General features: G+C 57.9%; 42 protein-coding genes (2 of these 42 running past the window's edge). 20 read left to right on the top strand and 22 right to left on the bottom strand.

Going from position 1 to position 57,671, the window contains the following annotated elements:
* From Enr13x_RS24855 to Enr13x_RS24830, 6 genes are all read right to left on the bottom strand, one after another.
* Window positions 1–44 carry the beginning of a ferritin gene (locus tag Enr13x_RS24855; RefSeq protein WP_145389515.1) on the bottom strand. The gene continues 724 nt to the left of window position 1, outside the view, so the window shows 44 of its 768 coding nt (coding positions 1–44); it begins with the start codon at window positions 42–44; its stop codon lies beyond the left edge, outside the window.
* Window positions 45–99: 55 nt separating this feature from the next.
* Window positions 100–792 carry a hypothetical protein gene (locus Enr13x_RS24850; RefSeq protein ID WP_145389514.1) on the bottom strand — a complete coding sequence of 231 codons (693 nt, stop codon included), beginning with the start codon at window positions 790–792 and terminating at the stop codon, window positions 100–102.
* Between the two features lie 38 nt (window positions 793–830).
* Complete coding sequence (locus Enr13x_RS24845) at window positions 831–2,324, bottom strand: arylsulfatase (protein ID WP_145389513.1); 1,494 nt, start codon at window positions 2,322–2,324, stop codon at window positions 831–833.
* Window positions 2,325–3,262: 938 nt separating this feature from the next.
* Window positions 3,263–4,483 (bottom strand): hypothetical protein, encoded by a 1,221-nt coding sequence (locus tag Enr13x_RS24840; RefSeq protein ID WP_145384426.1) that lies wholly within the window; start codon window positions 4,481–4,483, stop codon window positions 3,263–3,265.
* 92 nt (window positions 4,484–4,575) lie between these two features.
* Entirely contained in the window at window positions 4,576–4,821 is a 246-nt protein-coding gene (locus Enr13x_RS24835; RefSeq protein ID WP_145384425.1) for a hypothetical protein, read from the bottom strand.
* Between the two features lie 538 nt (window positions 4,822–5,359).
* Window positions 5,360–7,057: a sulfatase family protein gene (locus Enr13x_RS24830; protein ID WP_231743765.1), complete on the bottom strand. Its 1,698-nt coding sequence runs from the start codon at window positions 7,055–7,057 to the stop codon at window positions 5,360–5,362.
* A 296-nt stretch (window positions 7,058–7,353) separates the two neighbouring features.
* Between Enr13x_RS24830 and Enr13x_RS24825 the strand changes: the two genes are divergently transcribed.
* Window positions 7,354–8,691, top strand: a complete 1,338-nt coding sequence (locus tag Enr13x_RS24825) for an amidohydrolase (protein ID WP_145389512.1) — start codon at window positions 7,354–7,356, stop codon at window positions 8,689–8,691.
* Between the two features lie 174 nt (window positions 8,692–8,865).
* On the opposite strand, the gene Enr13x_RS24820 is transcribed toward Enr13x_RS24825, so the two are convergent.
* From Enr13x_RS24820 to Enr13x_RS24810, 3 genes are all read right to left on the bottom strand, one after another.
* Window positions 8,866–9,066, bottom strand: coding sequence for a hypothetical protein (locus Enr13x_RS24820; protein WP_145389511.1), 201 nt, complete (start codon window positions 9,064–9,066; stop codon window positions 8,866–8,868).
* Window positions 9,067–9,357: 291 nt separating this feature from the next.
* Window positions 9,358–10,383, bottom strand: coding sequence for an IS630 family transposase (locus tag Enr13x_RS24815; protein WP_145385672.1), 1,026 nt, complete (start codon window positions 10,381–10,383; stop codon window positions 9,358–9,360).
* Window positions 10,384–10,532: 149 nt separating this feature from the next.
* A complete protein-coding gene (locus Enr13x_RS24810) occupies window positions 10,533–11,342 on the bottom strand; it encodes a hypothetical protein (protein ID WP_145389510.1) in 810 nt (269 codons plus the stop codon).
* Between the two features lie 192 nt (window positions 11,343–11,534).
* On the opposite strand from Enr13x_RS24810, the gene Enr13x_RS24805 reads away from it, so the two are divergent.
* The 5 genes from Enr13x_RS24805 (at window position 11,535) to Enr13x_RS24785 (ending at window position 16,388) form a co-directional block, all read left to right on the top strand.
* Window positions 11,535–11,879 (top strand): hypothetical protein, encoded by a 345-nt coding sequence (locus tag Enr13x_RS24805; protein WP_231743764.1) that lies wholly within the window; start codon window positions 11,535–11,537, stop codon window positions 11,877–11,879.
* A gap of 177 nt (window positions 11,880–12,056) precedes the next feature.
* Window positions 12,057–12,899, top strand: a complete 843-nt coding sequence (locus tag Enr13x_RS24800; RefSeq protein WP_145389508.1) for a hypothetical protein — start codon at window positions 12,057–12,059, stop codon at window positions 12,897–12,899.
* Between the two features lie 124 nt (window positions 12,900–13,023).
* Window positions 13,024–13,620 carry a hypothetical protein gene (locus Enr13x_RS24795; protein WP_145389507.1) on the top strand — a complete coding sequence of 199 codons (597 nt, stop codon included), beginning with the start codon at window positions 13,024–13,026 and terminating at the stop codon, window positions 13,618–13,620.
* Between the two features lie 252 nt (window positions 13,621–13,872).
* Window positions 13,873–14,964: a hypothetical protein gene (locus Enr13x_RS24790; protein ID WP_145389506.1), complete on the top strand. Its 1,092-nt coding sequence runs from the start codon at window positions 13,873–13,875 to the stop codon at window positions 14,962–14,964.
* Window positions 14,965–15,080: 116 nt separating this feature from the next.
* Entirely contained in the window at window positions 15,081–16,388 is a 1,308-nt protein-coding gene (locus Enr13x_RS24785) for an NRAMP family divalent metal transporter (RefSeq protein ID WP_145389505.1), read from the top strand.
* A gap of 126 nt (window positions 16,389–16,514) precedes the next feature.
* Here the strand turns inward: Enr13x_RS24785 and Enr13x_RS24780 are convergent, their stop codons facing one another.
* The 4 genes from Enr13x_RS24780 to Enr13x_RS24765 form a co-directional block, all read right to left on the bottom strand.
* Window positions 16,515–18,641 carry an FAD-dependent oxidoreductase gene (locus tag Enr13x_RS24780; protein WP_145389504.1) on the bottom strand — a complete coding sequence of 709 codons (2,127 nt, stop codon included), beginning with the start codon at window positions 18,639–18,641 and terminating at the stop codon, window positions 16,515–16,517.
* Between the two features lie 29 nt (window positions 18,642–18,670).
* The gene (locus tag Enr13x_RS24775; protein ID WP_197455333.1) at window positions 18,671–19,867 is read right to left on the bottom strand and encodes a glycosyl hydrolase family 28-related protein; all 1,197 of its coding nucleotides are present in this window, start codon (window positions 19,865–19,867) and stop codon (window positions 18,671–18,673) included.
* Between the two features lie 97 nt (window positions 19,868–19,964).
* On the bottom strand, window positions 19,965–21,419 hold the full coding sequence (locus tag Enr13x_RS24770) for a hypothetical protein (RefSeq protein ID WP_231743763.1): 1,455 nt from the start codon (window positions 21,417–21,419) through the stop codon (window positions 19,965–19,967).
* Window positions 21,420–22,264: 845 nt separating this feature from the next.
* Window positions 22,265–27,994 carry a neutral/alkaline non-lysosomal ceramidase N-terminal domain-containing protein gene (locus Enr13x_RS24765; protein ID WP_145389502.1) on the bottom strand — a complete coding sequence of 1,910 codons (5,730 nt, stop codon included), beginning with the start codon at window positions 27,992–27,994 and terminating at the stop codon, window positions 22,265–22,267.
* A gap of 224 nt (window positions 27,995–28,218) precedes the next feature.
* Between Enr13x_RS24765 and Enr13x_RS39095 the strand changes: the two genes are divergently transcribed.
* Window positions 28,219–30,687 carry an exo-alpha-sialidase gene (locus tag Enr13x_RS39095; RefSeq protein ID WP_231743762.1) on the top strand — a complete coding sequence of 823 codons (2,469 nt, stop codon included), beginning with the start codon at window positions 28,219–28,221 and terminating at the stop codon, window positions 30,685–30,687.
* Between the two features lie 243 nt (window positions 30,688–30,930).
* On the opposite strand, the gene Enr13x_RS24755 is transcribed toward Enr13x_RS39095, so the two are convergent.
* Window positions 30,931–31,923, bottom strand: coding sequence for a sialidase family protein (locus tag Enr13x_RS24755; RefSeq protein WP_197455332.1), 993 nt, complete (start codon window positions 31,921–31,923; stop codon window positions 30,931–30,933).
* Between the two features lie 527 nt (window positions 31,924–32,450).
* On the opposite strand from Enr13x_RS24755, the gene Enr13x_RS24750 reads away from it, so the two are divergent.
* Window positions 32,451–33,029 carry a hypothetical protein gene (locus tag Enr13x_RS24750; RefSeq protein WP_145389501.1) on the top strand — a complete coding sequence of 193 codons (579 nt, stop codon included), beginning with the start codon at window positions 32,451–32,453 and terminating at the stop codon, window positions 33,027–33,029.
* A 124-nt stretch (window positions 33,030–33,153) separates the two neighbouring features.
* Here the strand turns inward: Enr13x_RS24750 and Enr13x_RS39895 are convergent, their stop codons facing one another.
* Together Enr13x_RS39895 and Enr13x_RS24740 are read right to left on the bottom strand one after the other, a co-directional pair.
* Entirely contained in the window at window positions 33,154–33,291 is a 138-nt protein-coding gene (locus Enr13x_RS39895; RefSeq protein ID WP_145389500.1) for a DUF2256 domain-containing protein, read from the bottom strand.
* A gap of 102 nt (window positions 33,292–33,393) precedes the next feature.
* Window positions 33,394–33,717, bottom strand: coding sequence for a cupin domain-containing protein (locus Enr13x_RS24740; RefSeq protein ID WP_145389499.1), 324 nt, complete (start codon window positions 33,715–33,717; stop codon window positions 33,394–33,396).
* A gap of 154 nt (window positions 33,718–33,871) precedes the next feature.
* Between Enr13x_RS24740 and Enr13x_RS24735 the strand changes: the two genes are divergently transcribed.
* The 4 genes from Enr13x_RS24735 to Enr13x_RS24720 all read left to right on the top strand — a co-directional run bounded on the left by Enr13x_RS24735 (window position 33,872) and on the right by Enr13x_RS24720 (window position 40,572).
* Window positions 33,872–36,892 carry a protein kinase domain-containing protein gene (locus Enr13x_RS24735; protein ID WP_197455331.1) on the top strand — a complete coding sequence of 1,007 codons (3,021 nt, stop codon included), beginning with the start codon at window positions 33,872–33,874 and terminating at the stop codon, window positions 36,890–36,892.
* Window positions 36,889–38,091 carry a PP2C family protein-serine/threonine phosphatase gene (locus tag Enr13x_RS24730; RefSeq protein WP_145389497.1) on the top strand — a complete coding sequence of 401 codons (1,203 nt, stop codon included), beginning with the start codon at window positions 36,889–36,891 and terminating at the stop codon, window positions 38,089–38,091. Before Enr13x_RS24735 ends, Enr13x_RS24730 begins: the two co-directional genes overlap by 4 nt.
* 74 nt (window positions 38,092–38,165) lie before the next feature.
* Entirely contained in the window at window positions 38,166–40,013 is a 1,848-nt protein-coding gene (locus Enr13x_RS24725; protein WP_145389496.1) for an OPT family oligopeptide transporter, read from the top strand.
* A gap of 4 nt (window positions 40,014–40,017) precedes the next feature.
* Window positions 40,018–40,572, top strand: coding sequence for a hypothetical protein (locus tag Enr13x_RS24720; RefSeq protein WP_145389495.1), 555 nt, complete (start codon window positions 40,018–40,020; stop codon window positions 40,570–40,572).
* A 134-nt stretch (window positions 40,573–40,706) separates the two neighbouring features.
* On the opposite strand, the gene Enr13x_RS24715 is transcribed toward Enr13x_RS24720, so the two are convergent.
* Window positions 40,707–41,075, bottom strand: coding sequence for a winged helix-turn-helix transcriptional regulator (locus tag Enr13x_RS24715; protein WP_145389494.1), 369 nt, complete (start codon window positions 41,073–41,075; stop codon window positions 40,707–40,709).
* 311 nt (window positions 41,076–41,386) lie between these two features.
* Between Enr13x_RS24715 and Enr13x_RS24710 the strand changes: the two genes are divergently transcribed.
* The 4 genes from Enr13x_RS24710 to Enr13x_RS24695 all read left to right on the top strand — a co-directional run bounded on the left by Enr13x_RS24710 (window position 41,387) and on the right by Enr13x_RS24695 (window position 47,251).
* Window positions 41,387–42,793, top strand: coding sequence for an efflux RND transporter periplasmic adaptor subunit (locus tag Enr13x_RS24710; RefSeq protein WP_197455330.1), 1,407 nt, complete (start codon window positions 41,387–41,389; stop codon window positions 42,791–42,793).
* Window positions 42,793–45,891, top strand: coding sequence for an efflux RND transporter permease subunit (locus Enr13x_RS24705; RefSeq protein WP_145389492.1), 3,099 nt, complete (start codon window positions 42,793–42,795; stop codon window positions 45,889–45,891). Before Enr13x_RS24710 ends, Enr13x_RS24705 begins: the two co-directional genes overlap by 1 nt.
* Before the next feature lie 149 nt (window positions 45,892–46,040).
* A complete protein-coding gene (locus tag Enr13x_RS24700) occupies window positions 46,041–46,889 on the top strand; it encodes a hypothetical protein (protein ID WP_145389491.1) in 849 nt (282 codons plus the stop codon).
* Window positions 46,890–46,951: 62 nt separating this feature from the next.
* Entirely contained in the window at window positions 46,952–47,251 is a 300-nt protein-coding gene (locus Enr13x_RS24695) for a hypothetical protein (RefSeq protein ID WP_145389490.1), read from the top strand.
* Between the two features lie 55 nt (window positions 47,252–47,306).
* Here Enr13x_RS24695 and Enr13x_RS24690 read toward each other — a convergent pair whose 3' ends face one another.
* The 3 genes from Enr13x_RS24690 to Enr13x_RS24680 all read right to left on the bottom strand — a co-directional run bounded on the left by Enr13x_RS24690 (window position 47,307) and on the right by Enr13x_RS24680 (window position 49,516).
* On the bottom strand, window positions 47,307–47,936 hold the full coding sequence (locus tag Enr13x_RS24690; RefSeq protein WP_145389489.1) for a hypothetical protein: 630 nt from the start codon (window positions 47,934–47,936) through the stop codon (window positions 47,307–47,309).
* 522 nt (window positions 47,937–48,458) lie between these two features.
* Window positions 48,459–49,064, bottom strand: coding sequence for a metallophosphoesterase family protein (locus Enr13x_RS24685; RefSeq protein ID WP_145389488.1), 606 nt, complete (start codon window positions 49,062–49,064; stop codon window positions 48,459–48,461).
* 146 nt (window positions 49,065–49,210) lie between these two features.
* A complete protein-coding gene (locus tag Enr13x_RS24680) occupies window positions 49,211–49,516 on the bottom strand; it encodes a hypothetical protein (protein WP_231743761.1) in 306 nt (101 codons plus the stop codon).
* Window positions 49,517–49,807: 291 nt separating this feature from the next.
* Between Enr13x_RS24680 and Enr13x_RS24675 the strand changes: the two genes are divergently transcribed.
* Window positions 49,808–50,182, top strand: a complete 375-nt coding sequence (locus tag Enr13x_RS24675) for a GNAT family N-acetyltransferase (RefSeq protein ID WP_145389486.1) — start codon at window positions 49,808–49,810, stop codon at window positions 50,180–50,182.
* 340 nt (window positions 50,183–50,522) lie between these two features.
* Window positions 50,523–50,852, top strand: a complete 330-nt coding sequence (locus Enr13x_RS24670; RefSeq protein ID WP_145389485.1) for an HD domain-containing protein — start codon at window positions 50,523–50,525, stop codon at window positions 50,850–50,852.
* Between the two features lie 164 nt (window positions 50,853–51,016).
* On the opposite strand, the gene Enr13x_RS24665 is transcribed toward Enr13x_RS24670, so the two are convergent.
* Window positions 51,017–52,462, bottom strand: a complete 1,446-nt coding sequence (locus Enr13x_RS24665) for an IS1380 family transposase (protein WP_145385855.1) — start codon at window positions 52,460–52,462, stop codon at window positions 51,017–51,019.
* Window positions 52,463–52,664: 202 nt separating this feature from the next.
* Between Enr13x_RS24665 and Enr13x_RS24660 the strand changes: the two genes are divergently transcribed.
* Together Enr13x_RS24660 and Enr13x_RS24655 are read left to right on the top strand one after the other, a co-directional pair.
* Window positions 52,665–53,921 carry an HD domain-containing protein gene (locus tag Enr13x_RS24660; RefSeq protein WP_449336657.1) on the top strand — a complete coding sequence of 419 codons (1,257 nt, stop codon included), beginning with the start codon at window positions 52,665–52,667 and terminating at the stop codon, window positions 53,919–53,921.
* Window positions 53,914–56,073, top strand: coding sequence for a hypothetical protein (locus Enr13x_RS24655; protein ID WP_145389483.1), 2,160 nt, complete (start codon window positions 53,914–53,916; stop codon window positions 56,071–56,073). Before Enr13x_RS24660 ends, Enr13x_RS24655 begins: the two co-directional genes overlap by 8 nt.
* A 317-nt stretch (window positions 56,074–56,390) precedes the next feature.
* On the opposite strand, the gene Enr13x_RS24650 is transcribed toward Enr13x_RS24655, so the two are convergent.
* A protein-coding gene (locus Enr13x_RS24650) for a hypothetical protein (protein WP_197455329.1) crosses the window boundary here: on the bottom strand, window positions 56,391–57,671 show its 3' portion. 324 nt of this gene lie beyond the right edge of the window; only the last 1,281 of its 1,605 coding nucleotides appear in the window; the start codon falls outside the window, past its right edge; the stop codon is at window positions 56,391–56,393.

Here is a 57,671-nt window from a genome sequence, read left to right as displayed (position 1 = left end):
CCGTCCACCAGTGGCCGGAGCAGCAGTTGGTAGTGGTTCGGCATCAACGGACCCCTTTGTTTCCGGATCCGGCTCTACCTCCTGACCACGTTGAATCCGTCAAGTCGTCGGTGACGGTCCTTTTCCAACCCGGGAATAGTAGGTCGCTTCCAAATAGTAGCTGTTGGTGCGGACCTCTCCCTCATTGAATTCCAAATCTCGTAGGTAGCCTGCGAATCGAACTCGATCGCCGTCAGCGAATTCGATGTTCAATGGCACTGCAATCACCGCACAGCGTTCCTTGCTATCCCGGTTCTCTTCATCAAAGACTCTGTAGACCGCGTAATTGTCGAAGATCGGTGTCATCGTGTAAGTCGTGATTTCACCAACTGTGATCGGAATCATGATGAAACCACCGAACTGGGTTTTGTCATGGCAGTGTTCAACGGGCCCCTCAACGACGACAGCGTCGCCGGCTTTACCTTCATGATCCACCGACGATGGGTTGATGACTTTCGGCATCGATTCGCGATATCTTTCCCGCAAGTTCGGTTCAAGCATGTTTAGAATTGCAAACTTCTCTGCTTCGGAAAAACCAAGCGTTGCCAATTTGAGGAACAGAAAGGCATTGTTTGCTCCGACGAGTTGCCCTGCTGCTTTTGCCAATTCGCCTTTGGTGACAATCTTGTCATCTGCGTGAGAGAACAGGTGGTAAAACCGGCCTCCGTTGTCGAGCTCTCCAATCAGGTCATTGACTGATTTGAATGCTTTGACTTCTAACATGAGATCCACCGCGACAAAAAGCTGATTCAAAGAGGGAGGCAAGCAGGATGCTTACCCCACTTGGTTTGTTACAGCGTCGGAGGCGTCCAGTCGGGGATTCCCCTCTCCGCCAATTGCTTTTCGTAGCGCACCTTTTGAGGTTGTTGTTCTGCGTAGGGGGCGTCTTCGTTGACCATCAACGGCACGGTGTCGGCCCACCACTGGTCGTAGGCCTGACGCAGTTCGGCGATGACGTCGGGGTGATCCGCCGCGACGTCCTTCGCTTCGTAGGGGTCTACCGAGATATCGTAGAGTTCCTTGTTGTTGACGAACCGCCAACGCTGGGTCCGAACGGCACAGTTTTTGAACTTGCTGTCGTTCGGGTCCTCTCCCTTTTGCCAACGGCCTTGATGGACGAACAGTGTGCGATCCGGCCACGCGGCCTGGGGGTTTTCCAGCAACGGGATCAAGGAACGCCCGTCGATCGGTTGGATGTCGTCGGGGACCGTGACACCGGCCAGCGCGCAGAACGTCTTGTACAGATCGAGGTGCGCGGTCAGCGCCGGGATGTCGACGCCTTCCCCCAGTTTTCCCTTCCACCGCCAAAACGCCGGCACATGGGTTCCGCCTTCGTACGGCGAGCCCTTTCCAGTTTTGAATCCGGCCGTGAAGACGGGTTCGGACTTGCCGTTCCTCTTGGCACTGCGTCCGGCTTGACCATTGTCGGTCATGAAGATCACCAGCGTGTCGTCCCACAGGTTCCACTGGTCCAGCTTGTCCATCAAGATGCCGAAGTTGTCGTCGATGTTTTCGATCATACCGTAGCGGCCTTGCAGGTTCCGATCCCAACCCAACTCGCGGAACCGTTTCTTGTACTTTTCCGGCGCCAGCATCGGCCCGTGCGGCGCGTTGGTGGTGATGTAGGCAAAGAACGGGGAGTCTGATTCGTGCTGTTGTTTGATGAAGCCGAGTGCGGCTTGAAAGAACACGTCGGTGCAAAAGCCTTTCGTTTGCACGATCGTGTCGTTGTGCAGGATGACGTTGTCAAAGTATTTGCCGTCCGCGACTCGATTGGGCGGGAAGTCGGCACAGCTGCCGGGGTACGCCTGGCCGATCCCGCCGGCTCCGTGAATGAAGGTCTCACTGAAGCCGCGGTTGTAGGGCTGGTAGGCGTCTTCATCACCCAGGTGCCATTTGCCAAAAATCCCCGTGGCATACCCCGATTCTTCCAACAGCTGTGGGAACGTCGTCGTCGACAACGCCATCCGCTCGCGTTCTTTGATCGTGTGCGTCACACCGTTTCGAAATTCATGGCGACCGCTGAAAATTGCCGAACGCGTGGGGGCGCAGGTCGGACTGACGTGGAAATCCGTGAATCGGGTCGAGATCGCATGGAACCGATCCAAATTGGGCGTCCGCAAGAGCGGGTTCCCCATGCACGACAGATCGCCCATCCCTTGGTCGTCGGTCATCACCAAGATGATGTTCGGCCGCGAACCGGAAAGTGATTCCGCGGGTAACCGGGATGCGAGCGTGCAAAAAATCACGACACCAAGGACGGCCAGGGCCATGCGAATCTTCATTGTCTGTTTTGGGGGTGCGAGAATGGATTGCGGGAGAAAAGAGTTTAACCACGGATGGCAAAGCAACGGTGGAGAAAAAATGAAACGCCAACGCTTGTTCCCCGGCTCTGCCTGGGAACACACTGTCCTGGAGGCTCCGCCTGGGCCCGATGACCGCGTGCGGCGGAGCCACACCGACATTGCGTTCCAAGGCTGAGCCTTGGAACGAGGCTCGATGACAGGCTGGAAGCCTATCCCACTGTCACTTGTTCCCGGGCTCTGCCTGGGAACACACTGTCCTGGAGGCTCCGCCTCCGGCCCGATGACCGCGTGCGGCGGAGCCACACCGACATTGCGTTCCAAGGCTGAGCCTTGGAACGAGGTGCGATGACAGGCTGGAAGCCTATCCCACTGTCACTTGTTCCCGGGCTCTGCCTGGGAACACACTGTCCTGGAGGCTCCGCCTCCGGCCCGATGACCGCGTGCGGCGGAGCCACACCGACATTGCGTTCCAAGGCTGAGCCTTGGAACGAGGCGCGATGACAGGCTGGAAGCCTATCCCACTGTCACTTGTTCCCGGGCTCTGCCTGGGAACACGCTGTTCTGGAGGCTCCGCCTCCGGCCCGATGACCGCGTGCGGCGGAGCCACACCGACATTGCGTTCCAAGGCTGAGCCTTGGAACGAGGCTCGATGACAGGCTGGAAGCCTATCCCACTGTCACTTGTTCCCGGGCTCTGCCTGGGAACACACTGTCCTGGAGGCTCCGCCTCCGGCGCGAAGCCCGCGTGCGGCGGAGCCACACCGACATTGCGTTCCAAGGCTGAGCCTTGGAACGAGGCTCGATGACAGGCTGGAAGCCTATCCCACTGTCACTTGTTCCCGGGCTCTGCCCGGGAACACACTGTCCTGGAGGCTCCGCCTGGGCTGCGCAAAATTGCAACTCAGAAGGATAGCAGATTTAGGCCGTATCGGTTCCTGGGGATGACGGTAGTACGCTGCGGCGGAACATCGTCATGGTTTGTCTGAGGTTGTCCTTCACCCAATTGCATAGGGTTTTGTGGGTAACGGAGGCGAGGCTCGTTTCAATGGCTTCCGCACTGACGTCGGCGACGCTGGCAGCCATTGATAAGACGTTGCGGGTGAAACCGCTGCGAGAATGTTGTCGACCCATCTGCTTGCCCTTACCGATCAAGGATTCAAGGATTTCGCTGCTCGCCGGCAACCTCTCCCCGGGGGCAAGAATGCTTGAATTCTCTTCGATCGCCGAGACGATCTCGTCGCGAAACGCTTGGCTCTGCCAATCGCCTACATCACACGAAAGTTTTTCAGCCAGGGAAGCAGCCGAGTCTGCGTTAAAACCGACTGTTCGTGAGTGCTCTAACGTCTTGTCGACCATCCGCATCAGACGTGCCCAGACTGCGATCGATTCACGATAGTCAAGCACCCAAGCGAATTTCTCTTCCAGGCGACCAAGTCGATCTTGTTGCTGACGTTCTTCATGGGGGGTGTCAAGCAGACGCAACATCCGCTCTGCCCACCCGATCAGACTGTGCAGATTCATGAAGCGTGCCTTGACCTTGAGTTTGGGAGGCAACAACGATCCCAGCTCAGTCTGTTTGGCTTTCGGTTGTGTCTTTCCACAGTGCCCGAGAAACGAATCCCATTGAGGGTCTTTCTGCAGGACATGTTTGAGTGCCGTCGCAGTTCGGTGACACATGTCGGTCAATGCGATCGTCGACTCGCTTTCCTGTTGAAAACCAGCGATTCCGTTGACCAAGTCGGAACCTTGGTCGGAAATGATGGCCTTGACCTGACCGACTCGGTCAGCAGCTTTCTTCAGTTGCTCGGCAACAATCTTGCCGTTGGATGTCTGGACAATCTCGATCAGGATGGCCGAGAGATCGCTCAGTCGGATAGGCCGATCGAGATTGAGCCAATGTTCAAGGCGAATCCCAACGATCAAAAGACATTTCTCGTTTCCCAATTGGATCGTGTGGTCGACCAGGAGAATCCAATCGTCGGCCTGTTCTTTGGGACGCGTTAATTCATGCAGCCCCCGTCGCAGCGTCCAGTTCTGAATCGTGTTTGCCGTAGGGGCGTGAGACAATCCAGAATGGATGGTGCCTAGCGTGCGGGCAATTTTCTCACAAGCTCGATAGCTGATGGTTGCTTGGAGCACCCAAGAAATCGTGAGTACAACGAGACTCAACGAAAAAGAATGTTGGGGGGCCGGCGGCAGCAATTGAGTCGACGGCTGCGTCGGGCGATTCTTCAGGGGCTGCTCCGCGTTTTTAACTGCTCTAATTCACTCTGCAGCTCGGCGACGCGCCGCCGCAGTTGGCTTGCCTCGCCTCTCCATCGCTGGCGGCTCTCTCTCGCATTGCAGAGGTTTTGCTTGAGTTCCTTAATCAACCGCTTGGATTGCATGGCGTTGTTCTTCCATTTCTCTCGTCCACGGCGTGCCGAACCAAGAAGTTTGGAAACAGGTGACTTATACTCAATCGTGGCTTGAGACATGACTGAACCTCCATGACGCGGAAAAACTGCATATAAGAGAACCAATTCCGTCAAATTCTCAAATAGCAATTTCAACACAAAACCGGTCGGTTTTGCGCAGCCCAGGCTCCGCCTCCGGCCCGATGACCGCGTGCGGCGGAGCCACACCGACATTGCGTTCCAAGGCGGAGCCTTGGAACGAGGTGCGATGACAGGCTGGAAGCCTATCCCACTGTCACTTGTTCCCGGGCTCTGCCTGGGAACACGCTGTCCTGGAGGCTCCGCCTCCGGCCCGATGACCGCGTGCGGCGGAGCCACACCGACATTGCGTTCCAAGGCGGAGCCTTGGAACGAGGCTCGATGACAGGCTGGAAGCCTATCCCACTGTCACTTGTTCCCGGGCTCTGCCTGGGAACACACTGTCCTGGAGGCTCCGCCTCCGGCCCGATGACCGCGTGCGGCGGAGCCACACCGACATTGCGTTCCAAGGCTGAGCCTTGGAACGAGGCGCGATGACAGGCTGGAAGCCTATCCCACGTCGTCTCGGCTCAACTCGATCTCACTCGCCGTAGTACGTGCGAATGTTCCGCTGGCCGGCCGCCAGTTCTTCCAGTCGTCGCTTGAGGTACCGGTGTGAGATCTCACGAGCCTTGGCCCGGTCCGCTTCATCATAATCCCAGAACTCTTGCACGACTTCCTCACAGGCCGGGTAGTGGGAACCATCGTCACCGACGCGTCGACGTGTCTCAGCGAGCTGTGATTTGAGTTTCGCGGCCAGCTCGGCGTGTTCGGGATCGTCATAGAGGTTGCGCGTTTCTTGGGGATCGTTGACCAGGTCGTACAGCTCCCAACCGGCCGGCGTCTGGTAACCGCCGTCGTAGTTGCATCCATAGTAGTAGATCAACTTGTGCGTCTTGGTGCGGATCCCCATGTGACCGGGGTTGTCGTGATGGGCCATGTGCATCCAATAGCGGTAGTAGGCCGCCTGTTTCCAATCGGCGGGCTCGTCACCCGATTCCAGCATGGATTTGAAGGAGCGCCCTTGGACGGTTGCCGGGATTTCTGCGCCGGCGAAGTCGAGCATCGTGGGGCCGTAATCGACGTTTTCGATGATCGTGTCGAAACGCTGACCGGCCGGAACGGTCTTGGGGTAGCGGACCAAAAACGGCATCCGCTGAGATTCCTCGTACATCCAACGTTTGTCTTGGTAATCGTGTTCGCCCAGCATGAACCCTTGATCGCCGGTGTAGATGATGACCGTGTTGTCCATCTGGCCGGTCTTTTCGAGGTGGTCGAACAGACGCCCCAGGTTGTCATCGATGCCTTTGACGCAGCGCAAGAACTTCTTCAGGTAGGCGTTGTACGCCAGGCGTGTGTTTTGCTGGTCGGTGTAATCCGCCGGGTCATAGCCTTGGGGGAATTCGTTGGGATACAACTTGGGCAGATCACCGAGGTACGACCGACGCGGGTTGCGCGATCCGATCGACGTGCCGATGTGGGGAACCAATTCGTCGTTGTCGCCACGTGTTGCCAACGATCCGAACGACTCGCCGCGATCCCAAAGCGTTTCGGGTTCGGGAATGTCGACATCGGCCAAATACGATTCGTAACGCGCCGCATTGTCAAAATAATCGTGGGGCGCCTTGTAATGATGCATCAAGAAAAACGGTTTGTCTTTGTCGCCCCGCTCGGAAAGCCATTGCAGCGACAGATCCGTGATCGCATCGGTGACGTGTTTGTCCTGGAAATGGATCAGGTTCTTGCCCCACGGCTTGTCGCCGCGAATGCGAAAATCAGGGTTGTGGTATTTCCCTTGCCCGGGCAAGACACAGTAGTAATCAAAATCGGCCGGCTCGGCTTTCAGGTGCCACTTGCCGATCATGGCGGTTTCGTAACCCGCCTTGCGCATTTGGAGGGCCAGCATCTGTTTGCCCGGGGCAACGCTGCCGCTCAGGTCGAACGATCCGTTGACATGGTTGTATTGCCCGGTCAACACGCAGGCGCGCGAGGGCGAACAGATCGAATTGGTGCAGAACGCGTTGGTGAACAGGGCGCCTTCCTCGGCCAGACGGTCGATGTTGGGCGTCGGAGCGATCTCGGCCAGACGGCTGCCGTACGCGGAGATCGCGTGCGCCGCATGATCGTCCGACATGATGTACAAGATGTTCGGACGCTCGGCCGCGTCGGCTTCACGCGACACCAGAGCGACGGCGATCAAGAAACACAGGCAGAATGCAAAGGGGCGAAAAGTCATCATCAGATCAAACGTGGGGGCATTGGTGTCTACACATCCTCAGTCTTGTGACGGGTGTCGACACGGATGAACGTAGGGAGGTCGAGTGGGGTGTGATTGGAGTGGTCAATCCGGCTCCGATCCGGCTCCGCAGTATAATGCAGCCGCTGGCGATGATCACCGACCGTGTTCGGATTGTGGGCGATGCACAGAAAGTCCTTTGCCGATCATTGCCAACGCACGCCCGAATCCAAACAATTTGGATCGCCCCCGATTGGCGCGATCCCCCCAGCCATGTTGATGAACCCGGAGCCTCGCTGATGAAACCGACCTGCTTGATTCTCTTATTGTTCGCGATTGCGTTCCCGCCGACGGCGTTCGCCGAAGATTTGCGGCAGTCGGTCCGTGCCGATTATGACGTCCATCTGGCAAGCCTGTTTGATCACTTTCACCGCCATCCCGAGTTGTCGCTGGTCGAATACAAGACCGCCGCCAGGATGGCGCGAGAAATGCGCGCCGTCGGGTTTGATGTCACCGAAGGCGTCGGAGGGACGGGGGTCGTCGCGCTGATGAAGAACGGTGACGGACCGACCGTGATGATGCGGGCCGATATGGACGGATTGCCGGTCGAAGAGAAATCGGGACTGCCCAACGCGTCCAAAACGACACAGCAGAGCCCGATCACGGGCGAGGTCGTCCCCGTGATGCATGCCTGTGGTCACGACGTGCATTTAACCAGCCTGGTCGGTACGGCACGCTACATGTCCGCCAACCGCGACGTTTGGCAAGGCACCTTGATGTTGATCATGCAACCGGCCGAAGAACGTGTGATGGGCGCCCGCGCGATGAAGCAGGACCGATTGTGGGAACGTTTCGGCGTCCCCGATTATGCACTCGCCTTTCACGTCACCTCACGCGACCGATCCGGATTGATCAATGTCTCCGAGGGAAGCCCCTATGCCGGTTCGGACACGGTCGACATCATCATTCACGGCGTCGGGGCGCATGGCGCCAGCCCGCACCGAGGAAAAGACCCGATCGTCCTGGGCAGCCAAATCGTGATGGCGCTGCAAACGCTGGTTTCCCGCGAGATCGCGCCCCGCGTTCCCGGTGTGGTGACCGTCGGGTCTTTTCACGCCGGAACCAAACACAACATCATCTCCGACAGGGCGCAGCTTCAGTTGACCGTCCGCAGCACCAGTCCGGAAACACGCAAGACGTTGTTGGATGGCATCCGCAGAATCGCAACCAACATGGGACGTGTGGCGGGGCTGCCGGAAGACAAGTTGCCCGAAGTCATTGTGTCCAAGGAAGGCGTGCCGCCGACGTCCAACACACCCCAGCTGGCGCGACGCTTGCGAGCCGCATGGCAGAAAACCATTGGCGAGGATCAGGTCATCGACGAGCCGTCCAAGGGCATGGGCGCCGAAGATTTTCCGATCTTTACAAGCAATCCGACCATCCCGTCGGTCTACTGGTCTGTCGGTGGCACGCCGCAATCCGCCTTCGACACCGAAGCAGCTGGCGGCGCCCCGGTGCCGAGTCATCATTCACCCCTGTTCAAAATCGAATCCCAACCGGCTGTCATCCGAGGTGTCGAATCCACCGTCGTTGCGCTGATGACCCTGATGGGCAGCGAACAAGCCGCCGGCCGCTAGCTCATTGCTGTGAAGCATTTGTTAGCGGTAGGGCGCGAGCCCTCCGGTGTTTTGGTAAAGATGACGGACCGGAGGGCTCGCGCCCTACCGCTAAAAACTCGACAAAACACAGGGAATAAACGCTTCACGGCGTTATCGCTCGCCCAACTGATTCACTCGCGAGTTGGTGCCCGACTACTCCATTTCACCGTCACTGATCACCACGTCGTCGACGCTTCGGGCGATCGTGATGGCGTCCTTGATGGATTGCTTCAGATATTTCGTGTTGTCGTCTTTGCCAACTTTTCCGCTGGCGATGTAGGCGGAATAGATCTGGGCCGCGGCCTGAACGATGACGCTCTCGCTGTGCTGCAACGTGATGTGCTTCTTCGCCATGTTTTGATGTCCTATGTGATGTATCTGGTGGAGGTTTCGGGGACGGGTGTCCATTGCCGAGTCGCAGCAGTTTATCACAGGTCCCGCTCTCCGACCCGATGACCAGGTGCAGCAGATGCACTAGTGCTTTGTCAGCTTTCAATTTTCGAGCCTGCGTTTGTCGAGCGGAAAAGGGGGCAGGTACCAAAAACCAAATGGCCCGCAGGGTGCTTCGCATTTTTGGTACCTGACCCCTTTTCCGCGGTACCCTAAGAGTAAAAGTTGACGAAGCACTAAGCACGTCAGCACGAGTTATTCGGCATAACTTTCAAGTGATGGCATGTAGGTTACCTCACCGATTTCGCATAGCTTCGTCGTCAGCGTTTGTAACAAGGTTTTGAATCGTTCCCAGGCCGTGGCGGGCATTTGTTGATACTTTAGTTGCCTCCATAGTCGCTCGATCGAATTCAGTTCGGGACTATACGGCGGAAGATGATAAACCAGCAGCCCACGCTCTGCCCAGCGTTCGATCGATGCTTCAAAAGCTCCGCTGGTGTGGCAAGATGCATTGTCGAGGATGACCACCGTTGTTTGGTCAATCGTCTCACAAAAATCATCCATGATTTCAATGACCGTTTGCGTGTTGACGTACCCTTTGTGAAGATAGGTATGGGTGGTTCCATCTTGATGCTCAAAGCCAAGTGCCTGAACCGTCGCCCCATGGGCGCCGGTGACTGGCACATCGGTCCGTTCGCCGATGGGAAGCCATCCGTATGGCACCACGCCCTTAAGCGAAAATCCCGCTTCGTCAAAGTATACGACATCCAGTTCAGGTTCATTGAGCAACTCGGCGAGTTCCTCTTGAGCCAACCGGAAAGCCTTTTCGTCTCGTTTTTTCCGCAGGCTGCGCCGAAACCGCTTCCAGCTCAAATTGAATCGTCGGGCGTAACGACGCAGCGAATGTCGGCTGATCGATTTGCCGGTCCGTGTTCGCAAACGCGACAGGACTGTGGCAGGCCGGGAGGGAAATTGCCGCAACAAATCTTTGAGGATTTGCTCTTCCTGTTCATTGAGCTTCCTCGGTCCGCCTGGTCGCTTTTCGTCCAGCAGGGCGTCTGGTCCGTCTTGTTCAAAGTGTTTGATCCAAGCTCGCACGCTGTCTCTACTGACACTAAGAATATCGACGATCTGCTCAATTTCGTATTGAGCATCGCTCAGAAGAATCGCGTGTGCCCGTATTCGTGTGTAATGGTTTGGATGCTGTTTCCAAAGCTCAATCAGACGGTCACGTTGCTGCTGGTTCGTGATTTTCGCGAAAACGGTTGCAGGTCTTGCCATGGTAAGTCTCCCGTGATTGTCGGGAGGCACCGACCTTGCCAGGCCCGTCCGACGACCGGACAATTAGCTAGCAAAAGAACGAACCGCGCCCATCGTGACAAACCTGCAAAAGCCTTGCCAATTTCCATGAACTACACATGCTCACGTGCTTAGTTGGCGGTTTGTGACTTGATCACCAGATAGGGCTGGTCGGGCCGGTTGACGGCCGGCCACGGCGGCGCCAATTTCGGGACGTCCCAAATCAACTCGCCGTTTCGATGCACGGTAAAGCGGAGGCTGTTCTGCCGACCCAGTCCGTAATGCCAGCGTGTTTGGCCGTCTCGACGTCGGGCTTCCAGCAATAGCAGCACCTCTGGGTTGTTCGTATTGCCTTGGCAAAACGCAAACATTGCCCCGTCGACGATGCCTCGTTTTTCGCTTTGATACCGAAAAATGGGTTTGGGCAAGCGACGCAAATTCCACGTCGACGTCGAATCCGAGCGATCTTCCGCCTTGGCGATGAATTCTTCCGCGATCGAGTGCATCTGCCTGGATCGCTGGTAGGGACGATCACTCGGCGCGGGGGCATCGGCCAGTGACTTCATCTCAAGCCCTTTTCCTGTCGACCAGGCCCTCGCTCCGTAACGCGTCATCGTCAACGGCGACTCGCTGAGCGATTGCAGTTCGGTCGCCAAATGCGTGTGCGGGGAGAACCATTTATAAATCGATGCGATCGCTTCGGGGCGGCCGTCCAGCGTCCAAATGTAAACGTCGCCGTAAATTTGACCCGAAACCGGATTGGTCCATCGCAACAGCGGTTCGGTTTCCCACTTCAGCTTTTCGGAATCGAGAAAAACCTCCAGTGCTTTCGCTTCCGTCTTGGCCAGTTCGATCGCAAGCTTGGCCTGTCCGTCAGACGCTTCTTGCCCGACGACGACACATGAAATCAAACACGACATCATGACGCAGAACGCACGCATGGTTCACCTGATGGAACGAGGAAGGGGTGCGTTGCGGTGTGTAGATACCGTTCCGCAATGCGATGACTCCAAGATAAGACGCGACGTCTATCGCGTCAAGCAAAATGAAGTGAAGCGGGTGGTTTCGAGATCGACGGTCGTCGACGCCGTCGGCTGCCGTCTACAATCAAACCTGTTGAGATTCATGCACCGATGATTTGGGCGCCTGCTTTGAGAAACATCATCCTTCTCTCGTTTGCCGTGCTCCATTGGCTTTGGATCGCGTCGATCGGGGCCGATGATCCGTCGCCTGTTGTGATCGAAGACGCGTTGCAGCACGTTCGGACCACCGCCGAACGTGAATGGGCGTGGTTTCCCGAAAACGCCCCGTCGCAACGCTTCGAACGAGAATTTGAATCGTCGAGCCACGATGAACCCTGGACTCTCACACTCCGTCAGCAGAACGTCAAACAGTCTTGGGATGTCGCCAAAGCGTCGAGTGAAGCCCGCCGGGCGGATCGCATGTCGGTCGTCGCCAAGCTTGAAGGTGTCGAATAGGCGATCCAGGGGGCGAAGGTGCCTTGCCGGCCGCCACGGAGAGTCGTCCGATCAAGCGGATCACAATTTTGATCCGCATTCGATTGGATTTGGCGCCCCGGTGTCGGCAAGAATTTGCCAGAATGAGCGAATCGTCTCCCGCCAAGCCGCGCTCTTCATGTGAAGGACAAAACTGAAATGTCTAATTTTGTCGACCCCCAGACTCCAGGTACCGAACCGCAAGTGCAGAGTTCCGGATCCGGCAACGGATGCTTGTGGGGTTGTTTGATCGCAGGCGGACTGTTCATCGGCTCCATTCTCTGCGCCGGATTCGGCGGCTATTGGTTCCTCAGCAACCAGATCGCCAAATACACCTCCGAAACCCCAATTGACCTGCCGACCGTCGAATACTCCGAAGAAGACCTCGCCGAACTGGACGCCCGCGTCGAAACGTTTCGAGAGAAACTCGATGCCGGGGAGACGCCCGAAGAAGACTTGGTGTTGACCGCCGATGACATCAACGCACTGATCAGCAAAAACGAAGACTTCAAAGGAAAGGTCTATGTCAAGATCGAGAACAACCAAGTCGAAGGCGACGTCAGCATTCCGCTGGACAAACTGCCGATGGGCAAGGGACGCTACTTCAACGGATCGGCGACCTTTGACGTCGCCATGGACGGAGGCGTGCTGATCGTCACCGTCGATCAGGCGGAACTCAACGGCGAACCACTGCCCGATGAATTCATGCAGGCAATGCGGCAAGAGAACCTGGCCAAGGATGTCTACAAGGATCCCGAAAATGCCAAATTCATGAGCCGGTTTGAGGACATTCGAATCGAAGACGACAAATTCATCCTCCGCGTCAAACGCGGTGGCGAGGAAGGTGTCCAGACCAATCCGATGGTCGAGCCCGGTGACGAAACCGCGACCGTAACCGAAACTGCGACCGAAACCGGCGAAAGTGAAGCCGACGAAAGTGAAGCCGACGAAAGTGAAACACCAGCCGCCGATTCCGGAACGGCCGAAGCGGTAAGCGAGTAGTCGGTCGGTCACGTTGTGCGTGACGTGATAGGGCAAGACGATAGGGCAAGACGATGGGGGCAAGACGATGGGGGCAAGACGATGGGGGTGGCAGAATGATGGGGGTGGCAGAATGATGGGGGCCATGACGATGCGGGAGATCGACAATGAGGGTTCGCGAGAGGAATTCCTCCGAATGCTGGCCGATCAAGGCGAGGAGCCGGCGTTTGTCACCCGCGGCCGACGGCTGGATGCGGCGAGGGAGCAATTGCGTTGGGCCTGCCAGACTCATCGACAAACGTTGCTGCGCGGTCCAAGTCTGCACCTTCGGAAAATTGCGGCGATGATTCATGGCGACTGGTCAAAACTGGCTCCGTATCTTGCCTCACCAAGCCAGTGGCGTTTGGTTGCCTCCTTTCATGAGAATTGGAATCGGCATGCGCCGCCGCCTTGGGCCAACCAGGGGCTATGGGCACAACGACTCGATCGGCCCCTGCGTCAGTTGCGCGACTCCATCGACCGATTCAACCGTGCCTGGCAAGGCCACCTGGACGGGTTTGACTTGGAGCCGATCAACCAGACCATCGCGGACTTCAATCAGTACTATGTTCTGGAAAAAGCCTGTGCGTTCGGACGAGAGGATATCGCCCGCCGAGGCTTCGAACCCATCCCACCGGTGACCAGGCAATCATTGTTAGACGAGTTCCCGTTGGTCGAGTTGCCGGCCCTGCGCTCGCGGTAGCTCACCCGGCCCGCGACGTGATGAAGGCCAAACGATCAGGTGACAACCACGGCTCCGCACGTCTTGTTCCGATCGATCGCTCCGTGTCTCCCCCTCTCCTTGTCTCCTTGTCTCCTCGCCTCCCCCACGCCGCGTCCTGCTATACTCCCTGCTTTCCCTCCTAGAAAGCGTTCCCGTTCGACCTTGAGACCTACCGGAAAAAGAGGTCTCGGTTCATCGGGAACATCCCACCGACGCAGACGAGACCGACTGATGAGACGAAGAGTCCGTTCCCCGATGACCGGTGCACTGTTGCTGACGCTGGCGTTTGCGATCGGTTGCAACAGCACGGGGGCCGATGAACCGCCCCAGGTCAATGTCAGTAACATCCGCCGCGTCTTTCACAACGGCCAGCACAACGCGTTCACGGACCTGGTTCGCTTTCGCGACAAGTTTTACCTCACCTTTCGCAGCTGTCCCGATGGGCACATGGTGCATCCCACCGCGTCGGTCATCATCCTGGCCAGTGACGATGCCAGGGAGTGGCGTCAAGTCCACCAGTTCAGCGTCAAACACCGTGACACACGCGACCCGCACTTTCTGGTGTTTCAAGACAAGTTGTTCGTCTACACCGGCACTTGGTACAGCGGCGAAACGACGATCCCGGTCAGTGATTACGATCTCAACATGCACCTGGGGTATGCCGCATGGAGCGAGGATGGCCAGAATTGGAACGGTCCCGCTCTATTGGAAGGGACGTTCGGGCATTACATCTGGCGCGCCAACACCTTTGACGGAAAGGCGTATTTGTGCGGCCGCAGAAAAGCCAACTTCGAAGCCGGTCCGCGTGGCGAAGGCAAAATTGTCGAATCGTTGATGCTCGAGAGCGACGACGGATTGATCTGGCGCAAGCGGGGCGTGTTTCAAGAAGTCAACGGCGATGAAACGGCGTTTCAGTTTGAGAGCGACGGAAGCGTGATTGCGATCGGACGTCGGGGAGGCGGCAAGGCGCAACTCTTGCAATCCAAGCCGCCCTATCAACAATGGGACCGTCAGGAACTGGACCGTTACATCGGTGGTCCGCTGATCGTGCGATGGGGCGATCGCTACGTCGTCGGTGGCCGCAAATCGATCGGCGGCAAAGGTCCTAAGACTTCCATGTATTGGCTGATCGACGATGCGTTACATGAATTCGCCGAACTTCCCAGCGGGGGCGATACGTCGTACCCCGGTTTCATTGCGCTCAGCCCAACCAAAGCGATCATGTCGTGGTACTCGTCGCACGAGAAAGACGCGGACGGCAAACCGATCACGGCGATCTATCTGGCCGATCTCGAGATCGCTCCGGTGCACGGGCACGAATGAGAACGGGTGGGATAGGCTTCCAGCCTGTCATTGCAGAATTTTCGAACCGACAGGCTGGAAGCCTCTCCCGCTTTATTTCGACCGTTGATCGCTCGCCAAAAATCAGAAAGTAGAACATGAAACGAATTTTACAGTCCGTCGGGCCGGCCATCATTGTGGCCGCGGTGGTGCTCGGTCCGGGATCGATTTTGACCAGTTCCAAGGTCGGGGCGTCGTTGGGCTTGCTCGGTCTGCCGGTCGTGTGTGCGGCGTCGGTGTTGATGATCGCGATGGTTGCATTGTCGGCCCGGCTGGGGGCGGTTTACGAAAACAGCCCCTGTGATGAACTGGCCAGTCGGTTGGGACGCCCCGTCGCGGTCGCGATCGGAGTGACGTTGTTCACGTTGGTCGCGTTTTTTCAATCCAGCAACAACATCGCGTTGATCGGTGGCGTGGAGCCGATGTTCGGCGAAGATCCGTTGCCACTGGCTGCGCGGGCGATGGTTTTACTGGCCGTCAACGGTTTGGTGATCGCCAGTCTGTATCTGTTGAAAAACCTGTATCGCAGCGTCGAAGGGTTGATGAAGATCCTGATCGGTTTGATGACGCTGGCGTTCTTGTTTAACTTCGTCGTGATCTTTGTCAGCCCGCCGGATTTTGAGCGTGTCGTTCCCGAAGCCGCGCCGGATGTGTTTGCGCTGTTGGGCATGATCGGGACGACGTTTTCCGTCGGCGGCGCCTTTTATCAGGCCTATCTGGTCAAAGAGAAAGGCTGGGGGATTGGTGAAGTCCGGCAGGGGCTGATCGATTCGATCGTCAGCATGACGGTGTTGGGCCTGATCACGTCGATGATTTTGGTGACGTCTTGGCGCGTCTTTTACGGCAACCCCAACGAGGTGGCATTGTCCTCGGTCGGTGACGTGGCCAGACAATTGGAGCCGCTGTTTGGCGCATCGGCCAAACTGATATTCTGCACCGGGATCCTCGCCGGTGCGCTCAGTTCATTCCTGGTCAACGCGTTGATCGGCGGGACGGTGATGTCCGATTCGCTGGGCAAGGGTTCCATGCTGGACGACAAATGGCCGCTGCATTTGACCACCGCTGCCTTGTTGGTCGGAATGTGCGTGGCGATCGCGTCGCTGGCCCGCGAAGGCAGCACGGTCCACCTGATCACGATTGCCCAGGCGTGCACGGTGTTGGGGATCCCCGCGTTGGCCGCCGCGTTGATCTATCTGGGCACGCGGAAGGAACTGACCGGACCGCGCAAGGTGCCGCGTTGGATCCTCGCCCTGGCGGTGATCGGTTTCCTGGTCTCCTGCGTCCTGGCCTGCCTCACGGCCAACAAGGTCTATCAAAAAATCAATCCGCCGGTGGCAGTCGTCATGCATGACGACGTGCCTGCAAACGGGGGAGTCTATCCCACGTTCAAAACCTTACCGTGTTAGCGGAACGGCGCGAGCCGTCCGGTCGCGCTTCAATAAGACCGTGAAAGACCGGAGGGCTCGCGCCCTGCCGCTAACAAAAAACACCCCGCGTGGCGTCAACGTCGATGGCACTGGGCTTTTGCCCACTCATTCCAGTGGCAGCAACTGAATCGCGTCGACAATCACGTGGCCGTCGGTCTCGTGATTGTTGATTTCGACCTCGGCTCGGCCGACCGGAAATTCAAACTTGCCGACCGTGGCAAACGCACCGTGATCTGGTTTGCGTCTTTGATTGACTTTCGAATTCACCGATTCTCCGCCGGTGCGGACGATGACGGGAACGTTGGTGGCGCGATTGGCATTGGGCGAGTACGCGAGACGCAACTCGTATCGGCCTGCCTTTTCGATCGTGACCGGAAACCGAATGCTTTGATGTCCCTTGTCCGTATCGCCGTCGTGACGATAGCCGACGCCGACGAAGGGACCGACCACCTGACTTGTCGCGTGAAAGCCCGTTCGTTCGGCGGCTTCGTCATCAATGACGGTCCCCTGCAGCGACTTGGGGTCGATCGACGCCGCCGCTTTTCGTACCGGGCCGGTCCAGGTCAAGACCTGTCCGTCGGCCAACAGACGTTCTTTGAGCCCGTCGTAGTCGATCGCTTGAACGGGGACATCGGCGTCGATCGCTTGCATCGCGGCCGTCGCCGACGATTGGCCGAGGACCATAAACACCGGTTCCATCCGGATCGAACCGAACGCGATGTGTGTGGCGCTCAAACAGACGGGGACGAATAGGTTTTCGCAATGCTCGGCCTTGGGGGTCAACGAGCCATAGGCGATGGCGTAGGGCGAAAAACCACCGACTTGGACATCTCCTTCGTTGCGGGCGTGCCCCTCGGCGTCGACATAACGCTGGACGTTGTGGGAATCCATGGTGTAGGCGGCCAGCCCGACCGCATCTTCGGCGACCGTGCGACCTTGGCAATGATGTTGCGTCATCACGGTTGCCCCGATCATCCGCCTCGCTTCACGGATGTAAAGCTGCTGTTGCCAGCCGTCTTCTCGCTCGAATTCGTCGCGGCACATCCCCCAGCGAGCGACATTGTTTCGGATGTGTTCGGGGACTCGCGGATGATTCGCCAGTGTCCACATCAATCCCTGCTGGTAGTCACGGTGACGTTGGATGATCGCTTCACGCTCGGCATAGCTGGCTTCCGGGTAGTCGTAGTTCTGGCCGATAAAATCCGTCGAGAATCCCGTTCGATTGTTGGTGTCGGTTTTGCGATTGGGCATGCCGGAATTGATCCACGGCATCCCCCGCTCACCGGATTCGAAATTGCGGAGCATCAATTCATAGTCCAGCGGATCGTAACGCTCGGGTTTTGCGAACGGGATGCGGTTTTCGGGGTGATCGGTCAAACACATGCGGAAGCAGAACGCCTGGACTCTGTGATCACCCCCTCCTTCTTCTCCGGGCCCGTCGGGGTCGATGCCGGGCAGCAGGCCACTGGTCGCGTCGCCTGGGATCACATACGCATCGACCCCCGGGACGATTTGATGGTGCTTGGCCTGACGGGTCTGGACGCCGTTTAAGGTCTCGTCGTAGTCCGCGTTGCTTTCACGTCCGACGGTGTACGGGACGCCGGCGCCGGCCAACAAGTCGCCTTCGTAGGTCGCATCGATGAACATGCGACCGCGGTACGTCTGGCCGCTTTCGGTTCGGATCGCGACGATTCGTTTGCCGTCCAGCGTCACGCCGCGCACCTCGTTGCCAGAATCGGACACCGGTGTGCGGTCAAGCCGCTGGTTGTAGATCACTGGAACGTCAAACTCACGGACAAAGGCTTGCATGATCGACAGGGCCGCCGAGGGCTCGAACGTCCACATCGTGTCTTCATTGGCCGCCGTGCGCGACTGACCCCCGCCACGGTATTCACCCGGTCGCTGCCACTTCCAGTGTTCGGGCTGCTGGTAGTACTGACGCACCCGTTGATAGAACTCGCGTGCGATGCCGCCGATGGCGGCTTTGTTGCCGATGTCGGTTTGCCCGAGTCCGCCGGTCGTCAATCCGCCGATCCTTGTTCCCGGTTCGATGACGACCACCGAGCCGCCCATGCGTTTGACCTGGACCGCCGCGGCGACCCCAGCAGAACTGCCGCCGTAAATCACGACATCATAAATCGTGTCGTCGGCGGCAGGGGCAGCGGAGGCCGGAACTCCGACGCACCAGAGCAGGACCAAGAGGGATGTCGATAGGGCGAACGTGCGGTTCATGCTTGTTGTGGTTTCTAGAGAGTGAGTGATTAAGGTTTTGATTCAACGGGATCCGGTGGGACGTTCGAATCCTCCACGATCACGTTTTCACCGCGGCTGATCACCACGGTTTTTTTGCCATCGGGAACGCTAATCCGGTTGGGACCGATCGTGGCACCATCGACACCGTTGAGCCTGACTCCGGTGTTACCGGCGGAGATCAGATTGCCCGAAACCGAAACGTCGCGGCTGGGGTGAGCGTTGTACCGCGACTTGCCCCAGATGTAGAGTCCGGCCTGTGCCGAATCGGGCGTCATGCGCAGGATGTTATCGCGCACCAACAGTCCGTTGGCGTAGCCGAACTGCATCAAAGCACGTGTTGATTCAGGTTTGCCGCGCACGATGTTGCGGGCAACGATCGAGTTCGTGTTGCCGTTCCCTTCGATGCGGCCGGTGACAACATTATCACAGATCAACAATCCGTCGACGCCGCCGGCCAGGATCGAACGGCGGCAGCGGTTGGCAATGATCTGCACGTTCTTTAAACCGCGGGCATGCTCGACATGAATCGTTGAACCTCCCGGCGTGATGGAATGCTGCAAATCGTGACAGCCCGTCACCAGATAATCGCGTGCCCCGTTGCCGCCACCCATCTGAACACCTTGTCGCAGAAAGTTCCGCATCGCCACGTCGCGGATGGTGATGTTCCGGCAACCGTAGCTGAGCGCGATGCAGTCGCCGGAAAAATTCTCAATCAGCAACCGTTCGATGGTGACGTTTTCCACGATCGCCTGTTTCGCGTACAGAAAGATGCCATGATTCTGCTCGGGGACTCCTTTGGCGTAGGCCGGGTGCGTGTTGCCGCCGTCCAGGCGGAGATCTCGAATCGTGAGGTTGCGCACCCCTTCAGGACCATGGCCGAGCATCCGCCAAAAATTCGACTCGCTGGCCCGCTTGGGAAACCGTAACGTCGACGCGGGACCCTCCCCACAAAGAATTGTGTCCGAGGGCAGGATCAATATCGGCGACTCAGATCCCTGCCGCGTGACGGTGAACGACCCGGCGGGCACGTAGACGATTCCGCCGCCTTCCTGCCCGCATGCGGCCAAGGCTTTCGCGATCGCGGCGGTGTCATCCGATTCATCGTCGGCAGTCGCCCCGAAGTCGAGGATATTAAACGTCGCAGCGGGTAGCGAAGTCGCAAACAACAACGCAGTGAGCGTGGCAAACACGAACGAGCGTTTCATGATGTTCCCAAATTGTTTGGCCGACTCGATCTCCCCGCACGCTGCCGATCGAAGATCGCCGCAGGTCGCGGGGGCGCGGCGCGGGAAATGCCCACGGTCACTGTGCGACCTGTTCGAGCAACTCCAGCAGGGTCTGTCGTACCTGCGGTTCGGCGTCCGCCGCCAGATAGCTGGATTTGGCACGCCAGGTTTCATAGCCGCCCAGGGCGTGTTGTTCGGGTGTCGGCAGGTAGCCGTTGTATCCGTTGGCCAGTTCGATGGTGAAGGTCGGTTTGAAGGGACTGTGTTTCTTGATCGCCAAGCCCGTTTCGACGAACGTTTCACAGGGGCTGCTGACGATCCCCAGATCACCGATCCGGATCGCTTGCAGTTTGACGTGGACCGTCTCGGGGTACTTGGCCAAATCCAACGTTTCGTTGGCATAGATCAAACGGCGGTCTCGCCACGGTCCCGGTCCGGCTTCGGCGATCAGCTTTTCAGCGCGGGCCAATTCGTCGTCGTCGGGGCGGCGGACCCCGAGTTCGATTTCTGTTTCTCGCATTCTCAACGGCACCCAATCTAGATACTCAACGCGTTGGTAGGCGACGAGGGCGGAGGCCGCGACATCGGCGGCGACCAGACGAATCTGTTCGAAGGGTTGCTGACGCTCGCCGCCTTCAAAGAAATTAATGTTGTTAATGTCGCCGCTGGTTCCGTTGGTCATCGCCGCGACAAACCCGGGTTGCGTGTCTTCGGCGTCGATCAGCCGTGAAACCTGACGAGCGAATTCGCCAAAATAATCCGCCGACAACGATTTCGACGGCACGCCGCCGACGTAGTGCAATGAATAGTTCGCCCACAGTGCGATCGGACGACTGTCGACGGCTTGGACCGCCAACACGGGGACTTGGGGATCGATCGGGCCGGCCGGTTGCAGCAGACTTTTGCTGTTCGCACTGGGATTCATCCGGACCTTGTCCGTGCCGCGGTCGAAGGGATCGGCAAGCGAATTTCCCGGTCGCAAGAACCAGCGGCGGTTGAACACCTGTCGCGGATTGTTGCCGATCGCCCAACCCACGCGGGCCGGTTCCAGTTGCGAGTGGGCTTGGATGATCCCTTCGGCGATCCGATTGGTCAGAAATTCAAGGTAGTCTTCTTGGACGATGCTCTGAAACGTGGGGGTTGCCGTGACTGCGGTGTGCGTGTGGGTGGCCGAGCAAAGGATGTGATCGGTTGGAATGCCGGTCGCTGCGGACGCCTGCTGCTTGGCGGTGTCGTAGATCTCACGTGGGATCATGCAGCTGTCGCAGGTGACCAATGCAATCGTCGTTTGGCCGTTGTCCAGCACCAGACACCGCGCGTGCAGCGGGTCATGCGCCTGGTCGGCCATCCGATGCGTCATGCTGCCGGCCGAGCTGACGGGAAACTTGGTCGGAGTGATGTCAATCGCAAATGCACCGGCGCGAAGCAACTTGGTCGGCGTCTCCGCATCGACGACCCCGCCGAACAGCAGACTCAATGAACCAACAACCGCGGCCGCGAGATGCAGCCTGAAACGAAGCGACGAATACATGGATGGGTGCTTCCGTGGGAGGTGCCGCTGCGACGGCAGGTGGGAATGGTGAGCAACGGGCATGGGTGGTGGGCGATTCCAACGGACATGCTATCTGCTCCACTCGGCCGAAGCAACTTCATCGTGGTTCAGTTCGGTAATCGGACCCCTGTCCTTGTTCCCAGGCTCTCGCCTGGGAACACACCGTCTTGGAGGCTCCGGCTCCGGACGGTCGGACGCGTGCGGCGGAGCCACACCGGCGTTGCGTTCCAAGGCGGAGCCTTGGAACGAGATTGTGCTGATCCGTCCATGTCCTTGTTCCCAGGCTCTCGCCTGGGAACACACTGTCTTGGAGGCTCCGCCTGCGGACGTCGGGCGCGTGCGACGGAGCCACACCGAAGTTGCGTTCCAAGGCAGAGCCTTGGAACGAGTGTCGTGCTGATCGGTCCCTGTCCTTGTTCCCAGGCTCTCGCCTGGGAACACACCGTCTTGGAGGCTCCGGCTCCGGACGGTCGGACGCGTGCGGCGGAGCCACACCGGCGTTGCGTTCCAAGGCGGAGCCTTGGAACGAGTGTCGTGCTGATCGGTCCATGTCCTTGTTCCCAGGCTCTCGCCTGGGCACACCCTGTCTTGGAGGCTCCGCCTCCGACCGTCGGACGCGTGCGGCGGAGCCACACCGGCATTGCGTTCCAAGGCAGAGCCTTGGAACGAGTTTGTGCTGATCGGTCCATGTCCTTGTTCCCAGGCTCTCGCCTGGGAACACACTGTCTTGGAGGCTCCGCCTGCGGACGTCGGGCGCGTGCGGCGGAGCCACACCGGCGCTGCGTTCCAAGGCAGAGCCTTGGAACGAGTGTCGTGCTGATCGGTCAATCAGCACTCGTCGGATCAGACCGTAACAACGCGATCAGGTCGGCGACGTCTTGCGGAGACAGTTCCTTTTCCAAGCCATCGGGCATCAGCGATTTTCCCGATGCCCGCAACTCTTCAATCTCCGAACGCAGGATCGTTTCCCGTTTGCCTTCGCCCGTCACGAGCGTGATGCTGCTGCCGGTCTCGGTGCCCAATAAACCGTTGTGGACGCGGCCGTCATCGCTCAGCACGATATACGTCAGGTAACGTGCCTCGACCGCGGCGCTCGGGTCCATGATGTTCGAGAGCAGCACGTGGGGACGCTTGTCGGTGATCGAAGCCAAATTCGGTCCGACTTCGTGGCCGACGTTTCCCAGGCGATGACAGGCGGCACAGCTCTTGCCAAACACCTTTGCGCCGCGATTCACGTCGCCGCCCAACGTCAACGCGGCTTGGTAGTCTTCGATCACTTTCCTGCGATCCGGGCTCGTCGATGACACAAACGCTTGAGTCCATCCCGACTGAAGCGTTTTGTCTTTGGTCGCCAACAACCGCTCGCGGATCGCGGGACCGATTTCGCCACTGGATAGTTTTTCCGAACGCACCGCTGCCAACAGCGCCGAACTCCACGCCGCGCGACTGGACAGAACGTCGAGTACACGCGACCGTAGCGCCGGACCGTAGGACGGCCAGCCGGACAGCAAGACCGCGCCAATTTGCGGATCGGATTCATTGGCCAATCGATCCACCACCGCCAGCTGCAATTCCACCGTCGATTGCGGAACCAGCAAATCGGAGAGCAGCCGCATGTCGTCCGTGGAAGCGTCGGGCTGTCGCAGCAACAACCGCAGCGAACTGTCGACCGTGGGCGTTAACTTTCCTGACGCTTTGGAAACCACGCGACGTGCCTGCCCGATCGATTCGGCAATCAATTGTTGTTGAGCATCGGAAAGCTGTGTGATGGAAAACTTGCGTTTTTCCAAACCATCGAGCAGCTCGGCCAACCCGGACAGCTGCCATGGTTCTGGGGGCGAACCTGACCGTCCGGCGAGGCTGACGATGGTTTGGCCGATTGCGTCTGCATCCCCCAAGGCCGCGACCTGTGCGAACAACTGTTGTTGCAAGGGGTGGTCGTTTCGGTTGCGCGCCGCTGAATCAGACGCGATCGTCATGAAGGCATTCAGCACATCGGTGATGTTGCGATCACTCAGCGAACTCATCACGTTGGCAACGATGTACGCGTCATCGGCTGATTTCCACGCCAAGCTTGCGAGTGCTTGGGACGCGAGCGGGGCCTCGTAGGTTCCCAGCGTGGCCGCGAGCTGTAATCGCACCTTGGCATTCTCGTCCTCGACCAGCGACACCAACGTCTGGACTTCGACCACATGGCCGGCGGCCAACCGCACGGCTTGGCGGCGGACGGCCGGATGCGGGTCACGCAAGGCCGCCTGCAAGACATCGGGGCTCAACGCCTGCATCCCATCGAGCGTGCACAGGGCTTGCAGTCGCTGGCGTGGCCGGTCGTCGGCGATTGCCATCGATCGAAGATGCGGAACCGCTGCCATGTCCTTCGTGCGAACCAGAGTACGCTGCGCCACGTCTCGCTGCCAGCCGTTCGAGCTGGCCATGGCACGCAGCAACCCTTCACTTGAATCGTCGATCTTTGGCATTCCCGGATTCTTGCCGGAGGGTAGGACGCGATAGATCCGACCATGGTTTTCTCCGAGCCGATAATACGGTCTCAGTTCATCTTTTCCGTTTTGAGGCAGCCACTGGGGATGCTCGATCATGTAGCGATACATATCGACAATCCACAAGGCGCCGTCGGGGCCGGTGCGAACCATCACCGGCCGACACCAGCGGTCTTCACTGGCAAAGAAATCAACGACATCCTCGGCAGGGTCCCGGTGAAAGTCAAAACTGACGCCGGCTTCGGTGATGATGTTGTGTTGAACCAAGTTGTGAAACGGTTCGCAAGTAAACGCGTGTTGCTCGACGTCACTTGGCGGAAACAGCAAGTCGTCGCGATAGATCATCGCCGAACAGGCTGACGTGAAACGCCCGGATTGGTTGAAGCTGTGAAAACGCTTTTGCAGCTGTGCGGCGGGGAACACCGGAGGGTTGACCGGCGTGACGACCAGATGTTTCGGATCCGGCGGCGCGAAGTGCGGGTTGCGACGAATGTCTTCATCGGCCAAGACGTAATGCCAAAGCGGGCGACTGTTCTGCACGCCGAACCAGTTCCCCCAGTCGTCTCGGTTGCGCCCGTATTGCGAAGGTCCACTCTGCGGATCGATCTCGCCGCTGTCCGGCCGAATGCGAAAGTCACGGCTGCCGACTGAATGGTTCTTGCCGGTGAGCGCCGACGTAATCTGGTTGCCCTTGCCGTAGCCCGCGTGATGGCTGCCGCTGGCGCAGTGAACCCAATTATCCAGTCCCCAACGCAACCCGTTGACGCGCAACTGCTGGTTGCCTTCGAGGAATCCCTGGAATAGCGACCGCCGCACGTCGGCTTTGCCATCCCCGTTGCTGTCTTCCAGATACAAAATCTCCGGTGCGGCGGTGATCAGAATACCGTTGCCCCAGACCAGAATGCCGTTCGGAAAGCTCAGCCCATCGGCGAACAAGGTCGATGTTTCGTAGTAGCCGTCTGCGTCTCGATCTTCCAACACGCGAATCCGGCCGCCCGGTTTGCCTTGCCCATCCATCCCCAGCGGATAGTCGGCCATTTCGACGACCCACAATCTGCCGTCGATCCCCCAGTCGATCGCAACCGGATCCTTCAACTGCGGTTCGCTGGCGACCAATTGGACTTGATAGCCTTCGCGAACGTGAATCTTTTTCAGTGACTCGTCCGCCGCGGTCGGTTTGGGCGAAGTTTCCCGCTGGGCATTCGCTTGCGGTTTTGGTTTTGCAACGGCCTTCACGCCGGCGGCAATAAAATGCGTTTTGGCTTCGTCGAGAGTGATCGCGCGATCATAAATCGCAACCTCTTCGATCATGCCTTGCAGATTGGCAAAGTTGTCATTGCGGCCACCGATCTGGAACTCGGCGCAGCGGTCGGGATAGGTCTTTGCGAGCCGCCCATCGATTTCCATTTCACCGTTCAGAAAAACGGCCAGCTTTTCGCCGTCGCGTGTCATCACCACGTGATTCCAACCGCCCGGGACGAGTTGTGTCTTTCCGCCGATCAATTCATTGCGGTCGTTGCCGTTGAACACCAGCAACCGACCTGTCGAGGCGTGTGTTCCGCCGATCCCCAAACTGTCACCGGGGGCGGCGTCGGCCCCGTTGATGCCGCGTGTGAACAGGTAGGCGGTGACCGGACGACTGGTGATGGGCAGTTCGTTGCGGAACCAGAATTCGACGCTGTATTGATCGTCAAGCTTCGAGACGCCCGCCAAGACGCGTCCGCCCGAAAAATTCGGGGTGGCCGTGCCGGGTTTCCGGGGGCCGGCATTGCGTTCATACCGAGCGTGGTTGCCGCCCACTTCGTCACGCGCGGAGTCGCGATCGGTGTCATGCAAACGCCAATAGGCGAGCGGTCGCGAAGCTTGAACTGCGTCGGCGTAACGTTTCAGTGATCCGGCGTCGGACTGCTTTTCGCTTTGCGTGACCGGCCGCCGGGGACGTGCCGGGCGTTGCATGTCCGCGGTGCGATAGATGCCCGCGGATGCTTCGGCCGACAGGGGACGCGCGAACAGCGCGACCTCGTCCAGTTTGCCATCGAACTGGCCGAAGGAAATCTCAGCTGCCGGTTCGTCGGCGACGGTCTGATGCCGCACGTCCAATTCCGGTTCGGCGTTGCCGTCCAAATAAATCACCACCGCATCGGCCTCTCGCACCAGCGTGACGTGGTGCCAAGCCTTGGTTGCCAGCGGAGTCGCTGCGACGTGTCGTGCCGATCCCGTGTCAACGGCCAGCGTGGTCATGCCCTGGTCATCACCGACGATCGACAACGATTCTCGGGAAGCGTTGCTGTCGCGCGAGAATAACGTTCCGGTGTGTTGGATTCCGTCGGCGGGCAATCCGTTCCAAAACCACATCGACACGCTGTAGGTGGCTGGCAACGTTTCCAGCTTCGCCTGCAGCGATCCGCCGGCAAAGTACACGCTGCGATTGGCTGCACCGTCGAAACCGTCGCCGTCGGGGCCCGGCAAATAGAGTGCGACCCCGCCCTGGTACGTCGCGTGGTGATTTCCCGTCGCATCGGTCGCGCGGTCGACCACCATGTCGCCCAAACGCCAGTACGCGGCGGGTTTGGCATGAAGGATCGCGCGGGAATAGGCGTTGGGCGGATCGACCGGCGGGCGTCGCTTTTTGCCCGAGACGGATTCCAGCAGCGACAACACCCGCTCGACGATCTTCGGTTCCGCATCGATTTCCAATCCAGCCGTTCGCGCCGGCCAAGTCGTGTATCCGCCCAGCCGATGTTGCTCCGGCGGCGGGATGTACCCTTCGGCACCGTTGGCGAGTTCCAAGTTAAAGGTGCCGCCGAGCGGGCTCTGCCGTTTCAGTTTCAACCCCGTGATTCCGTAAACTTCGTTCGGCAGCGCCGTGATGCCCAGGTCGCCGATCCGCACGGCCTGCAACACCACTTCGGTTTCCGGGTTCTCGTCAATCCACTCCGCCTGCTGCGCGTAGACTTCCGGGCGGTCTTTGGGGCGACGCTGACCACGTCGTTCGTTGAGCGTTTTGGCCCAGGCCAGACGTTGTGCATCGGGCGTCCGTCGACGCAGTTTCATTCGTGACTCGGCCATCGCGATCGTCAGATCCGACCGATACTCGATCTGCTTCCGCGCCGACAGGATTGTTTCGGTGATCGTCCTCGCATAGTCCGTTCGATCGACGCGTTGATGTGGTTTGGCGTAGTTCATCCAATGCAGATCACCGCTGGTTCCTTGCGACATGATGCCGACGAAGGCGTGCTGTGATTCGTCGTCGGCATGGGCGATTTGCGATTCCAGTTGTCTGGCCACCTCACCGAAGTAGTCTGCCGAGAATCCGGAACTGCTGCCGAAGTAGTGCATCGAGTAATTTGCCATCACGCAGATCGGCGCGTCGTCCTGGACGGCCACGACACTCAGCACGGACAGTTGCGGATCGACCGGACCGGCCGGACTGACGTAGTCGGGATTCAGGTAACCGGGATGCATCATGGCCCGCACCGTCGACTCGCCGAAGGGATCGGTCCGAACCCGATCGCTGCGGGTGATCCAGCGGCGGCAATTCGTTTGTCCTTCCGCGTCCACGGACGCCCAACCGAGCTTTGCCGGTTGCAGATTCCCGTGCGCAGATACGATCGCTTGGGCGATTTGTGGGACGACGAATTCGACGTACGCTTCATCGCGGCTGCTGCCCAGGCAGTACGACATCACCGAAGGGGCCGAATGGGTGTGCGTGGCGCTGATCAAAATACGATCGGGCGGAAGTGGAATTTCGTCGGCCACCTTGGCTTTGATGGCTTCGCAAATGTCGGTGGGCAGCATGCACGAATCGACGATCGTGATCGCGATCGTTTCGTTGCCATCGGACAACACCAGACAACGGGCATGCAACGGATCGTCGACACGATTCCATTCGGCTTGCAGAAAGCCGCCGTTGCGGATCGCCGGCAACGTGCGGGGAGAAATGTCCACCGACGCCGCTCCGGCCTGCAAACCACCGGCTCGCACGGGGTGGTCGGCGTGCATTCCGACGGCAAACAAGACGAGGAACAACCAACACACGCAGCAGGATCGATTCATAAAGGTCACGATTCGGGTGACATCAGGGTGGGCAATGCAAGCAGTGCGACAGGATTGGCTGCTTGACCGCTACCAATCGATATCCACTGCGGCGGGAGATTTTATTGTACCATACCGTCGCCGTGTGAATGGCTGAATGAAGTTTGATGGCTTCGATGCCACGTCACGACATTCTCGCGTGATCTGATCGTCGCCCCCCTGTCCATCGTCAAGTTTCTTGCTCCATGAAATCGCCCCTGGGTCATCTCTATGTTTCGGTGTGGACGCTGTGTCTGCTATCGGCAAGCCTCGCTCCGACGACTGCATTCTCGATGGAACCGCAGTCTGTATCGCCCAACATCGTTCTGATCGTCGCCGATGATCTCGGCTACGGTGACCTCGGTTGCTATGGGCAGAAGTTGATCGCCACGCCCAACATTGACCGGCTGGCACAGCAAGGAATCCGTTTCACCCAAGCCTACGCCGGCGGTCCGGTGTGCACTCCGTCACGGAGCGTGTTGATGACGGGATTGCATGGCGGTCATACGCCGGCTCGCGACAACATTCCACACTATCCGACTTACCTCGGTGACCAGGACCGCACCGTTGCAGAAGTGCTCAAGGACGCCGGGTATCGTTGCGGGGGCGTCGGCAAGTGGTCGCTCGGCGATGCCGGAACCGTCGGCGCCGCCACACGACAGGGATTCGACGAATGGGTCGGTTATCTGAACCAGGACCACGCGCATTATTACTTCACGGAGTATCTCGATCGCGGTGAAGGCCGGATCGAATTGCCCGGCAACCCGGTCACGAAACACACTTACAGCCACGATGTGTTGACTGACCACGCGTTGCGGTTCATTCAGGAATCGAAGCACGAACCGTTTTTCCTGTATGCCGCCTACACACTGCCGCACTTTTCTTCCAAGACCGAAGACGCCGACGGTTTAGCCGTCCCGTCGACCGACCCGTATTCGGATCGTGATTGGCCGGAAAAGGCCAAAAAATACGCCGCGATGGTTCACCGGTTGGACGCCGGCGTCGGTCGGATCGCCGACCAGATCGGAGCGTTGGGTCTGGCGGAGAACACGCTGCTGGTGTTCAGCAGCGACAACGGCGGCCACACGGCGGTCTGGGACAGGTTTGAAACCAACGGCCCCTTGCGGGGATTCAAACGTGATCTCACCGAAGGCGGCATCCGCGTTCCCTTCATCGCACGCTGGCCCGGCAAGATTCCCGCGGCGTCCGTCAGCGACCAAGTCATCGCATTTCAAGACCTGTTGCCGACGTTCGCCCAGATCGCCGGCGGCGATGCCCCTGCCGACATCGATGGTGTCTCCGTGCTTGATGCATTGCTCGGCAAACCACTCACGGTCCAACGTGACTATCTGTACTGGGATTACGGTCACTGTCGCAAGTACTACGACCAAGCGGTGCGTCTGGGCGACTGGAAAGGGATTCGCCTGGGGAAAGAGAACGGGGCTGTCCGCCTCTATGATCTCAACCGCGATCCTGGTGAATCTCGTGACGTGGCAGACGATCACCCTGCGAAAGTTGACGCGATCACTCGCATCATGGAAACCGCGACGACACCCAACCCGCGCTATCGCGTCGGGGAACTTTATCGAGGCTCACCGATCTGGCGGGCGGAAAATCAACACCTCTCGCTGCTCAAGCTGCCATCGGTCTCGGTGCCGGGCCGCGGTGCCCACCTGCGCAGCGGGTTTGTGTTCGATCCCCAGGACCGACCGACACCACAATGTCATTCATCGACGCTGGCCGAAACGCCGGACGGATTGGTGGCTGCATGGTTCGGCGGGACGAACGAACCGGCGCTCGACAACGTGATCTGGGTGGCCCGTCAGGTGGATGGCAAATGGCAGCAGCCGGTCCAAGTGGCCGATGGCAGCGAAGGCGAGACCGAAGAGCACCGCGTCGGTAATCCGGTCCTGTATCAGCCCCACGATGGACCACTGCTGCTGTTCTACAAAGTCGTCGACCCGAAACATGGCCGCGCGTCACATTGGTGGGGCATGTTGATGACGTCCGACGATCATGGCGCGACGTGGTCCAAGCCACATCGGCTTGGAACCGACGCGAAACTCGGCGCCGGCAATCCCAACCTGATCGGCCCGGTCAAGAACAAGCCGATCCAATTGGCTGACGGAACGATTCTGTGTCCCTCCAGTACCGAGCACGACGGCTGGCGCGTGCACTTTGAAATCAGTCGAGATCTTGGCAAGACTTGGCAGATCATCGGGCCGATCAACGATGCGACCAACTTCAATGCGATCCAGCCGAGTCTCCTTGTGCACCCGGGAAATCAGCTGCAGGTGCTCTGCCGTTCCAAGGAAGGCGTGGTTGCCCAGTGTTGGTCCAGCGACGGTGGGGAAACCTGGGGGCCGTTGACCGCGACGCCACTGCCCAATCCCAACTCGGGCACCGATGCGGTGACCCTGGCCGATGGTCGGCATCTGCTGGTTTACAACCATACGATCAAACGCGGGCCGTTTCCCGCGGCGCGGTCGATGTTGAACGTCGCCCTCTCGACGGACGGCAAGCAATGGAATCCCGTGCTGACGCTGGAACGCGAACCCGGCGCGGAGTTTTCGTATCCCGCCGTCATTCAAGCCACCGACGGCAAGGTTCACATCAGTTACACGTGGAAACGCCAAAGCATCCGGCACGTCGTGCTGGACCCCGATCAATTGTGAATGCGACCACGGGATTCCGGTGGTGCGCTACGGCGACCACCGGCTACTTGCTGCAACCCCTCTCGGCAACGCTGTGAAGCATTTTTTAGCGGTAGCCCGCGAGCCCTCCGGTGTTTTGGCAGAGATGAAGAACCGGAGGGCTCGCGCCCTACCGCTAAAACCTCCAGAAACACATGGGGAAAATGCTTCACAACGCTGGCCTCTCGGGGGGGCTGCTCCGCAAGCGGATTGATCCGCTGTTCCCTACTTTTCGAAACGGACCTTGGCCAGATAAATGTTCGTCTTGCCTTCGTGCGACGAGTAGTAACTGATCCATAGCATGTCATCGTGCCAGACCAGTCCCGCGTAACTGGTGTCTCCGCCCGATGGCAGTTTCAGTGCTTCGGTCAGGCTGCCGTTTTCGGGATCGAGCCAACAGAGTGACGTTCGGACGGGCGAATCGTACAGACGGACCACGGCGACGAAACGGCCGTCGGGCAACTGGATCATGTCCGGCCCGCCCAGACGCACGCCCAGGTTCTTCCAGTCCCACTGCGTGTACGGCGGACGCGACGTGCCGAGGTTTCCGGCGTTGGGCTTGCCGTCGTGACGCAACAGGCAGTACGCCGTGTCGTCGGGAAGGAAAACGATCGACGTTTCGTTGGGGTACGTGCCTTCGACGGCGACATTTTCGATCAATGGATCGAAAGTCTTTCCATCCGAACTTTTGAACAGCCGCAGCCCCCGATCGCCCTTGCCGCAACCGTAACCGAAACCGTACGCATTCCCTTTGTGCCAGGTGATCCTCCAGAGCCAGTTGTCTTGATCACCAACCGCGGTTGGAGCACTCCAGTTGGCGCCGTCTTCGGAGAACCAGACGAGCGATTGGTGGTGCCGTCCTTCCGGTGTGTCAGACGCTCCGGCGCCCGCCAACATCAATCGGTCGTCGGGCGTGACGGTGATTTTGGCGTCGCGCAGGTCGTAGTCTTCCGACGTGACCAGCGCCGCCGATTCCCAGGTTTCGCCGTCGCTCGAAGTCAGCACCCGCAGCGCACCGTCGGGCGACACGTGTCCTTGCCCTTCGCGGAAAACGCAGTACCAACGGTCCTGGAAACGCACCAAGTCGGTAAACGCGTTGTGAGGCGCCGCGTCCCAAATGCGTTGCGCGTCGACGAGCACTGGTTTGGGCAAGTCGTCGGCCGCCAAGAGTGCGACGGGCAAGAGAATTGATACGAAAAACGATGAAACGCGATTCATGATGGAGATCCTTGGTGGGCTTGAGGGGGGAAGGGAGACGGGCATTCTAGCGGAATGGCAAAACGACGGGGGCAAAACGATGGAGGCAAAACGATGGAGGCAAAACGATGGGGGCAAAACGATGGGGGCAAAACGATGGGGCAAATCGATGGGGCAAATCGATGGAGTGGCAAAACGATGGAGTGGCAGAATGATGGAGTGGCAGAATGATGGAGTGGCAGAATGATGGAGTGGCAACTGGAACTCCGCCTTCCGATCTGTCGCTCTGCCCTTGTCTCCCTGTCTCCTTGTCTCCTTGTCTCCCTCCTCTCCCTCCTCTCCCTTCATCATTCTGCCCCGAATGATTCTGCCATCCGTCCGGTCAGCCCTCGTCCACGCTGTATTGTTTCGCCCCCATCGTTTTGCCCCGCCTGACGATTGGCCTGCGCCGTGAGTTCTGGATTTCCTGTAACAACGCCACCACGGTATCGCTTGGAGTTTAGGACAGGCCGTCTGTCTCTCAAAATCTCGAACAACGAGCGGTGACCATGAAACCCATTCTTTCCCTGTCGTTTGCTGTACTCCTGACCTGCCTCGGCTCGATGGTTCACGCCGAGGCCCCGCGGGCCGGATCCCTTCAGCCGATCTCCACCGTCAAGCCCGACGTGATCGCCGCCGAGTCCACCATCTCCAGGGCCGCATTCCTGGACATGATGTACGACTACGAGGTCTATTCGGCTCCGGATGTCACCGGGCAAACCGAGTTCGTCATTGTGGGCCGTGATGCCGACACCGGCACCTGGGACTTCGTGCATCGCTTCCAATGGCTGGGCAGCGCGGACCACGGTTCATGGTCGGACAGGGGCGTTTGGAAGTTTTCGAGTTGGTGGAGTGCCCGCAACGCCGCCGAAAACCAGATCGACGATGGCAAGATCACCGACTATGAAATCATCGAGCAAGCCGTCCAGCCGCAGTGGACCTACGAGGCCACGTTCCCCAAGCGTGCTCAGGCGGAAGACTTTGCTGATGAATTCGAATACTGGTCCAACGAATTTGGCGTGCCCCACGTCACCAAGATCGTCCCGATTCACACACTTACCTTCTCAAACGTCCGAACGCTCCGGTAGTCAGTGGTGCATTGAGTTGAGTTGAGCGATTGGGTTTTCTGATCTCAGCGTCATCGAGAGGGTAGGATGTCGGATCGGATCACGAACGAGAGCAAAAATGAGCTGGAGCGATCGAGTGCCGCTGCTACTGTTTGTTGCGACGGCACTTGTCGCTGCAGTACTTCACTTGCTCCCAGCACTTGGACCACTTCTTCCGCCACGTGAAGGCTCTTCCGCAGCACGCGCATGTCTTCTCTGGCAGGTTCGGTTTCTTGTGAGACATTGAGGTGGTCGTGAATGAAGTGGGAGTTCCTGCGGAGATGAATCTGCGCTCGTGGAAACCACCGCGTGCACTCGACTTTCCCAGCGTTGGTGATCTTCCCGCCTACTGTTTCTTCAGCAACAGCAGCAACATGATCACCGGCGTCTTGGCCTGGACGCTGTGTTTCAAACCGGGGGCCATGTGAATCCAGCCTCCCGGTCGAGCCTGGACCGTTTCTTCACCGAGCGTCAGCGTGGCTTCGCCTTGAATGAACTGCAGAATTGCCGGCATCGATGCGGTGTGTTCGGACAGTTCCTGGTCTTTGCCAAAGCCAAAGATCACAGCTTTCACGTCGTCATCGTTGTGCAACGTGCGAGTCAGGATGCCATCCTCGGGTGGTTCCACTTCTGCGGCCAAGTCGGTCAGGTGTGTGAAGTTGTAGCTCATTGGAGAGACGATTGCAGGAAGATTTCCAGTGTGACGGGGGCCGCGATGTTGAAAGTCTACAGCAAATATGACTTCGTGTGGCATACAATCTGGTGAGTGTGTCCATGTCAACGTTGCACCAATCGCCTACACAACTCATTGGGGACTGAACGCCGTGAAGGTCAAGTGTATCCATTGCTTTGAGATCGTCGAACTGGATCCGCACGCTGACCTTTCGGGCATCATTTGTCCTTCGTGCGGCGGGCGTTTTGAGATCCCATTCGACGAAACGCTGGACTCCGACCATCCGCACGTATCGAGTTCGCATCTGGAATCGTTGCAAGGCGGCATGGAGCTGGCCGGCTTTTCGCTTGTCAGCAACTTGTCCAAGGGGTGTCGCAGCGACGTTTGGGAGGCGGTTGAGGTCGAGCAGGGGCGGACGGTCGCCCTGAAGGTCTCGCACTATGAAGAGCAGGAGAACGATCGGATCGGCCATTACTCGCGTGAAGCAGAGATTCTATCGACGTTGAATCACTCGAACATTGTGAGCTTGTATTCACACGGAATTGCCAACCGGCGTAGCTATCTGGCGACCGACTACATCGAAGGCCAGCCGCTGTCACGATGGCTTGTCAACCGTGCGCCCTCCCCTTGGCAAGCCGCCGAAATCACCTTGCGAATCGCGGATGCGATGGATCATGCGCACCGCCAGGATGTCATTCATCGCGATCTCAGCTGCCAGAACGTTTTGATGGACGAACGAAGCATTCCCCACGTCATCGATTTCGGACTCGCATCGATGGGGATGGATCATGCGATGGACGGGGCTCAACTGACGGTGGGAACGCCAATTTACATGGCGCCTGAACAAATTCGTGGACAGCCGGAGCAGATCGACCATCGCGTGGACATCTATGCGATTGGTGTCATTTTTTATGAACTGTTGACCGCCAAGAAACCCTTTGAGCCCGGACCGAATTTGATTCAGAGACTGTTTGAAGGGCCAATCCGAACACCGCGCGACATCGATCCGTCGATCTCCCCAGACCTCTCCAACATGTGCGTTCGATGCCTTCAGAAAGACGCCAGTGATCGATACTCCACTGCGCGAGAGCTTGCCGATTCAATCCAATCGGTTCTGGGGGACCAACGCGGTGCGTCGATTCAGCCGACAGGATTGGACGAAGTTGAATCCTTCGAGCATTCGAGGGCTTACGTCGCCCTGCATTCCCGCTGCGTCGATTTGGAGCAAGTGCTCGAAAGACGGACACGGGCCTTGTTGGCAACCAAGACGGAGTATGACGTGTACCGCAACTTGGTCGAAAGCCGGTCACTGGGGGCATTTCGAAAGGATTTGGACGACAGGATCGTGTTTGCCAACGAGTATTTTTGCCAGTTCGTCGGCCGGCCGAGATCCGAGGTCGTCGGTCGTCGCGTCAGCGAGATCTTGGATGATCATGCTGCTGCCATGTGGAAAGCAGCGGACGATCGAATTCTGTCGACCGGAAGCGTCTATGAATCGACTGAGCAATACGAAGTCGGTGATCGCACGCTGGTCTTTGATGTTGCCCGTTCTCCTGTTCGCAACATGAGTGGCCGGACCGTGGGAATCCAAGGCATCATGTATGACGTTTCGGCGCACGCGGAAATGGAACGGGCGTTACGCGACGAGAAGGAAGTCGCGGTAGCGGCAAACCTTGCCAAAGGCGAATTCCTCGCCCGGATGAGTCACGAGATCCGCACGCCGATGACGGCGATCATGGGCATGAACCAAGTGCTGGCGACGACCCCACTCACGGACAAACAGATCGAGTGCACCCGTGCGATTGCCGATGCGTCGCAGTCGCTTCTTGAAGTCATCAACGACATTCTCGATTTCTCGAAAATTGATGCCGGGAAAATCGAGCTGGAACCGGCGGAATTCTGCCTCGTCGAAACCTGCGACAAAGTGGTCAAGATGCTCCGCGAAGAAGCAAGGCAGAAAGACATTCAACTGGCCGCACTTTTTTCCAGTGATATCCCGAAGCGGCTGATCGGAGATGCTGCCAGGTTGCGGCGCGTGTTGGTCAACCTGATCGGCAACGCCATCAGGTTTACTTCCCAAGGAAGTGTTGAACTCCGCGTCCGTTGCGAGGACGCCTCCCAGGACCGGTGCGTGTTGCGGTTCGAGGTCGCTGACACCGGAATCGGGATACCAAGGGGCCACCTTGAAAGCATCTTTCAGCCTTTTGAACAAGCCGATTCCTCTCTGTCACGGGACCAAAGCGGAACGGGGCTGGGGTTGGCGATCGCATCAAAGATCGTCGAACTGATGGGAGGATCACTGGCCGTCACGAGTCGCGTCGGGGAGGGAAGCCGATTCTACTTTCATGCGACATTTCCAACCCTCAGCGAGCCTAAGGAAAGCGTGTCGACGGAGAGAATACCGCTTGCTGATCAGCAACGGGACACGGTTTCGCTGGAACCGCTCCGCGTGTTGGTCGTCGACGATGTCGAACCGAACCGTTTGACGTTGCATCACCTCCTCGAAGATCGAGGCCACTCGGTCGTCACGGTTGCAAGTGGGGGCGACGCGCTGCGTGCCATCGAACAAGAACGATTTGACGTCATTTTGATGGACATCCAGTTGCCGGGCATGGACGGATTCGAAGCGACCCGAAGGATTCGTGAATCGTTGGCGAACACCCAACATCGCACACCGATCGTTGCGCTAACCGCTCATGCGATGAAGGACAGCCGGGAGTGGTGCTTGAGAAAAGGAATGGACGGATACGCGAGCAAGCCTGTGGTGTGGAGTGCACTTTGTCAGGAACTCCAACGCGTCCTCAACGAACCCGGCGACCACGAACCGCCCCTCTTCTCGTTGACGGAGTTTCAGATTCGCGTGGGTGTTGATCAGGCATCGGCATGCCGGTTGATTTCCAACTTCGTGAGTTGTTTTCCCGGTTTGATCGAGAGCGTGGTTGATTCAGCAAAGCAAAACGATTCCGCCGGATTGCGGGAGGCCGTTCATCGGCTCAAGGGAGCCGTCGAGAATCTTGTGGGGACCGGGGGTATACCAGAACTGCTTGCCTTGAAATCCATGGCCGAACGGAGCGACATCGAAAAGGCTGGCGATGTTATCTTGGATCTTGAAAAAACGATGCTGCGTCTCAAGAACGAACTCCTTCCCTACTCAGCGGGCCAGATCGAATGAAAATCCTGATCGCCGAAGATGAAGAATTCTCAAGGGATTTGTTGCGGGCACAACTCGAGAGCCTCGGACATGATGTCGTCGCGGTGTCGAGTGGTTCACAGGCTTGGGGCACCATGCAACAAGAGCGATTCTCGATGGTGATCACGGACTGGATGATGCCCGATGTCGACGGTTTGGAATTGGTCCGTCGCATTCGAACGCATCCGGAAACGGGGTATGTGTATATCATCTTGCTGACCGGCAAATCCGAACGGACAGACCTGATCACGGGGATGCTTCGTGGTGCCGATGACTTTTTGTCCAAACCCTACGATCGCGATGAGTTGGATGTGCGGATTCGCGCCGGCGAACGGGTGATCAATCTCGAGCGTTCGCTCAAAGCCAAGAACGAAGAATTGGCAAGATCCAACCAGGAGATTGAGCGGGCAAGTCAACGAATGAAGCGTAATCTCGATGCGGCTGCGAGGATTCAGAAGTCGCTGCTTCCCCGAGACCTGCCGCAAAACCATGCCGTGGACTTCGCGTGGATTTTCCGGCCGTGCGATGAACTGGCAGGGGACATTTTTAATGTGTTTCAGCTCGACCACGACAACATCGGGTTCTACTTGCTCGATGTCGTCGGGCACGGGCTGCCAGCGGCCCTGTTATCGGTCACGTTAAGTCGCTTCATTTCTCCTTCGACCTCCTCATCTGGCCAATTTCCCAACGTGGCCTCCGACACTGCGTTTTTATCACCCAGCAAAGTGGCATCCGCGCTCAACGAACAGTTCCCGATGGACGGAATTGGCCAGCAGTACTTTACCTTGCTCTATGGATGCCTGAACGTTTGCACGCGAGAGATGCAATATGTCGCCGCTGGGCACCCCGGCCCCGTCGTGATTCCTGCCAACGATGCTCCACGAATCGTCCAAGTGGAAGGGTATCCGATCGGACTCGTCGATCAGCCAGAGTATTCTGATCGACACTTGAGTTTAGCCCCTGGCGATCGCGTCATGCTCTATTCCGATGGCGTGCTCGATTGTCAGAACCCCGACGGCGAGCATTTCGGTGAAGACCGGCTGATTGCGGCGGTCAGCGAGCGACGCGAATCACTGAACGAAGACGTTCAGTCGCTCAACAATCAACTTGTGGGTTGGTGCGGAGGTCGCACGCCGGACGACGATATTTCGCTGCTCGCCATGCAACTTCTTGATGACTGACACAGCTTGCGACACGAGTCAGATTGCAATAGGCTGACGCCACTTCACGGTGACCCCAGGAGTGGTGCTGGCCTATGTCGGACTCTGATTCTCAACACGACCCGCAGTCGATTCCCAGTGCGGAGGGGGCGATCCCCGTTCGCCACGGGCCGTATCCGGAGTTCACTTGGACCGCCGTTCTGGTCGGCTGGGCGATCGGCGCGCTGATCGCCGTCTCGATCGGCTACGCCGCGCTGATCCTGGGGTTTGCGATCGAAGGGTCCGAGCTGGCCGCGATTCTCGGCTGGGGTGTCTTACGCGGCGTGATGCGTCGCACCAGCATCGTCGAAAACAACATCAACCAAACCATCGCGTCGGCGGTCAACGGTGCCTCCTCCGGCATCATGTTTTCCGTGCCGGCCCTGTTTATTCTCAGCCGTACTCCCGGCTTTGAGTCGGTTGCGAATTTCAACACGCCGCTGATGATCTTGGCCTGCGTCACCGGCTGTGTATTGGGTTTGGCGTTTGTGATTCCGCTCCGCAAGCAGATGATCGATTTTGATCGGCTGGCGTATCCGGGCGGAATCGCCGTCGCAACGATTCTGAAATCGCCGGGCGCCGGGGTTCGCAAAGCCGTCCTGTTGCTCGGTGGGGCCCTGTTGTCCGGCGTCGCCCATCTGTTGGTCCTGGCCTTCATGGGCGAAGACCACGATTGGCATGCCGGCCGCCAGTTCGGCCTGCCCGCGATGCTGAACATCAGTTTGTACCTGTCCGTGATGACGATCGGCGTGGGTTATCTTTCCGGCAAAGGCGGCTTCTGGTTCGGCTGCGGTGGGTTTGTCTGTTACTTTTTGCTTTCACCACTCTTGAGCCAGTTCGGCAGCGAAGGCGTTGCGGCGATGGTGTCCTCGCCGAATGAAATGCGCGGTGTGCTCTACAAGCCGCTCGGGATCGGCATGCTGGTCGGTGCCGCCGTCGGCGGGATCATCGCCGCCTTTCCGTTGATCGCCAGTGCGTTCAAGTCGATGCATGCCGCGGGTCAGCAAAAGGACGCGGGAGTCAATGCCTACAACGACGAGATGCCGATCCGGTTTTTGTACTCGGCCATTGGAATCGGGCTGCTGGTGATGGTGTTCATCGCCTTCAAATCGGTGCCGGAGATGACGCTGGGGCGGGCCGTGGCGATGGCGGTCTTGGGGACCCTTTGGGTTTGGGTCGCCGGTGTTGTCGTCGCCGAGTGCATCGGACGGACGAATTGGTCGCCGCTGTCGGGGATGACGCTGATCGCGGTGACCATCCTGATCCTGGTCGCCAAGGGAGGACTCGATTCCGCCGCGACGGTCACCGCCGCGATGGTCGTGGGAGCGGCAATTTGTTTAGCAATCTCCCAGGCCAGCGACATGATGTTGGACTTGAAGAGCGGGTATTTGGTCGGAGCCATTCCCAGACGCCAGCAGTATGCACAGTTCGTCGGTGCCTGGTTGGGGCCGGTGATCGTGATTTCGTTGATGTTCCTGTTGAACAATCAGTACCAAATCGGCTCGGACAAGTTGCCGGCGCCACAGGCCCAGGCATTGGCGTCGGTGACCGAAGGCATCTTGAACGACAACGTTCCGGCCTATCGTTACACCGCCGGCGCGGGGCTGGGATTGCTGCTGGCGATGAGCGGACTGGGCGGCATCGGCGTCCTGATCGCGCTGGGTTTTTACATGCCGTTCCAGATCGCGTTGACCTACACCATCGGCAACGTGCTGCGAATCGTCTCCGACAAATCGCTCGGCGCCAAATTCGGTCACGAAGTCGGCATTCCGATCGCCGCGGGGCTGATCGTCGGTGAAGCGTTGGTGGGGGTCGGCAATGCGCTCTATCAGGTCTTTTTCGCCGCACCCGAAGTCACGGAAACAGCGATGATCGGTTGCCAACAGCTCTCGAGGTGGATGTAGTTCAATGCGTGCACTTGGCCAAATACTGATGTGGTTAGGCTTTCTGGGCGGTGCGTTCGCTTCGGTGTCACAGTTGGAGTTGCAAGACGACAAATGGGCAACGGTCCCCTGGCTTTGGTACGCGGTTTCGATGGCGGTCGGGATTGTCGGGATCGCGTTGTTGCGACGTGCCAAGCATGATGAGCATCGTGATGACGACAAGACCGAAGCGGAGTATTCTGTCATCACGGACAGCTTGGCCTGTCTGTCGAACGCCGTGGAAACACTCTGCCAGAATTCGCAGTGCCCGCCAGCGGATGCATTAAAATTCATCGATGACCGCTGTGCCGAGCCGCTTTCGGACTTCGCCGACGCGCGTCAGGCTCTGGTCAAGCGATTTGGAATGGCCGTCTATGCCGACGTGATGACCGAGTTCGCGTCGGCCGAACGCTACGTCAACCGAACCTGGTCGGCCGCGGCGGACGGATACGTCGACGAAGTGGACGCCAGCATCCGACGCGCTCACCAACACCTGGCCAACGCTCGCGGCTTGATTGCGCGGGCAGAGCAAAACGTGTGACACCGGCTCGCCAATGAGTGTTCAGAGAGGGCGATTGGGAACTCTGGCAGCGCATCGCGGTCTCGATGACGCCCAGTCCGTTCGGTACGCATCAGCCAATCGCACGGAACCCGGTGGTCGGCCCGGTTGACCGATCACTCGATCTTCGGGGTCATCCGCGCTTCGGTTCCATCGATGTTCTCCAGCCCCCATTTCACCAGGCTCATCATCACCGGTCGGAGCGACTGGCCCTTTTGGGTCAGCCGGTACACATCGCGGCCGGGCTGTTCCGGCAGCGGATATTTCTCGGCCAACCCGTGCTCGACGAGCCGAGCCAACCGATCGGCCAGGATGTTGGTGGCAATCCCCTCCGGTGACGCCAGGAACTCTTTGTATTGGCTCTTGCCACAAACCAAATCTCGAATCACCAGCAACGTCCATTTGTCACCGAGTAGATCGAGGGTGCACGCCACCGGACAGGGAGACCGACGATGGACCGTCTGCTTCTTTTTCTTCTTTGCCATTTCCGCTTGCCCGAAAAAAACTCGTTTCTCTCTTGACCATACGCCATGAACTTGCACAATGCAAGTGCACGACTTGCAAAACGCAAGTGATGGGCGAAGGGTAGGATCGCCGCTCGGACGAATTCGCGTTTCACATTCTGGGAGCGAACATGCAGGTGACAGAAAGCTTGACTCGGGACACCGGGACAGCCGTTGGGAATGGGGGACCGACAAGGTCGCGGGATCATCGGCAACGGCGTCGCGAGCGGAGGCGCCCGACGTCGGTCGGGTTGCGATCGCGGCGTCCAACGGCCTGGATTTCAATCACGATCTTGTTCGCCGGATCCACTGCCGCACTGACCCTCGCGCGCTCCACCATCTCGCCGGCAAGGGACGTGTCGACGGCGGAGCCGATTCCGATGGCGGTGGAAGTGATCCAGGTCGAGCGCACCGACCGATTCGAGAAGACGGTTTCGTTTCTCGGTCGCGTCGAGGCGGCGCGTGAAAGTGAGTTGAGCTTTGAACGAATGGGACTCATTACGCGTGTGAATGTCGACGAGGGCGACACGGTTGACGCGATGCAATCCCTGGCGGAACTCGACGTCGAACAGCTCAAGGCCCGGCGTGACGAAATCACGGCTCGTTTGCAGGCCGCCAGCGCGACGCTGGAAGAAATGATCGCCGGACCGCGGCCAGAAGCCATCGAGGCGCAGCGGGCCGAAGTCAGCCGTCTGGGGGCGGAATTGAAACGCGTGACACTGCAGCGCGATCGACAAAGTCGGCTGCTGCCCCGCATGGCGACCAGCACGGAGGAGTACGAATCGGCGCTGTACGCCGCCCAGGCGACTCAATCGGCACTCAACGCGGCAACGGCGTTGTTGGAGGAGTTGGAGAACGGAACGCGCGCCGAGCAGGTGATGACACAGCGTGCCGTTGTCAGACAGATCGAGGCGGAGCGTTACAGCATCGATGTCGAAATTCGGAAGTCTCAGCTCTTCGCGCCCTTTGCGGGGACGGTGGCAGAGCGATTTGTCGACGAGGGGCGTGTGGTCGCGCCGGGCCAATCCATTCTACGACTGTTGGAAATGTCTTGTCCCGAGATCCGAGTCGGCGTCGACTCAGCTACCGCCGCAAGCCTCGCGGTCGGCGAACGTTTGCCGGTGACGATTCATAACGAGACTCACCTTGCCGTGATCAAAGCGATTCGTAGCGACCTCGCCGACACGACACGAACGGTTGACATCTTGCTGTCTCTGGTCGACGAACACGACAGCCCCCGTCTGGCGGTCCGAAGTGGCGACCTCGCCACGGTTCAGATCGCTCAGATCACGCGTCGCGAAGGTGTCTGGATTCCCATCGAGTCCCTGACCGAGGGAAGCCGTGGGCTTTGGTCGGTCTTCGCACTGTCCCCAGCGGCACTGTCCCCGGCGGCACTGTCCCCGGCGGCACTGTCCCCGGCGGCACTGTCCCCGGCGGCACTGTCCCCGGCGGCACTGTCCCCGGCGGCATTGTCCCCAGCGGCACTGTCCCCAGCGGCATCCGTGGTCGATCGCGTCCAGCACCGTGTCGAGCGTCGCGACGTGGAGGTTTTGCACACGACCGCCGACCGGGTCTTTGTTCGGGGCGCGATCGGTGCCGGCGATCAGATCGTCGCCTCCGGTGTTCACCGCCTGGTCGCGGGACAGTCTGTCCGCCCGGCGTGGCGCGATCGGCGACTCGCATTGCGGGAGAGCCAGTGATGGGCATGATCTTTTTTCGAAACGGCTATCTGCTTTGGATTTCTGTCGTCGTCGTCCTGGTCGCGGGCCTTTCGGCGCTCAACGCCCTGCCGAGACTGGAAGACCCGCGGCTGACGAATCGAAATCCACTCGTCATCGCCCGCTTTCCGGGGGCCAGTCCGCAGCGTGTGGAATCGCTGGTCACCGAACGCATCGAGGAGTCGCTTCAGGAGGTTCCTGAAATCAAGAAGCTGGAGTCCAATTCTCGCGCCGGGATCGCGACCATCGCCATTGAGCTGGTCGATCGAATCGATGCCGACAACAACTCGAAAGTTTTTAGCAAAATCCGTGACAAGCTTTCCGACACGCCGTTGCCCGCCGGTGCGCTCCGGCCCGTTTTGGATGATCAACGCGGGGCGGTTGCGTTCACGCTGATCACCGCGCTGGTCTGGGATGCTCAGGCGCCTCCGCAGCTCGGCATTCTGAAGCGACGGGCCGAAGAGCTTGCGGACCGGCTGCGGACGTTGCCCGGCACCGAGATCGTGCGACTTTACGGCGATCCGGATGAAGAAATCACCGTCGATGTGGACATCAACGAGCTTGCCGCCCTCGGCTTTTCGGCCGCCGAGGTCGCTCAAACGCTGGCCTCGGCCGATTCCAAACAACCGGCCGGACTGTTGCGTAGCGATCACCGGAACCTTTCGCTGGAGGTCAGCGGTGCCTTCGATTCGGTGGCACGAATCGAGTCCATTCCTCTCGCTGAAGGCGAACGAGGTTCAGTCGTCCGCCTGTCGGACGTTGCGCAGGTCGAACGCGGGTGGCAGCAACCGCCACGGGAAATTGCCCTTGCCGATGGCGACCGCGCGGTCTTTGTGGCCGCCCGAATGGTGCCGGGCACCCGCGTGGACCGGTGGAACGATCAAGCGTCGGAAATCATTGACGGGTATCGCCGACAACTCGGTAGCGGACTGGCGCTGAAGACCGTTTTCAACCAAAGTGTTTACACCGCGGAGCGACTTCGCGGACTGGCGGTCAACCTGTTAGCCGGTGCCGGCGTGATCATGATCGTGATCCTGGTCTTCATGGGTTGGCGGAGTTCGCTGATCGTCGGTTCGGCGCTGCCGTTGGTGACCGGGGCGACGCTGTTTCTGTTGTTGTTGACGGGAGGGTCGCTGCATCAGATGTCGATCTTCGGAATGATCATCGCGTTGGGGCTGTTGATCGACAACGCGATCGTAATCGTCGACGAGATTCGCAAGGCGCGCGAGCGGGGGCTTTCGTCGCGTGATGCGGTGCGCGACGCGCTGCGTCACTTGTTTGCACCGCTGCTGGCATCGACCCTGACGACCGTTTTCGCCTTTGCCCCGATCGTGCTGCTGCCCGGAAACATCGGTGATTTCGTGGGGGCGATCGGCGTCAGTGTGATCCTGGCGATCGTCTGCTCGTTCGTGATCGCGTTGACCTTGATCGCCGCGTTGGCGGGCCGCTACGGAGACTTCGATCAGCGACGGCCAAGATCAGACTGCCGGTCGCCGACCGTCTGGCATGCCGGCGGTGTGCGTTGGTCGTCGGCAACGCTGGTGTATCGACGCACGTTGACGGTGGCGATGCGTTTTCCCGTGCCGGCGATCATTGTCGCGATTGCTCCGGCACTTCTCGGTTTTGGGCTCGCCGGACAATTGGGGAATCAATTCTTTCCGCGAGTCGATCGCAACATGTTTCGCGCCCAAGTCTGGTTGCCACCTGAATCCTCGCTGGAGAACACTCACCGCGTCGCGATGGAGATCGATGCGGCCCTTCGTCGCTACGTGGCGGTCGACACGGTGGATTGGTTGGTCGGCGGCAGTTCGCCTTCGGTCTACTACAACCTGGTCATGAACCAAGACGGCGCGGCCAACTACGCGCAAGCCACCGTGACCACGAAGGATGCGGAGAGCGTCAAACCGCTGATTCGCAGCTTGCAGCATGAGTTGGGCGTTCAATTTCCGGCCGCCCAACTCGTTGTCACGCAGTTCGCCCAAGGTCCACCGGTTGACGCTCCCGTGCAATTCCACCTTTACGGCCCCAGCTTGCCGACGTTGCAGGACCTGGGCGAGCGCGTTCGGCTGGCGATGCAAGAGCATCCCAGCGTGCTGCATACGCGGGTCACGATGCCTCGCGGCACGCCAAAATTGTGGATGAACACGGACGAAAACGCTGCCCGATTGGCCGGCCTGGCGCTGGCCGATGTTGCCGATCAGTTGCAGGCGAATTTGGAGGGATCGGTCGGCGGATCGGTGCTCGAAGGCGTCGAAGAAATGCCCGTGCGGGTGCGGTATCCGCGGGTCAGACGACGCGATGTCGACGCCATCCGGTCGGTCAGCCTGGTGTCGCCATCGTCCGACAGGTGGATCCCGATGTCGTCGCTCGGCCGGCTTGAATTGCGTCCCGAGACCGGCGGCATCGGCCGCAAAGACGGAATTCGTTGCAATACGATTCGTGGCTACGTCACCAATGATGCGTTGCCGATCGAAGTGACTCGTCAGGTGCTCCGGGCTCTCGGCGAGACTGGATTCGAGCTGCCGCCCGGGTACCGAATCGAGATCGGCGGCGATTCCGAGGAAGAGGCGGGGGCCATCGGAAACCTACGGACATACGTACCGGTGCTGGTCACGTTGACGATCGCAACGCTCATCCTGGTCTTTCGCAGCGTCGTGCTCGCCGCCCTCTTGGGCACCGTTGCGTTGCTGTCGATCGGACTCGGTTTGCTGTCCACCTGGGGATTCGGGTTTCCGATCAGTTTCAACACGATTCTGGGCACACTCGGTTTGGTCGGCGTGGCGCTCAATGACAACATCGTGGTCCTGGCCGCGATCCGGGCGAACCCGATTGCATCGCGGGGCAACATCGACGCGATCGTCGACGAAGTAACCGCGAGCACCCGTCACATCCTTTCCACAACCTTGACGACAACCGGAGGATTCCTGCCCCTGATCATCGCCGGCGGCGACTTCTGGCCTCCGCTGGCAGTGGTCATCGCCGGCGGCGTGTTGGGGGCGACACTGATCGCTCTGATCTACATCCCGGCCTGCTACCTGTTGCTCCAACGGGCACGGCAGGCGCTCTCGACGGGGCGGTGATGACGTCGCGAACGCCAAGTGATCTCGAGCATGCAACGCGCGGTTGAAATGGATTTTGCGGCGAATTGACTTGCAAACTCTAGACAATCCGTCAGAATTGGCGGTTCCTTTCGGCAATGGTTTCTCTTCTCTCAATCACTCGCAGAATCATGGATCGACGAATCGCCTGCCTCGTTGTTGTCGCTGTTTTGACTGCTGGATCTTCGGCCTTGCACTCCGAAGAGACCGCCGATGACAGCAACCGCAAGACGACCAGCCACTGGCTTGACGTTGCCGAAGAGGTTGCCAAGCGGCAACGCCTATTTAACCCGAGTGCGCCAGACAAACCATTCAAGCTTCACGAACAGGCGATCTTTCGGCACACCCAATCGGTCCGCGGCGACGATATCGGTGCGGTCTTTCTCTGGACCGCTCCTGCTTCGGAGCGCCCGGCCGCGATCGGCGTCTTCTTTGCCTGGTCTCAAGGGCGGATGCGAAACGTGATGGAAGAATTTCATTCGTTCCACAGCGGGCCGATCCGCCGCGAAGCTGCGGGGCATCCGACATGGGACTGTCCGGATGCCGGGCTACAGTGGAATCGCGCGGACAACCTTCCCGCCCCCGATTCAGACATTCGACGGGTGAAGCTTCAAGCCAGGCAGTTCCCCCGCCGATTGGGCGTCAAGACGACGACGTCGCAAGGACAGAACTGGGAACTGCGCTCCGTTCCGAAGCCGTTTTACGAGTACACCGACATCGATTCGGGGATCCAATACGGCGCGATCTTCGGCTTCTGTCAGGGAACCGACACGGAACTGCTGGTTGCCGTCGAAGCACGACAGGTGGATGACGAACGTGCTTGGTACTATGCGCTCGCACCATTCAGCGATTACCAAATCCAGGTCGATCTGCCCGACGGCAAGACTTGGAATTCCCCGGACGGCGCTTTGGGCGAGAACGGGAAACCGCATTTCTGGGGGGCGGTGGAACGACGCCCCAAACCCGAGTTCGAACGGTAAGGGACGACAGCACCTGAAAGATGACAGAAAAAGGGTCGGCAGAAAAATCGGATTCAGCAATCGTGGCGTCCAACCAACATCAGATCGTACCGGGGATCTCTGTCACCGCATCGGGGCAAGCGACCGTCGACCCGTCCGTCGCAGAGGTGCTAATCGACTTGGCACTCAAGCTGGAAGAACCGACGAATCTGCCCGTCGATGTGGAGCACGTGTTGGCCGCAATCGTGCTTGCTGCTCGGAACGGACAGCTTGATCGGAACACGCCACTGTCGCCCGATGATCCGGCGTTCGTCGACACCTTGGCGGCCCATGTGAAAACGATCTTCGCAGACTACGGCGGCGATGTTGGCACGGACGATTGAACGGTTTAAATCGTCCCTCGTCATGCGCAAGTAAAAATCATTCTCGGCGTCGACGCTAGGGAGTCGACAGCTCGGCGACGTTCACGACTTCAATGGCACTGACTTTTTCTATGGCACCGACTTTTCCCTCGATCTGATCTTCGATTTGGCGAAACACATTGGGAAGTTCAGCCGACAGCAATCGTTTGAGCAGCGGAAGATTGGAGTTCAGTCCGCTGCGTAGCCCATTGGCAACGTTGCTGTTGTTCATGCCGATTCCTTGAGCTTGGACCCAACGCGGTGACCCGATTTGCAGGTTGTCGGAATCCAGCTTCAGTTTGGAGTCGACCAAGGTGAGGTCCGCGTCCTTGTTGCGTTTGACTTCAAACTCAACCACGAGATCGCGAATCGTACCGAGTTTCATTTCAATCGGTCCGCACGATGCGTGCTGGCGTGAACCCTGCACGTTTGTGCGATTGATCATCAGTTTGACGTCGCTCAATCGAACTTGAACGATGGTTTGCACGGACGAATCATCGAGAACCTCGACGCTCTTCAGTTTTCCGCCGTACTTGATCTCTTTAAATTGGACCCTGAATGCTCGGCCCATCACGTGCGTTGTGTGGTTGATATCCGCCACGCTGCCGGAGACGGTGTTTGCGGCACGATCGGTGTCGGCCTGCAGAATCGATGCGGAAGTGATCACCGCAAGGACAGCCAAGAAAAGGCGAAGAATCCGTATCGCATCGTCTTTCACTGTTCTCTCCCAAGAATTGAGCGGCCGATTGATTGACGCCGATTGACCGGCATGCCGCAACAAAGACTAGGGGTGTTGCCGCTGCCCCACAATGGCAGGATTGGCAAGAGCATGGAGACGAGAAACCGCTGCGCCCGTTCGGCACCCTAAGCGTGCGGCGAGGGCATTCAGGGCCACCTTGGTCATCGCGCGGTCCCTCGCTCTTGAAATCGGACGAGGCAAACCTGGCAGAATAAGTAAACCCCGGACCAGTCAATTGGCAGCAAGATTCGGCACGTTCCTGCGACGAACGCATCGAGAAACCTCGCCGGCCGCGTTGCGGGACCGGCAATGAAGCGGTGGTGACCGAGTGCCGCAAGGCGACTCAGGAGGGGGGACGACGATGATGAGAGAGATTCACCGCCACACTCTCCCGCCAGAATCAGAACTCATTGGTGTCGCTGTGAAATCTGTCGCCTTGATTCACGGCGTTTACGATAGCTCCATCGGGACAAGGAGATTCCGTTCTAAGTCCAACACGGCCGCAAAGCCGTTCATCACCGCGTTGACGACGATAAAGTATCGGTCTTCGGAAGCCAGGTCCAATGGGCCCTCGCCTTTCCAGTCTAATTTCCCAGACGGTGTTGCGGCAAACCATCGATGAAAGTGCCCGCTGATCATGATGCGCTGTGGAAGTCTGGCAAAGCAGTTCTCGATCACGTCGGATTCTTCGGGGACGCCAACATAAAAGGACAGAACGTCCCGTGCGTCTTCCGTGGGAAACGTGTGTGAGACAAGGACGTCTTCCAGCTCAAGTCTGGGTTGAAGCGTGCTGAAAAACTCCATGACCGATTCGGAGTACCATTGGCGCATCTCGACGTCGGGATCGACACAAAGTCCCAATTCGTGGTTCCCCCACACGCCAATGGCACCGCACGATCGTAGCAACTCCACGATCTCGTCCGCGTGGCGACTGTCGTAGATGACGTCGCCCAAGAGAACGAATGTGTCAACCGATTCCCGCCGAAGCCGTTCAATCGCTTTGGCCAGTTGATTGACATCGCCATGAATATCGGCCAGCAGCCCAAGTCGCATCATGGATCCCTCTCGTTTAGTCGTGGAAATCGGGAACGCCACAAGATGAGACGTATCGAGCCGCGCCGCTCACCCGACGCTTCGTTTCTCACGCGAATAGACAAGACAGTCGTTCCAGGGACGATGGCCGCAAAATCAGCCCGGAAAGTTCAGGCCGAGAAACGGAGCTTGGTCAGTAGCGGGTTGCTGTGCAGGATCTCCCCTGAATCCGATACCTTTAAATAGTAAGACGCCAGGATGTGGGCACGCGTTGAGAAAGCGGTGTCCCCTGTTGGCTCCAATCTCTCCCAGATGTTGACCCGATAGTTGCCGTTGTGATGCCGACACACCTCCACACGATGCAGGCGGGGGGGCCTGCCGACTTTATCCAGAATCTGTGATTTGATCTTCTCCGTGTGTTCGGATCCCGCCGAGGGAGCGTCTTTCTGCGTGGCTGCTTGCTCAATTTTTGACATTGTTTCCTCGGCCAATCGAATTCGATGAGGGACCAAACTGTAGCGTAACGGAGTTCCGTTTGATATGAGCACGAAGTGGCGAATTCCGGGAAAACTGTTTGGACCCCCAATTGGTTGCATTCTGTTGATCGGAAACTTCCTCGGATTCACCACGCGAGATCGGACCAAATCCGAGCGTGCCCCGGTGTCGGCCACCGGAGCGTGTTGGACGGGCAAGCAAAGGCAACATAATGTCAATATCTTGAAAAGCCCCCCAATTCCCGCTCCTTTTCGAGTTCTTGCCAGACGAAGATGACGACAGACAACGTTCTACGATTTTTCGAAATGGTGAGCGGCGAACTCTCATCAGCATTCGATGAGCCTGACGATTGGTGGCAGTGCGATGGCACCGGTTGCTCCAGAATTGAGCTATTTGAAGACCCGTGTCGTCCAAATACGATCTACATTCGGAATCTGGAAACAGATATTGAACACCGCGGACAAGGGCATGCCAAGCGACTGCTTCGGAAAGTCTGCGGTGTGGCTGGGAAGTGTGAAGTTGATCTTTCGCTGCACGTTGAAGATACGCCAAAATCTGACTGCCGGATGCTTGTCGATTGGTATCGGCGTGAGGGATTTAGGGGTGACATGCATGAGATGATTTGGCACCACAATCCATCCGAATGATCGTCCATTGCACCACCGACCTCCAACTCCTTCAGTGTATTTGATCACAAGATCTCTTCGACGCGTCAAGTTTCGCGTTGCCCACAACTCCCCCATGAACGCGTTGCCAAGTATCGACGGCAAGGGCGTCGAGCTGGGCAACTGTCCTCGCAGATCGTCGACTGCACGGCAGCACAAGTCGCCCGATCATTTCCTGCTAGTGTGCTTGCTCGCTTGCCGATGTACAATTCGACCCTCCTACTGAACTCTGAGCGAAGAAAACCGTCAACAATCAAGGTGTTGCTTGGCTAGTCTACGGTGATGAGTTCCGTTGTTATGTAAAAAAGACGGATGCGATCGCATGAATCGACAAGGAAAGTACGGGAACGCCCCAAACTTTGAACATCTCGTTGAGGAATCGTCGCGAGCGTTTCTCATTCAACTCCGGGATGCAGTTGCGCCGATCCTTGACAATAACATCTTGCCGCACTTCACCGATCATAGCGTGTTGCATTCGGACGGTGTTACCACCCTTGTCGACGAACTCGTCACGCCGTTGCAGGAAAACAGGAACAGACTCACTGAGCGGGAATTAGTCATCCTGTATTGTGCCTGTTATCTCCATGATATTGGCTTGCAGTACGAAAACGCTGGCGAGACTAGGCCTCAATCAAGCGAACGCGGGCGTTGATTTTGGATGACGGCTGTAGATTTCCGAGGCGCAGCGGGGCACGCGGGAGCACTGCTCCTTATCAAAAATTTCGCAATGTATGGTGCTCAATGTTTCGTTTCTCGGGTTAGGCGTTAGCGGCGGTACCGGAGCGTCCGGACTCCGGCTTCGTTGGTTGCGACGTGTCACGTTCGAAGCGGCATCGCAATATGGTCACTGAGCGTGAACAAATTTTCGACGCCGAGACGGTATGTCAGAATCCGCAACTTCAACTGACGCGATGAGCGGATGACTTGGGCCGGGATCTGGATCAACGATGTCAGGAACGTCGAAAACTCCATTTTGATCACGCGGTCACGGAGCCGCTTCCTCGCCTTCTTCTGACCCGGATTCCCTTTGACGCGGACCATCAGTCCACTCCAAAGCTTCAGCGTCCAGGCAAGAGAAGCGAACAACATGTACGCCCAATTGCTTTCCAGTGAATCCAGTGGCGCGGTCAATGCGTGACTCGCCTTGAGCTGGCTAATCGTGTTTTCCTGATCGCAGCGATGATTGCCGTCTCCGATCAATTCACGCGACTGCTTTTCTTGCTTTGGTTCATTGCTGATGTAGAAGAAGTACTTTTCGGTGCTGAACAGGAATTGCTGTCCGGTCGTGACGTCGATGTTTTTGCGAACAGCAACCATCCGGTAGGGACGCTTGCAGTTGCCGGGCTGATACGGAAACTCAGCGTAGCTTTCAGCACGCAGTTTTTTGTTCTCGTAGCCATTTTCTACGACGATTTGCTCTTTGTAATTCGGACGTTTTGCACGCGGATTTTTCGAAGTCGATCTTTGCCGCCGGAGCGGTTTCCATGCCGATTCGTCGAGGGAATCGGCAATTGCAGTCAGTGTTTTGTTGGCGTCATAACCAAACACAAAACGGACGCCCTGCGCGTCCCATCGATCGAGATGTTGAGTTGACGAAAAGTCTGTGTCACCACGCAACAGGATCTTTCGAAACCCGGCACTGCGACACAATTCGATCGCCCTGTCGAAGTAGAACGATGAGCCTTCACCGCTGGGACGATTGCCGCTGCGGTTGGCCAGATACAGCAACTCTTTGGTTTCCGCGAGCGTTACAACCAGTGGATGGTATCCCCACTGACCTTTGTAGTTGATTCCGACGCCCTCCTTCTTTTCACCGCAAGTCTCAACCATCGTACCATCGGCTTCAATCGTGGCCTGCTCGAAGAACGCATCGGATTGTTGCTTCCAAACCTTCTTGCGTGCCGCGTTAATTCCCTGCATCAAGAGCAGTAGCTTGAAACCATCAAAACGGCGGCAGAAGTCACCAGCGGTTGTCGGATCGGGAATCCGTTCTGCGCCGAGTGCATCCAGGTACGCCTGGTCGGTGCGGCGATGCTCTAAATGTTCGAGGCAGGTCCCCCCGGCCAATAGATTCAGGGCAATATTGAGCACGTGGTCGGCTTCGTCGTACGGCGCGTGAAGCTTAAACACTGGCGCGGACTGGTTGATGTGCTTTCGCAATCCGAGTTGCTGGACAAGCTGCATGATCATGCCGATTCCACCGCAGGAGATCGCCTCAACTTTATTGGCCAGTTCGTACTTCGCCCGCAAAGGGCGAATCATGGGCGTATGCGTCTTGCCCTTCTTCTTATCGATACGTTGCAAAAGAACTCGCTTGCGGCGATGAAATCGACGGCGTAAATTGTCGTTCACTCGAAATCCTCTGCTGAGTGAGTGCGTTGAAGTTGTAGTTACCTCCAATACACCCGCAAAACGCCGAGGGTTTCGAGTTTTTTCAGATTTTCATCATCCAGTGTTCGCTTGATTGAGGACTAGGGCTGTTGCCGAACTCAATTTAGAGTTGCCATGGAATGATTTGCCGATTCAGCGACGTCGCGACATCCTTCGCGAGATGCATCACCGGATTTCTGCAGAGATGGTTCAGTCATCCGTGCGTGCTGAGTCTCCAATCATAGGGATTCAGCTTTCTTCTGCATATGAACCCTCGAAGATCGCTTGCTTGTGCGAGTCCCACAACTTGTACCTTGAACAAGAGGCCGACCGCAAGCGATACAACGAGCTCACGGAAGATGGTCCAGGCATTCGGATGAAACTGCTGGCCGGTCTACTTCGGGTTGCAGATATTCTCGAAGAATCGCGACGAAGAGCTACACGTCCAAAGGCAGGTACACTGCTGCTGGACATTACGTCGCAAAAACATTGGTGGCGACATTACTACACTGAAGATGTGGTATTCAATCAAGCTGACCGTTCGGTTGTGATATGGTTTGACTTCCCACCGGATAAATTCGACTCGTACTCTCGAATCATACCTGAGCTTCAAAAGCCGTGGATTGAAGCCGAATTCAATCGGCATGCGGCAACATTCAACAAGTACGCCGCCAACTGGACAGTCAAAGCGCAATTGAAGGTGAAGCAGTACAGCAACACTCTTTCCATGCCGGATACAGTCACAACTGCGATGATTAGTGAATTGCAGTCTCGTCATCTGAAGGAAGACGAGCGGCGACGTGCAATTTTGTTATCTACGTTTCAAGAGTCGCGTCCCCACATCGAACAGCGACTAGACCAATTGCGCGAGAAGAAGTCGAGCATGTCGCCTGGCGAATACTTGAAAGGCTTGTCGGACCTATCCAACGAATTGTGGGAAATTGGAAGCAAACGCAGCGCGATCATGAATCTTGTTTTTGAGTTCGACAGAAGTAATCAGCAGCTAGCTACAGCCCAGAGGATGGAGATTGGGACTCGATTACTGGAAATGTGCTTGGAGGAAGGCTCTCCCAATCTTGTAAAGGGGTGGGTCCCAGCACTCCTTGAGACTGCCCGAAACCTGGATCAGTCCCACCGCTACCTTTTTCCTTGCCTTCGAGCAATCGCGAACTGGTTTGTCGCATCCTGCGACTATGCCTCTGCAAAGCAGGTCTTCAGCGAAGCAATCAAAGCAACGACCGATCAGGACGAAATCCTGCTGCTCAACGCCATTTGTCGTGAACTTGATTTTGCGAACGGAGAATTAGGATCAATCATAGGAACATCCGAATTGGAGTCGCTGAATGATTGATCTCACCAGTCCAATCGTTCGCGCGGAGCTTCCACTTGCCAAGAGTTTGGCAATTCATGGTAAGCCAGGAGAAGCGATCTCGATGCTCGAAACAACGCTTAGCGAACGTGAGAGCACACTAGACCGGGTGGCACTTCTCGTCGCGATCGCCGGAATCCTGCACTGGGATTATCGCGACTCAGAGGCAATTAGTCTATTCGACGAAAGAATCATGCCCTTGACGAATAAGATTCCAGAAAAGTCTCGAATCGCAGTCGAGTACAATCGCAGCGACATTTCTCATTCCCTGCTTCAAGCAGATGATTTCTATGGAATGTTCGATCGAGCGTTGATCGCCGACGTCAACCTATGGGACTATCAATCATATTTTGAAGTCTTTGCTGCTCGTGAGAAGGGCAAGCGATATGAATCATTGCCAAGCATTTGGCGAGAACTACTTCGCTGTTACCATCAAGGGTGCTGGCGGCCGCACCGCTTGGCATCAGCAATAATGTCGCGAGAATGCATGGATCTCGGTTGGCCTCATGAGTCCGTATTTCACGCAGTGATCGCCGACGATAAGCAGATAGCTACTCAACTGGGAGACACTCTACTAGTTCAAGGGACGCCAGAGGTTATTGAAAACTGCACAAAAAAATGGATGGAATGCACAAATCTCAGGCGTCACTTTATAATTGGATGCGAGATGCTAGACCAATTTTACGACGCCATCCCGGACACGTGGTTTGGCAGTGTATTCGATCGCCTATGTTCTAAAGCATGCGAATCCTCCGATGACCGTTTGAAACAGATTGCGATTTCACGAGCCTGGGATACGTTGGCAAAGTTGTCATGGAGATTGGATTCTTCGCAGGCTGAGAAACTGGTTCGTTCCGCAATCCAGCACCCGATTTGGTTAGCTCCAGTTGAAGGCCGTAATCAGGTGTTAACGGTGCGAGACAAGATGATGCAATCGTTAACGCACTGCTCGGATAAGATTTCACCAGCATGTTACACGGAACTGATAGACGCATCGCTACCGCTGGCATTGGACCGAAAGCAGCACACAGATTATCCAGACGCAATCAATTTGCTTTGCAGTCTCGCGGATGCAGGAGATGAAGAAGCGAAACAACGACTAAGGGCATCGCTTTTTCCTTCGGGGCAGCCCTTGGACGAGTATCGTCTTCAAGTCATTGGAAAGTTTGGTGCTGAAATTAGTAATCCCGAAGCACTGAGCGCTGACGCGCGGAATGTTGCCAACCGGGTCAGACAGCAAGTACAGACTTGCCCTCTTGGACAAGAGGTCAAAACTGAAGCCGGCTCCTTTGGCGTATTCACCATCCAAAAAGGGGACAGAAAGCTTGCCGTCCAGATGGCGGGCACAGTATACCTGAACGCAATACTGCGGCATCGAAAACATTTGGCAAAAGACTCACTGGAGGCTTTGCTTAGCGCAATCGTCGACATGATTCGCGAGCCCGAAAACCTGATATCGAATAAAGTGCAGCTCGTGCAAGCGATTAAATCGATTGGAGACACTTGTTCCGATGAACAAGCCAAATGCATTTTTGAAGTGCTCGCACCGATTTCCAGTGGTGAAGTCACAGAGCCGCCATCATCGATGTCCTCAGCCGAAGCGGAAAACCCGCTTAACCCATTCAGAGTTGCCACGGGAAATCCTTCGGACCTTCAAGGAGTGTCAATCTACACGTTGGCTTGTATTGATCGCGACAAGCCTGGCGTTTTCGGGGGGGCATTGGATGGTATTATCGAGAAAGGACTTACCTCACATCAGGCTCAAGTTCGAGCCTTAGCGCTTGCAGCAGCGAGGGAGAAGCCGACCTTGTCCGAAGCTGAGTTCACGGCGATAATCATGTCCACAAGAGATCATGACCCAACAGTTGCCAATGCCGCGTTCTGCGCTTTGGCCAATAAGAAAAGTCTGAAGCTCAATCGCCCTCAATGGAGGTTGCTTATTCACTCTTCCGGTCTTGCGTCACGAAGCGACGCGGTTGTACTGCGACGTGCCGCTGCGTACTGTTGTGCAAAACTGCGCGGGTACCTTTCTATAAAATCTCTGCATCGGGACTTGGATGCGGTGCTTATCGCGTTGTCGAATGACAAGTGTGCCTCTGTGCGTAGACAGTTGTTGGGATGTGACCTCAGTTAGATCGTGGTTGGCTCAGCATAAATATTGTTGATATCACGGAATTACCGATCAGCAGGGAACTGCCGCTCCTTGAGCGGTCGCATCTTGTTCGTTAGCTGCCTGGTAAGCGAGTGAACTCTTGTTGCGAAGAAAGAAAAGGTACGCTGTCTCTTTTTTGACGATCCAGCGGTTTTTTTCACGCACCGGTGGCCGACACCGGATGCTTGTCGAAATGCTCCCGCTGTATCGATCGGTGGATCGACGCGTTCCCGCCACCGGCAAAACCGGTAAGTAGGGAAAACGCAGACTACGGTCAACTCGCTCCGCATGACGCACCATCAAGGATGGGCAGAGAAGAGATACATCGCGCCGTACGTCCAATTGCGCGCCGGCATCTTGGGATAGTTCTGGCGATCCATCATCAACGCGATGTACGGCGCGGGGTACCCATCGGGCAGCGGGATGATGTTCGGCCAAATCCGCGTGCCCGTGTTCTCGTTCCACGGCGGCAAGTGCATGTTCAATTCGCCAACCGGCTTCAGATCGGGATAGGAGCGAATGTATACTTTGCGATCGGCACTGCCGAAGAAAACATAGCGTGACTTGCCAACCTTTTGGATCAACGTCCCCGTGCTGTCCATTTCCACAGGGCCAGCCAAACGCTGATACCCGCGATCCCACTGATCGGATTCCCACATTCCGGCGCGATACTTTCCGGCACGCTCGGACAGCAATAACCGCCACTTGTTGGCCTGGGAGTCATACACGCCGTGCGGGTCTTCGTGTTCCCCCTGCAGCCCGATCGGTCGGGCGTGCATGATGGAAAATCCCTGGCGAGGATCGCGATCACTCCAGACCGCCAGGATCGCTTTTTCTTCCTTTTGCGATGTCGTACCGAGAGCGCTGAATCCAGTGGTCCAGCCTCGCCATTGCCCCGACGGCTCGTCAAAAAACAAATGCGAAGCGAGTTCATTGCGCCAGAGACCGTCGCCCATGTCAAAAACAATGATTCCCTCGAAGCGGAGATCAAACACCGACGGGTTCAGGGAAAACACGCCCTGTAGCGGATGCGGCAACGCTCGCCCCCGCACGGTCATGGTCAGCCATACCCGACCCTGATCCAGCAGCGGCGCGCCGTCGCGCGTGGTGATGGCACGAATGTCGGCTTGGCCGCAGCCCGGCGTCAAAGCCGCAATCACCTTGTCGATTTCAACCGATGAATGCGGCTCCAAATCGCTGGACAAGCAAAACTCAAAACGATGAATCAATTCCTTGCGGCGGAGTTCGAGATGTTGGTTGAAATCGGGATACCCGACCAAATGCGACGTTCCTTCCGACTCGATGTAAAGGTTCGCGCCAACGGCTAACATCTGCACGCGCAGCCGAATCGTCCCCGTCGTGTTCACCCCTTGGGGCCATGCAAATCTCTGCCGGTCCACCTGGTGCCCCTCTTTCATCACCACCCACTCGATCGCTTGGTACTCGCCGTTGTTGACAACGACGGCCGCGGAAAGGTGGTTGTGCTGATGCCTGTCACGAAACAGCAATCCGATTCGCCCGCTGCCATCGAATCGGTGCAGGCCTAGTTCGTAAGTCGCAAAGGGATTGAAACCTCCGAT

The sequence above is a fragment of the Stieleria neptunia genome (assembly GCF_007754155.1).
GTDB lineage: Bacteria > Planctomycetota > Planctomycetia > Pirellulales > Pirellulaceae > Stieleria > Stieleria neptunia.
This window is presented reverse-complemented; position numbering and strand designations above follow the sequence as displayed.

Excerpts from the sequence above, each read along its gene's own strand:
- Enr13x_RS24805 (WP_231743764.1), top strand. The coding sequence starts at position 11,535 with ATGATTTGGGCGCCTGCTTTGAGAAACATCATCCTTCTCTCGTTTGCC.
- Enr13x_RS24750 (WP_145389501.1), top strand. The coding sequence starts at position 32,451 with ATGAAACCCATTCTTTCCCTGTCGTTTGCTGTACTCCTGACCTGCCTC.
- Enr13x_RS24655 (WP_145389483.1), top strand. The coding sequence starts at position 53,914 with ATGATTGATCTCACCAGTCCAATCGTTCGCGCGGAGCTTCCACTTGCC.
- Enr13x_RS24800 (WP_145389508.1), top strand. The coding sequence starts at position 12,057 with ATGTCTAATTTTGTCGACCCCCAGACTCCAGGTACCGAACCGCAAGTG.
- Enr13x_RS24740 (WP_145389499.1), bottom strand. The coding sequence starts at position 33,717 with ATGAGCTACAACTTCACACACCTGACCGACTTGGCCGCAGAAGTGGAA.
- Enr13x_RS24665 (WP_145385855.1), bottom strand. The coding sequence starts at position 52,462 with ATGATTCGCCCTTTGCGGGCGAAGTACGAACTGGCCAATAAAGTTGAG.
- Enr13x_RS24830 (WP_231743765.1), bottom strand. The coding sequence starts at position 7,057 with ATGATGACTTTTCGCCCCTTTGCATTCTGCCTGTGTTTCTTGATCGCC.
- Enr13x_RS24755 (WP_197455332.1), bottom strand. The coding sequence starts at position 31,923 with ATGAATCGCGTTTCATCGTTTTTCGTATCAATTCTCTTGCCCGTCGCA.
- Enr13x_RS39095 (WP_231743762.1), top strand. The coding sequence starts at position 28,219 with ATGAAATCGCCCCTGGGTCATCTCTATGTTTCGGTGTGGACGCTGTGT.
- Enr13x_RS39895 (WP_145389500.1), bottom strand. The coding sequence starts at position 33,291 with ATGTCTCACAAGAAACCGAACCTGCCAGAGAAGACATGCGCGTGCTGC.
- Enr13x_RS24810 (WP_145389510.1), bottom strand. The coding sequence starts at position 11,342 with ATGCGTGCGTTCTGCGTCATGATGTCGTGTTTGATTTCATGTGTCGTC.
- Enr13x_RS24770 (WP_231743763.1), bottom strand. The coding sequence starts at position 21,419 with ATGTATTCGTCGCTTCGTTTCAGGCTGCATCTCGCGGCCGCGGTTGTT.
- Enr13x_RS24815 (WP_145385672.1), bottom strand. The coding sequence starts at position 10,383 with ATGGCAAGACCTGCAACCGTTTTCGCGAAAATCACGAACCAGCAGCAA.
- Enr13x_RS24715 (WP_145389494.1), bottom strand. The coding sequence starts at position 41,075 with ATGGCAAAGAAGAAAAAGAAGCAGACGGTCCATCGTCGGTCTCCCTGT.
- Enr13x_RS24795 (WP_145389507.1), top strand. The coding sequence starts at position 13,024 with ATGACGATGCGGGAGATCGACAATGAGGGTTCGCGAGAGGAATTCCTC.
- Enr13x_RS24725 (WP_145389496.1), top strand. The coding sequence starts at position 38,166 with ATGTCGGACTCTGATTCTCAACACGACCCGCAGTCGATTCCCAGTGCG.
- Enr13x_RS24680 (WP_231743761.1), bottom strand. The coding sequence starts at position 49,516 with ATGTCAAAAATTGAGCAAGCAGCCACGCAGAAAGACGCTCCCTCGGCG.
- Enr13x_RS24670 (WP_145389485.1), top strand. The coding sequence starts at position 50,523 with ATGAATCGACAAGGAAAGTACGGGAACGCCCCAAACTTTGAACATCTC.
- Enr13x_RS24720 (WP_145389495.1), top strand. The coding sequence starts at position 40,018 with ATGCGTGCACTTGGCCAAATACTGATGTGGTTAGGCTTTCTGGGCGGT.
- Enr13x_RS24825 (WP_145389512.1), top strand. The coding sequence starts at position 7,354 with ATGAAACCGACCTGCTTGATTCTCTTATTGTTCGCGATTGCGTTCCCG.
- Enr13x_RS24700 (WP_145389491.1), top strand. The coding sequence starts at position 46,041 with ATGGATCGACGAATCGCCTGCCTCGTTGTTGTCGCTGTTTTGACTGCT.
- Enr13x_RS24705 (WP_145389492.1), top strand. The coding sequence starts at position 42,793 with ATGGGCATGATCTTTTTTCGAAACGGCTATCTGCTTTGGATTTCTGTC.
- Enr13x_RS24675 (WP_145389486.1), top strand. The coding sequence starts at position 49,808 with ATGACGACAGACAACGTTCTACGATTTTTCGAAATGGTGAGCGGCGAA.
- Enr13x_RS24730 (WP_145389497.1), top strand. The coding sequence starts at position 36,889 with ATGAAAATCCTGATCGCCGAAGATGAAGAATTCTCAAGGGATTTGTTG.
- Enr13x_RS24845 (WP_145389513.1), bottom strand. The coding sequence starts at position 2,324 with ATGAAGATTCGCATGGCCCTGGCCGTCCTTGGTGTCGTGATTTTTTGC.
- Enr13x_RS24765 (WP_145389502.1), bottom strand. The coding sequence starts at position 27,994 with ATGAATCGATCCTGCTGCGTGTGTTGGTTGTTCCTCGTCTTGTTTGCC.
- Enr13x_RS24835 (WP_145384425.1), bottom strand. The coding sequence starts at position 4,821 with ATGTCTCAAGCCACGATTGAGTATAAGTCACCTGTTTCCAAACTTCTT.
- Enr13x_RS24820 (WP_145389511.1), bottom strand. The coding sequence starts at position 9,066 with ATGGCGAAGAAGCACATCACGTTGCAGCACAGCGAGAGCGTCATCGTT.
- Enr13x_RS24685 (WP_145389488.1), bottom strand. The coding sequence starts at position 49,064 with ATGATGCGACTTGGGCTGCTGGCCGATATTCATGGCGATGTCAATCAA.
- Enr13x_RS24780 (WP_145389504.1), bottom strand. The coding sequence starts at position 18,641 with ATGAACCGCACGTTCGCCCTATCGACATCCCTCTTGGTCCTGCTCTGG.
- Enr13x_RS24790 (WP_145389506.1), top strand. The coding sequence starts at position 13,873 with ATGAGACGAAGAGTCCGTTCCCCGATGACCGGTGCACTGTTGCTGACG.
- Enr13x_RS24785 (WP_145389505.1), top strand. The coding sequence starts at position 15,081 with ATGAAACGAATTTTACAGTCCGTCGGGCCGGCCATCATTGTGGCCGCG.
- Enr13x_RS24775 (WP_197455333.1), bottom strand. The coding sequence starts at position 19,867 with ATGAAACGCTCGTTCGTGTTTGCCACGCTCACTGCGTTGTTGTTTGCG.